At 67.9% G+C, this 41,534-nt stretch carries 36 protein-coding genes, 1 tRNA gene and 2 pseudogenes; 9 read left to right on the top strand and 30 right to left on the bottom strand.

Annotated features, from left to right (window positions below):
• Window positions 1–68: 68 nt before the first annotated feature.
• Both BPODLACK_RS22170 and BPODLACK_RS22160 read right to left on the bottom strand, forming a co-directional pair.
• Window positions 69–945, bottom strand: a pseudogene (locus BPODLACK_RS22170) (IS3 family transposase); the annotation flags it as partial.
• Window positions 946–1,027: 82 nt separating this feature from the next.
• Window positions 1,028–1,928, bottom strand: a pseudogene (locus tag BPODLACK_RS22160) (AraC family transcriptional regulator).
• Here BPODLACK_RS22160 and BPODLACK_RS22155 point away from each other — a divergent pair.
• Both BPODLACK_RS22155 and BPODLACK_RS22150 read left to right on the top strand, forming a co-directional pair.
• Complete coding sequence (locus BPODLACK_RS22155) at window positions 1,905–3,047, top strand: cytochrome P450 (RefSeq protein WP_236577752.1); 1,143 nt, start codon at window positions 1,905–1,907, stop codon at window positions 3,045–3,047. The pseudogene BPODLACK_RS22160 and the gene BPODLACK_RS22155 overlap by 24 nt on opposite strands.
• A 5-nt stretch (window positions 3,048–3,052) precedes the next feature.
• A complete protein-coding gene (locus tag BPODLACK_RS22150) occupies window positions 3,053–4,078 on the top strand; it encodes a 2Fe-2S iron-sulfur cluster-binding protein (RefSeq protein WP_159406261.1) in 1,026 nt (341 codons plus the stop codon).
• Window positions 4,079–4,259: 181 nt separating this feature from the next.
• Here BPODLACK_RS22150 and BPODLACK_RS22145 read toward each other — a convergent pair whose 3' ends face one another.
• The 3 genes from BPODLACK_RS22145 to BPODLACK_RS22135 form a co-directional block, all read right to left on the bottom strand.
• Entirely contained in the window at window positions 4,260–5,423 is a 1,164-nt protein-coding gene (locus BPODLACK_RS22145; protein ID WP_006437571.1) for an acyl-CoA dehydrogenase, read from the bottom strand.
• Between the two features lie 159 nt (window positions 5,424–5,582).
• On the bottom strand, window positions 5,583–6,281 hold the full coding sequence (locus BPODLACK_RS22140; RefSeq protein WP_159406260.1) for a TetR family transcriptional regulator: 699 nt from the start codon (window positions 6,279–6,281) through the stop codon (window positions 5,583–5,585).
• A 219-nt stretch (window positions 6,282–6,500) separates the two neighbouring features.
• Window positions 6,501–8,180, bottom strand: coding sequence for an AMP-binding protein (locus BPODLACK_RS22135; RefSeq protein WP_159406259.1), 1,680 nt, complete (start codon window positions 8,178–8,180; stop codon window positions 6,501–6,503).
• 217 nt (window positions 8,181–8,397) lie between these two features.
• Between BPODLACK_RS22135 and BPODLACK_RS22130 the strand changes: the two genes are divergently transcribed.
• From BPODLACK_RS22130 to BPODLACK_RS22120, 3 genes are all read left to right on the top strand, one after another.
• Complete coding sequence (locus BPODLACK_RS22130; protein WP_159406258.1) at window positions 8,398–10,449, top strand: acyl-CoA dehydrogenase family protein; 2,052 nt, start codon at window positions 8,398–8,400, stop codon at window positions 10,447–10,449.
• Window positions 10,450–10,817: 368 nt separating this feature from the next.
• A complete protein-coding gene (locus BPODLACK_RS22125) occupies window positions 10,818–11,732 on the top strand; it encodes a manganese catalase family protein (protein ID WP_159406257.1) in 915 nt (304 codons plus the stop codon).
• 92 nt (window positions 11,733–11,824) lie between these two features.
• Window positions 11,825–12,541, top strand: a complete 717-nt coding sequence (locus BPODLACK_RS22120) for a hypothetical protein (RefSeq protein ID WP_159406256.1) — start codon at window positions 11,825–11,827, stop codon at window positions 12,539–12,541.
• On the opposite strand, the gene BPODLACK_RS22115 is transcribed toward BPODLACK_RS22120, so the two are convergent.
• The 9 genes from BPODLACK_RS22115 to BPODLACK_RS22075 form a co-directional block, all read right to left on the bottom strand.
• Window positions 12,523–13,131, bottom strand: a complete 609-nt coding sequence (locus tag BPODLACK_RS22115) for a DUF3093 domain-containing protein (protein WP_159406255.1) — start codon at window positions 13,129–13,131, stop codon at window positions 12,523–12,525. The genes BPODLACK_RS22120 and BPODLACK_RS22115 overlap by 19 nt on opposite strands.
• Window positions 13,128–13,571 carry a hypothetical protein gene (locus BPODLACK_RS22110; RefSeq protein WP_159406254.1) on the bottom strand — a complete coding sequence of 148 codons (444 nt, stop codon included), beginning with the start codon at window positions 13,569–13,571 and terminating at the stop codon, window positions 13,128–13,130. The genes BPODLACK_RS22115 and BPODLACK_RS22110 overlap by 4 nt, the downstream gene beginning before the upstream one ends.
• A complete protein-coding gene (locus BPODLACK_RS22105) occupies window positions 13,568–14,377 on the bottom strand; it encodes a hypothetical protein (RefSeq protein ID WP_159406253.1) in 810 nt (269 codons plus the stop codon). Before BPODLACK_RS22105 ends, BPODLACK_RS22110 begins: the two co-directional genes overlap by 4 nt.
• A 67-nt stretch (window positions 14,378–14,444) precedes the next feature.
• Window positions 14,445–15,422: a porphobilinogen synthase gene (gene hemB / locus BPODLACK_RS22100; protein WP_159406252.1), complete on the bottom strand. Its 978-nt coding sequence runs from the start codon at window positions 15,420–15,422 to the stop codon at window positions 14,445–14,447.
• Between the two features lie 73 nt (window positions 15,423–15,495).
• Window positions 15,496–17,181, bottom strand: coding sequence for a uroporphyrinogen-III synthase (locus BPODLACK_RS22095; RefSeq protein ID WP_159406251.1), 1,686 nt, complete (start codon window positions 17,179–17,181; stop codon window positions 15,496–15,498).
• Between the two features lie 49 nt (window positions 17,182–17,230).
• The gene (gene hemC / locus BPODLACK_RS22090; protein ID WP_159406250.1) at window positions 17,231–18,175 is read right to left on the bottom strand and encodes a hydroxymethylbilane synthase; all 945 of its coding nucleotides are present in this window, start codon (window positions 18,173–18,175) and stop codon (window positions 17,231–17,233) included.
• Window positions 18,172–19,548 (bottom strand): glutamyl-tRNA reductase, encoded by a 1,377-nt coding sequence (locus BPODLACK_RS22085; protein ID WP_006437559.1) that lies wholly within the window; start codon window positions 19,546–19,548, stop codon window positions 18,172–18,174. The genes hemC and BPODLACK_RS22085 overlap by 4 nt, the downstream gene beginning before the upstream one ends.
• Window positions 19,545–20,372, bottom strand: a complete 828-nt coding sequence (locus BPODLACK_RS22080; protein WP_159406249.1) for a redox-sensing transcriptional repressor Rex — start codon at window positions 20,370–20,372, stop codon at window positions 19,545–19,547. The genes BPODLACK_RS22085 and BPODLACK_RS22080 overlap by 4 nt, the downstream gene beginning before the upstream one ends.
• Window positions 20,373–20,518: 146 nt before the next feature.
• On the bottom strand, window positions 20,519–20,773 hold the full coding sequence (locus BPODLACK_RS22075; RefSeq protein ID WP_159406248.1) for a glutaredoxin family protein: 255 nt from the start codon (window positions 20,771–20,773) through the stop codon (window positions 20,519–20,521).
• Window positions 20,774–20,899: 126 nt separating this feature from the next.
• Here BPODLACK_RS22075 and BPODLACK_RS22070 point away from each other — a divergent pair, with 126 nt between their 5' ends.
• Both BPODLACK_RS22070 and BPODLACK_RS22065 read left to right on the top strand, forming a co-directional pair.
• Entirely contained in the window at window positions 20,900–22,054 is a 1,155-nt protein-coding gene (locus BPODLACK_RS22070; protein ID WP_159406247.1) for an HAD family hydrolase, read from the top strand.
• A 63-nt stretch (window positions 22,055–22,117) separates the two neighbouring features.
• Window positions 22,118–24,487: a transketolase-like TK C-terminal-containing protein gene (locus BPODLACK_RS22065; RefSeq protein WP_159406246.1), complete on the top strand. Its 2,370-nt coding sequence runs from the start codon at window positions 22,118–22,120 to the stop codon at window positions 24,485–24,487.
• 7 nt (window positions 24,488–24,494) lie between these two features.
• On the opposite strand, the gene BPODLACK_RS22060 is transcribed toward BPODLACK_RS22065, so the two are convergent.
• The 10 genes from BPODLACK_RS22060 to BPODLACK_RS22015 form a co-directional block, all read right to left on the bottom strand.
• Window positions 24,495–25,658, bottom strand: coding sequence for a zinc-binding dehydrogenase (locus tag BPODLACK_RS22060; RefSeq protein WP_159406245.1), 1,164 nt, complete (start codon window positions 25,656–25,658; stop codon window positions 24,495–24,497).
• A gap of 32 nt (window positions 25,659–25,690) precedes the next feature.
• Complete coding sequence (locus tag BPODLACK_RS22055; RefSeq protein WP_024500051.1) at window positions 25,691–26,878, bottom strand: lysophospholipid acyltransferase family protein; 1,188 nt, start codon at window positions 26,876–26,878, stop codon at window positions 25,691–25,693.
• Window positions 26,879–27,211: 333 nt separating this feature from the next.
• Entirely contained in the window at window positions 27,212–28,264 is a 1,053-nt protein-coding gene (locus BPODLACK_RS22050; protein ID WP_159406244.1) for an NAD-dependent epimerase/dehydratase family protein, read from the bottom strand.
• 205 nt (window positions 28,265–28,469) lie between these two features.
• Entirely contained in the window at window positions 28,470–28,571 is a 102-nt protein-coding gene (locus tag BPODLACK_RS22045) for a 30S ribosomal protein bS22 (protein ID WP_003402602.1), read from the bottom strand.
• Between the two features lie 315 nt (window positions 28,572–28,886).
• The gene (locus BPODLACK_RS22040; RefSeq protein ID WP_006437551.1) at window positions 28,887–29,120 is read right to left on the bottom strand and encodes a helix-turn-helix domain-containing protein; all 234 of its coding nucleotides are present in this window, start codon (window positions 29,118–29,120) and stop codon (window positions 28,887–28,889) included.
• 188 nt (window positions 29,121–29,308) lie between these two features.
• The gene (gene proC / locus BPODLACK_RS22035; RefSeq protein ID WP_006437550.1) at window positions 29,309–30,169 is read right to left on the bottom strand and encodes a pyrroline-5-carboxylate reductase; all 861 of its coding nucleotides are present in this window, start codon (window positions 30,167–30,169) and stop codon (window positions 29,309–29,311) included.
• Between the two features lie 6 nt (window positions 30,170–30,175).
• Window positions 30,176–31,036, bottom strand: a complete 861-nt coding sequence (locus tag BPODLACK_RS22030; protein ID WP_006437549.1) for a thioesterase family protein — start codon at window positions 31,034–31,036, stop codon at window positions 30,176–30,178.
• A 64-nt stretch (window positions 31,037–31,100) separates the two neighbouring features.
• A complete protein-coding gene (locus tag BPODLACK_RS22025) occupies window positions 31,101–32,009 on the bottom strand; it encodes a sugar phosphate isomerase/epimerase family protein (protein WP_006437548.1) in 909 nt (302 codons plus the stop codon).
• Complete coding sequence (locus BPODLACK_RS22020) at window positions 32,006–33,877, bottom strand: hypothetical protein (RefSeq protein ID WP_159406243.1); 1,872 nt, start codon at window positions 33,875–33,877, stop codon at window positions 32,006–32,008. Before BPODLACK_RS22020 ends, BPODLACK_RS22025 begins: the two co-directional genes overlap by 4 nt.
• Before the next feature lie 132 nt (window positions 33,878–34,009).
• Window positions 34,010–34,987 carry a Ppx/GppA phosphatase family protein gene (locus BPODLACK_RS22015; RefSeq protein ID WP_006437546.1) on the bottom strand — a complete coding sequence of 326 codons (978 nt, stop codon included), beginning with the start codon at window positions 34,985–34,987 and terminating at the stop codon, window positions 34,010–34,012.
• Window positions 34,988–35,042: 55 nt separating this feature from the next.
• Between BPODLACK_RS22015 and BPODLACK_RS22010 the strand changes: the two genes are divergently transcribed.
• Window positions 35,043–35,903, top strand: a complete 861-nt coding sequence (locus BPODLACK_RS22010; RefSeq protein WP_159406242.1) for a hypothetical protein — start codon at window positions 35,043–35,045, stop codon at window positions 35,901–35,903.
• A gap of 33 nt (window positions 35,904–35,936) precedes the next feature.
• On the opposite strand, the gene BPODLACK_RS22005 is transcribed toward BPODLACK_RS22010, so the two are convergent.
• The 4 genes from BPODLACK_RS22005 to BPODLACK_RS21990 form a co-directional block, all read right to left on the bottom strand.
• A complete protein-coding gene (locus tag BPODLACK_RS22005; protein WP_006437544.1) occupies window positions 35,937–36,623 on the bottom strand; it encodes a response regulator transcription factor in 687 nt (228 codons plus the stop codon).
• 64 nt (window positions 36,624–36,687) lie between these two features.
• Window positions 36,688–38,043: a sensor histidine kinase gene (locus BPODLACK_RS22000; protein WP_159406241.1), complete on the bottom strand. Its 1,356-nt coding sequence runs from the start codon at window positions 38,041–38,043 to the stop codon at window positions 36,688–36,690.
• Window positions 38,044–38,183: 140 nt separating this feature from the next.
• A complete protein-coding gene (locus BPODLACK_RS21995) occupies window positions 38,184–38,504 on the bottom strand; it encodes a GNAT family N-acetyltransferase (protein ID WP_006437542.1) in 321 nt (106 codons plus the stop codon).
• A gap of 100 nt (window positions 38,505–38,604) precedes the next feature.
• Window positions 38,605–39,351 (bottom strand): phosphoglyceromutase, encoded by a 747-nt coding sequence (locus BPODLACK_RS21990; RefSeq protein WP_006437541.1) that lies wholly within the window; start codon window positions 39,349–39,351, stop codon window positions 38,605–38,607.
• A gap of 168 nt (window positions 39,352–39,519) precedes the next feature.
• Here BPODLACK_RS21990 and BPODLACK_RS21985 point away from each other — a divergent pair, with 168 nt between their 5' ends.
• Window positions 39,520–40,959 (top strand): APC family permease, encoded by a 1,440-nt coding sequence (locus BPODLACK_RS21985; protein WP_159406240.1) that lies wholly within the window; start codon window positions 39,520–39,522, stop codon window positions 40,957–40,959.
• 90 nt (window positions 40,960–41,049) lie between these two features.
• Here BPODLACK_RS21985 and BPODLACK_RS21980 read toward each other — a convergent pair.
• Window positions 41,050–41,123 (bottom strand) — tRNA-Met (locus tag BPODLACK_RS21980).
• A 69-nt stretch (window positions 41,124–41,192) separates the two neighbouring features.
• A partial coding sequence (locus tag BPODLACK_RS21975) for an AMP-binding enzyme (RefSeq protein ID WP_442903281.1) occupies window positions 41,193–41,534 on the bottom strand: 342 nt, incomplete at its 5' end.

Below are 41,534 nucleotides of genomic sequence, written 5' to 3'. Positions count from 1 at the left end.
TCCAACTCCAGTCCGCCGTAGCCACCGCGAACACCTCCATGATCATGGTGTTGCGACGACCAGTTGAATCCGCCCTGACTTCCGGCATCTGAATGATGTATCAGCTCAGCAGCTTTCACCGGATGTCCCTCTCGTTTGCGCTGCCACAGTGCCATCCGAAGCGGGACCGTCACCAGCTCCACCGTCTTCGATGTCGATGCGTACCACGCCACGATTCGACGGGAGAACACGTCGATGATGAACACCACGTACACCCACCCAGCCCATGTCCGGCAGTACGTGAAATCGGTCACCCAGACCCGGTTCGGTTCGGCGGCACTGAACTGTCGGTTCACCAGATCCTCCGCGCGTACACCATCGGCGGACCTGACCGTCGTCCGAACTCCCTTGGGCCTTCGAATTCCATTGTGGCCTAACACCTTCATCGCTCGATCGACCGCGCCATAGGACACCCCAGGCAGTGTTGTCGGGTGTCTATGGGCGTGCATCTTAACCCGCCCATAGAGGCCCTCCGGAGTCATCTTCCGCCGGCCGTCGTCATCGGTGCGCCAGACTACGTTGCGCACCGCATCGACGACGTGGGCATCGGAGACGGTACGAGTGGCGGGAGCGCGAGTGCGCCATGCCCGGTAGGTTCGTGCGGCAATCATGCAGCCCTGCTCGCGCAGAACCCGGCAGATCGACTCGACCGCAAAACCGTTGGCGCGCATCTGATCTATGAACGTCACGATCGTCGGTTGCGGGGGTCGAGTTCCCCCGCGAAGAAAGTTGTCGCCGCTTTCAGAATGGCAACGTCCTCTCGCAACAGCTTGTTCTCCGCCTTGAGTCGCTTGATCTCGGCGGACTCCTTCGAGGTGGTCCCGGAGCGGGCGCCGGCATCGACCTGCGCTGCACGGCCCACCGACGTACCGTCTCCCCACCGACACCGACCTTCTGTCTCACGACCAGGCTGGCAGTCAGCGGATCCAATAAGCGGGAGGGAAACGGCTCCGCGGGAACGGGATTCGTGCCGAACTGGGCGTCCGGCTCACCGACGACGATGCTCCGACGGCGCGATCCCATACCTCTTCCGGTAAGCGGCAGCGAACCTGCTCGCACTCGAGAATCCCCACCGCGCAGCGACTTCGGCGACAGTTCCGGAATCATCCGACGACGTCAGGTCGGCGCGTGCCCGACTCAGACGAATGTCGCGCAGCGTCTCCGTGGGGGTGGCGCCGACATGCTCGGCGAAACCCTCCTGCAGTCGCCGCAGGCTCGATCCGTCGACCTCGGCCATGTCTGCCAGCCGCCAGTCGCGAGCCGGATCGTCGTGCAACGCGTCGAGGACCCGCTTCACCATCCGCGGTCGCAGGCCGGTACCGGCCTCCTCCGGTGAGACCGCCAGGATAAACGCGCTGCTGACCGCACTGGCGAGTTGCGGACCGACGAGGGGGGTTCGCAAGCAGGGGGTTCGCAAGCAGGTCGGCCGGTTCCCGAAGCTGCGCTGTGAGCGCGCGGACGAGCGCGAACCACGACTTCTCGTCGGGCCCGCTGAGGTCGATCTGGTCCGGGAGGAGAAGTCTCGAGCGAAGTGGGGCGGCCCGGACCCGATCGGCCTCACGCTCGAGGTATTCGGCGTCGAACTTCACCCCGACGACCTGGCAGTCGGCAGACCATCGGGTGATGAGGGACGGCCGGTCGGCGGCGAACACGGTGGCCTGCCCGGCCTCCGACGTCGTGCGGACCGACCCGGCGCGTGACTCCAGGACGTCACTGACGGGGATGTTGATCTCGTAGGCGTCGGGGTAGTCGCAGGCGATCGACACCTCGGTTCCCCAGTTCAGCCGGCCGATTGTGACCGGGCCCAGGTCGACGGTCTGCAGATTCAGCTCGAGGTGGTCGGGCGACGACAGCGCGGTCAGCTCATGCGGGAAGTACACCTGCTCGATGGCCCGGTGTGCCGCCTCCCAATCACTGGTCTGCGTGCCACCACGGCCGACATCTGCCGCTCGATCGCCACCAGCCCCGACTTCGAGGCCGTCATCACCAAGGCCGGCGGACGCACATTCGGCCACCCTGCCGTCATCGGTGTCAACGGACCGATCCACGACGACCTCCGTTCCATGGTCGATCCCGCCCTGCAGCCACAGGAGGTCGACCGCTGGATCGACGATCTGGTCCGCCCGATCGCGCGCCGCTACCTGAGCGAGTTCGAGGACACCGGGCGTGCCGAACTCATCGCCCAGTACTGCGAGCCCGTCAGCGTCCGCGCTCTCGGCGACCTGCTCGGACTGCACTCGGTCAGCTCGGACAAGCTGCGCGAATGGTTCCACAAGCTGTCGAACTCGTTCACCAATGCGGGCGTCGACGAGAACGGCGCGTTCACCAACCCCGAGGGATTCGCCGAGGCCGATGCCGCCAAGGAGGAGATCCGCTCCATCGTCGACCCCCTGCTCGACAACTGGATCGTCAACCCCGACGACAGCGCGATCTCCCACTGGCTGCACGACGGCATGCCCGAAGGTCAGACCCGCGACCGCGAGTACATCTACCCGACCCTCTACGTCTATCTCCTCGGCGCCATGCAGGAGCCCGGGCACGCGATGGGCTCGACGCTCGTCGGGCTGTTCAATCCACCGGACCAGCTCGAGCGAGTCATCGACGAGCCCGCCCTGATCCCCCGCGCCATCTCGGAGGGCATGCGGTGGACCTCGCCGATCTGGTCGGCGACCGCCCGCATCAGCACGAAGGACGTGGAGGTGGCCGGGGTCGAACTCCCCGAGGGATCAGTGGTGCTGATGTCCTACGGCTCGGCCAACCACGACCACGCCGTCTACGACGCCCCCTCGGAATTCGACCTCACCCGACCCCCGCTGCGGCACCTGGCATTCGGCGCCGGCAACCACGCATGTGCGGGTATCTACTTCGCCAATCAGGTCTGCCGGATCGGGCTCGAAGAACTGCTCGAGGCAATCCCCAACCTCGAGCGCGACACCGGCTCCGACGTCGAGTTCTGGGGCTGGGGCTTCCGCGGCCCGACCTCGCTGCACACCACCTGGGAGGTGTGATCATCATGTGCAGCTCAGACACCTTCACGGTCGAGGCCGGGAAGTCGTCGGTGCAGTGGGGACCGGACCAGAAGATGCTCGATGCGTTCCTGCGCAACGGGGTGTGGGTCCCGAACTCGTGCAACCAGGGAACCTGCGGCACCTGCAAGGTGCGCGTCGTGCGCGGAACCGTCGACCACCCACCGGCCCCGGACACGGTGCTGTCGATCGCCGAGCAGGAACAGGGTTTCGTGCTCTCCTGCCAGACCACGCCCGCCTCCGACGTCGTCATCGACCCGCCGGCCGAAGAAACGGGCTCACCACGACATGTGTTGCGCGACATCGCCGGAACCGTCGGTGCCGTCACTTCGATTGCCGACGACACCGTGTCGGTGACGGTACTCTTCGACGAGCCGCTGGAGTTCACGGCCGGCCAGTACGTCGAGCTGACGGTGCCGGGAACCGTTGAGACACGGCCGTATTCGATGGCCAATCCGCCGAGCGAACCCGACAAGCTCGAGTTCCACATCCGGCGACAGCCCGGCGGGTTGGCGACGGAGGGCTGGATCTTCGAGTCTCTGGACGTCGGCGACCCGGTCACGATGTCCGGCCCGTGGGGCGATTTCTGCTACGAGCCGGAGGAGTCCGGCGTCGGGTTGGTCCTGCTGGTCGGCGGGACCGGCCTGGCTCCGCTGAAGGCCATCGCCCGGGCAGCGCTTCAGGACGACCCCGAACGTGAGATCCACGTCTACCACGGCGTCCGCACCCGGGCCGAGCTCTATGACGTCGACTTCTGGGAAGGACTTGCGACCACCTATCCCGCTGTCCGGTACATCCCGTGCCTGAGTCGCGAACAGTGGCCCGGGCGAACCGGATACGTCGGTGACGCGATGATGGAGGACCTTCCGTCCTGCCGGAATCACGCCGCCTATCTCTGCGGCCCACCCGCGATGGTCGAGGCGGGGGTCAAGGCACTCAAGCGCCGGCGCATTCCGCCGCGTCGTATTCGGCGGGAAAAGTACACCCCGGCCGTGAGTCTCGCCGCGGTGTGAGCCAAGCCGCGACCACTCTCCGCGTGCAGGTTTCCCTCCCGCCCAACCTGTTTCCCTCCCGCTTGTCGGATCTAATCAGCGGGAGGGAAACGGCTCCGCGGGAACGAAAACGCCCCGCCGGCACAAGCCGACGGGGCGAATCGCGTTGGTTTCGACGCGGCTCAACCAGCGGTGTGGGTGATCAGCGCAGCAGCGCGCGGCTCATGACGACGCGCTGGATCTGGTTGGTGCCCTCGTAGATCTGGGTGATCTTGGCGTCGCGCATCATGCGCTCGACCGGGAAGTCGCGGGTGTAGCCGGCGCCGCCGAAGAGCTGGACGGCGTCGGTGGTGACCTCCATGGCGACGTCGGAGGCGAAGCACTTCGACGCCGAGCTGATGAAGCCGAGGTTCTTCTCACCGCGCTCGGCGCGGGCGGCCGAGGTGTAGACCATGAGGCGCGCGGCCTCGACCTTCATCGCCATGTCGGCGATCATGAACTCGACGCCCTGGAACGAGCTGATCGGCTTGCCGAACTGCTTGCGGTCCTTGACGTATTCGATGGCCTTGTCGAGCGCACCCTGCGCGATGCCGACGGCCTGGGCGCCGATGGTCGGGCGGGTGTGGTCGAGGGTCTGCAGGGCGGTCTTGAAGCCGGTGCCCTCGTCGCCGATGATGCGGTCGAGCGGGATGGTGCAGTCCTCGAAGTACAGCTCCGCGGTGGGCGAACCCTTGATGCCGAGCTTCTTCTCCAGCGGGCCGACGGTGAAGCCGGGGTCGTCCTTGTGGACCATGAACGCGGAGATGCCGTTGGCCTTCTTCTCCGGGTCGGTCACCGCCATGACGGTGTACCAGGTCGACTTGCCGCCGTTGGTGATCCAGCACTTGGAGCCGTTGAGAACCCAGTTGTTGCCGTCCTTGCGGGCGCGGGTCTTCATGCCGGCGGCGTCGGAACCGGCCTCGCGCTCACTCAGCGCGTACGAGGCCATGGCCTCGCCGGAGGCGATGCCGGGCAGCACCTGCTGCTTCAGCTCGTCCGAGCCGTTGAGGATCAGGCCCATGGTGCCGAGCTTGTTGACGGCGGGGATCAGCGACGACGAGGCACACACGCGGGCGACCTCTTCGATGACGATGCAGGCTGCGATCGAGTCGCCGCCCTGGCCGCCGAACTGCTCGGGGACGTGGATGGCGTTGAAGCCCGATGCGTTCAGCGCGTCGAGGGCCTCCTGCGGGAAGCGCGAGTTCTCGTCGACGTCGGCGGCGTGCGGCTCGATCTCCTTCTCGGAGAGCGCGCGGATCGCCTCACGCAGAGCGACATGCTCCTCCGGAAGCTGGAAGACGTCGAAGTCGGGATTTCCGAAACCCATGACAACTCCTCACGGCACGGGGTGCCAAATTGGTGGTTACTTACCAGTGCATCACGGCACTCAGTGCCATGTCAACGCGCGGCGACACAGCAGGAATGCGACCCACCTCATCGATTCTCCTCGCCGGGTCCGGCGTTGTCCCGAACCCGCCCCAGATGCTCAGGGTTTTCGCAGCTCATCGGCCACACGACGGGCCACCTCGTCCGGCGACGTCCCGGCCGGATAGGTCACGACGGTGACCTGCTGCTGCTGCAGCTCGGGATCGCCCACGGCACCGCCCACCGAGCCTCGGGCACCGAGTGCCACCGCGATCCGGGCGAGCTCGCGGCGCAGGCGTTCGAGGGTCGCGTCGGCGTCACCGCGGATCATCTGCCGGAGCAGATAGTTGTGGGTGCCGGTGATCGCCGCGACGTAGGCCACGATGTGCACCGGCGGCTCGTCGGGCAGTCGCCGACGCAGGAACTCCTCGAAGGCGCCCTGGTAGCGGTAGGTGGTGACGAGCTCGCGATCACGCAGCGCCGGGACCTCCTGCACCACCTGGGCGCGCCGGACGGCCAGATCGCGGTCCCGTTCGAAGTGCCGGAACACCACCTCGGCCGCAGCACACACCGCCGACCAGGGATCCCCGACGTACGACGCCAGGGTGTCGTCGACCTGACCCAGCAGGGACTCGTGATCGGCGAAGATCACGTCCTCCTTGGACCCGAACTGCCGGAAGAAGGTGCGACGGGACATCCCGGCGGCCGACGCGATCTGCTCGACCGTCGTCGACTCGTAGCCGTGTTCGCTGAACAGCCGGATCGACTCGGCGACGACGCGCATGCGGAAACCCGCGCTGTCGACATCGGCAACTGACATGGGTCAAGTATCACCACATGAGCGCCCGCACGGGCGCACCACCCGAATCAGTAGCCGGCCGAACGATGTTCCCGGCGCCCGAATGCACCGGTCGGCCGCGGGCTCACGTCGAGGCCGGCGTCCGCCCGGAATCCACGACGCGGCCCGAGACGCGACCGTTTGCCCGCGAGGTCCCGAGCAGTGGCCGATTTTCGACTCGGATTGGGTTGCTGCGACGCCCTATTCGGCGCGGGCACGGTCACGCAGCTCGCCCTTCAGGACCTTGCCGGTGGGGGTACGGGGGAGTTCGTCGGCGAAGATGATGTCGCGCGGCACCTTGTAGCCGGCGAGCAGTCGACGACCGTGCTCGATGAGCTCCTCGCCGGTCAGCGTCGCACCCGGCTGCAACAGGACGTAGGCACGCGGTCGCTCTCCCCACTTCTCGTCCGGTACACCGATCACCGCGACGTCGACGACGGCGTCGTGACTCACCAGCGCCTGCTCGACCTCGATGGTGGAGATGTTCTCACCGCCCGAGATGATGATGTCCTTGGCGCGGTCGCGGAGCTGGATGTAACCGTCGGGATGCATGACGCCGAGGTCGCCGGTGTGGAACCAGCCGCCCGCGAAGGCCTTTCGGGTCTCGTCCGCGTCGCGGAAGTATCCGGCCATCACGTTGTTGCCGCGCAGCACGATCTCGCCCATGGTCTCGCCGTCGGCGGGTACATCGACCAGCGGCACCTGCTCGGGCACCACCACGCGGGCCGTCTCGGCCTGCACCATCCCCACGCCCTGGCGGGCGAGCTTCGCAGCGCGGTCGGCGGGTTCCAGTGCGCTCCAGGCTTCTTGATGCTCACAGATGGTGTACGGGCCGTACACCTCGGTGAGGCCGTACACGTGGACCACGGTCACGCCGATCGCCTCGAGGGCACCGATCACGGTCGGCGACGGCGGCGCACCCGCGGTGGTGATGTGCAGCGGACGGTTCAGAAGATGCGCCCGCGGCGAGCCGACGATGGTGGTGCAGACCGTCGGCGCACCACACATGTGGGTGACGCCGAGATCGTCGATGGCGTCCCAGATGGCGTCCGCGCGGACGGCCCGCAGACAGACGTGGGTGGCACCGGCGTGGGTCACCGCCCACGGCGTGCACCAGCCGTTGCAGTGGAACATCGGCAACGTCCACAGGTAGCGCGACGACCCGGTGAACTGGTTGTGGAAGGTCTCCCCGAAGGAGTTCAGGTAGGCACCCCGGTGGGTGTACATGACGCCCTTGGGTTTACCGGTGGTTCCCGACGTGTAGTTGATCGAGATGATCGCGTTTTCATCGTCGACCGTCCAGGCGATCGGCGCCGGATCGAGGTCGTCGGCGGCGGTCAGGTGGTCGTCGTAGGAGACGAGGCCGTCGATGCCGGCGTCGACGACGGGACCGGGGGTCACACCGAACTCGGGGTCGGCGATCTCGACGACCGTCTCGACCTCGGGCACCTGCCCGATGATCGCAGAGACGGTGTCGCGGAACTCCGCGTCGAAGTAGAGGGCCTTGGCCCCGGAGTGCTGGAGGATGTAGACCAACTCGGGTCCGGCGAGCCGCGAGTTGAGTGCGACGAGGACGCCCCCGGCGAGCGGCACCGCGTAGTGCGCGATCAGCATCTCCGGGATGTTGGGGGCCAGGTAGGCCACGCGGTCCCCCGAGTGGATCTTCGTGGCAAGGACGCGAGCGAGGCGCTGCACGTGGTCGGCGAACTCGGCGTAGGTGAGTCGACGCTGCCCGTAGAGGATCGCCGCGCGGTCGGGGAAGACCGCCGCCGAACGCTCCAGGAAGCGCAGCGGGCTCAGTTCGGAGCGGTTGGCCCCGCCCCATTCCGTGGTCGACGGGCCCGTGCCCGTCGCAAATGCATCGGGCGTGGAGACCGACATCGTTCCTCCGTTTTCTCGCGACCGTGCGACCGGGCCCGAGGTTGTGACGGCCCGTACGTGCGACGGCGATCTAGGGTACTGATCACATCGAAACGCCTGCACCCTCCGAAGAGGGGGTTCGAGCCCGACACCGTGACCGGATCGGTGCACGCACCGCGCGGATAGCGGGCACCACAAAATGTGGGACGGAGCCCGGTGCACTACGTACGGTGGATCCATGGCAACTCCCACTGAGAGTCCCACCCCGTCGCGACCCACTCCGATCGCCAAGGAACCAACCGTCGATGATCCGGTCGCCCCGGCCGAAGTCTCCGCCGACGACGAACTGTCGGCCGACGAACGGGCGTTGCTCGTCGACAACCTCCGGTTCGTCCTCGACGGACGCTGGCGTGCCACCCGGGAAACGGTCCGCGAGAACTCCAACCGAGCCGATCTGCTGCCCGACCCCTCCCGCACGCTGGAGGAGGCACGCGCCCACACCCTCGAGGTGATGCGCGAACTCGCGTCGCAGGGCTTTGCTGCGGCCGGCTTCGCGTCCGACCACGGCGGCACCGGCGACATCGGCGCCTCCATCACCGCCATCGAGATGCTCGGATATGCCGACCTGTCGCTGATGGTGAAGGCCGGCGTGCAGTGGGGGCTGTTCGGCGGTGCCGTGGAGAACCTGGGCACCAAGCGCCACCACGACAAGTACGTACCGGGCATCATCAACATGGACATCCTGGGCTGCTTCGCGATGACCGAGACCGGTCACGGCTCCAACGTGCAGGCCATCGAGACCACGGCCACCTACGACCGCGACGCCCGCGAATTCGTCATCCACTCCCCCACCCCGTCGTCGCGCAAGGACTACATCGGCGGGGCGGCCGAACACGCCCGCTTCGCCGCGGTCTTCGCCCAGCTGATCACCGGCGGTCCCGACGAGGAGCCCGAGGGACGTGGCGTGCACTGCTTCGTCGTGCCGATCCGCGACGAGGACGGCAACGATCTGCCCGGCATCACCACCAGCGACTGCGGCCACAAGGGCGGTCTCGACGGTGTCGACAACGGCCGCATCATGTTCGACAACGTGCGGGTCCCGGCGGAGAACCTGCTCAACCGCTACGCCGACGTGGCCGAGGACGGCAGCTACAGCTCGCCGATCGAGAACATCAACCGTCGCTTCTTCACGATGCTCGGCACCCTCATCCGTGGACGCGTGAGCGTGGCCGCAACCGCGGGTGCGGCGGGCCGCAAGGCATTGACCCTCGCCACCCGTTACGGCCTGATCCGCAAGCAGTTCGAGGCGCCCGACGCCACCGACGAGATCACCGTCATGGACTACCTGGGCCACCAGCGAAAGCTGTTGCCCCTGATCGCGAAGTCGTACGCCATCGCGTTCACCCAGAACGAGATCGTGGCCGAACTGCACGAGGTCCAGTCGGTGGCGCCGGACGATTCCGACGCCGGCCGGCAACGCCAGCTGGAAGGACAGGCCGCAGGCCTCAAGGCCTACGCGACCTGGCACGCCTCACATTCGATCAACGTCAGCCGCGAGGCCTGCGGCGGCGCGGGATACCTGGACGAGAACCAGCTTTCGATCATCCGCGGCGACATCGATGTGTTCACCACCTTCGAGGGTGACAACACGATCATGATGCAGCTCATCGCCAAGGAACTGCTGTCGTCGTATTCCGATGACGTGCAGGGCCTTTCGGCGGGCGGATGGGTCCGTTTCATCGCCGGGATGGCGCGCGACGTGGTCGCCGAGAAGACCGCCGTCCGCCAGGTGGTGCAGACGCTGCTCGATAGCTCCGACGAGGACACCGAGAAGTCGGCGCTCACCGACCGGAGCACGCAGATCCGGTTGTTTCGCAACCGCGAGGACCACCTGGTGCGCACGTGTGCGCAGCGGTTGCGACGTGCGCTCGACGACGAGAACGACGCCTTCGACGTCTTCAACAACGCGCAGGACCACCTGCTGAAGGTCGGGCACGCGCACATCGAGCGGGTGGTGCTCGAAGCGTTCGTCGAGGCGATCGAGAACTGTGATTCACGTTCTGCTGCAGAACTGTTGGGCAAGGTGTGCGACCTGTTCGTGTACTCCGCGCTCGAAGCCGACCTGTCCTGGTTCATGATGCACCGGCACATCTCGGTGGAGCGGGCCAAGGCGGTCCGGCGCGGTGTGAACGAGCTGTGTCAGGAACTGCGCCCGCACGCACGTTCGCTGGTCGACGCCTTCGGCGTCCCCGAGGAACTGCTGCGTGCGCCGATGCTCGAGAACGTCTGATCCGAGAGACCATCCACCCGAACGGACATCGACCCGACCACACTGCGCCCGGCCTGTACCCCCACAGGCCGGGCGCACGTGTTGTGGACGGTTGGGTTTGAAATGCCGGAACCCGGGCACACTGCCCCCGACGCCGTGGTGAAAACACCCGCCGCGACGTGACTCGGATGATCTCGCACGCCGCCGCTGGGCAGGTTCGGCCCCTCACGTGGCCGCGAATCGTCTTGGGAACAAAGAACGCTCGTTGACGACAGGGGTCCGCTGACTGCGCGGCCACTGCGATCGATGCTGCCCGCAGACCGGTCGTCGTCACTCTCGCGGCCGCTGGCCGACCCGCTCCATCGTCCACCACGACTGTCAGGGGAATCATGTTCCGCCACACCGACTACATGCAGTTCGACGTCAAACCCGAGAAGCCCGACCCCGTCTACGCACGCAAACTCCAGGAGCTGCTCGGCGGCGCCTACGGTGAGATGACCGTGACGATGCAGTACCTCATGCAGGGCTGGAACTGCCGCATGAAGGGCAAGTACAAGGACATGATCATGGACATCGCGACCGAGGAGATCGGTCACGTGGAGATGATCGCCACGATGGTGGCCCGTCTGCTCGAGGGCGCACCGGTCACCGATTCCACCGCCAACGCCCTCGGCGATCCCGTGGTCGCCGCGGTCCTCGGCGGCACCGACCCGACTCAGGCGATCTTCTCCGGCGGTGGCCCACGCCTGGCAGACAGCAACGGTGTGCCCTGGAACAGCGGATACATCACCCACAGCGGCAACCTGCTCGCCGACTTCCACGCGAACGTGACAGCCGAGGCGCAGGGGCGGGTGCAGACGGCGCGACTGTGGCACATGACCGACGATCCCGGGGTGAAGGCGATGCTGCGCTTCAACCTCGCTCGCGACACCTTCCATCAGAACCTGTGGCTCAAGGGCATCGAGGAACTGAAGGCCGACGGACTGGAGGGCACCATCGCCCCCGACGACCTGTTCGACGAGGAGTACAGCGAGCACGCGAGCACGCTGTGGCACCTCTCCGACGGCACCGAGTCCGACAAGGGCGGATGGGCCAGCGGCCCCACCCCGGACGGGAAGCACGAGTTCACGTTCCTCGCGGATCCGCAGCCGCTCGGCGACCGCCAATCCGGTCCGCCGCCGGATCCGAAGCTCTACGCGACCTACGATGGCGCCATGGGAGACCCGCAGAAGCCGCAGTTCGGGACGGAGAAGGGTGTCATCGGCAAGATCAAGGACGCCGTCGATCCCGATCCGACCGGCTAGAAAGCCGTCGCCGGTGCGGCAGGCCGCGGACTCCCCCAGGGTTCGCGGCCCCGCCGTGCCACCGGCGGTACCGCTTCATCTACGGAGGTGCCATGCCTGACCTGCCCGACCTCATCACCACACCGTTCCGCTGGCTCGGTGCGCTGCGGCACGCGCGGGTGTTCCATCCCGACGGTCTGCTGTGCGGAGGCCAGGCGTCGGTCTCCGGGGACCACCCGCTGCCCTTCCGCTCCGGGCCGGTCACGGTCCGTCTGTCGAAGGGTATCGGCACCCCGGGCGGCCTGCCCGACATCGTCGGCGTGGCCGTGCGGTTCCCCGCTGCGGCGCCGACGAACGCTCCTGCCGATTCCCCGACGCCGAACGCCACCGGCGATGCCGCGTCCGGCGCATGGGACCTACTCCTGGCCGGACCGGCACCGCTGTCCGGCCGCCTCCCCGTCCCGCTCCCGGCCACGCACTGGGCCCCGACCGCCGTCTCGAGCCTCACGCCCTACCGGTACGACGGCGAGCTGTACTGGATTCGTGCCCGCATCATCGAGCCGACCGGGCCGTCCGGTCTGGATGTCGAGGATCTCGCCGCGTGCCTGCGCACCAAGCGGCCGGTCGTGATCATCCTGGAAGCCGGGTTCAGGCGATTCGTGCCCCTGGCCCGGATCGAACTCGACCACGTGCTGACCGGGCTCGACATCGACTTCGATCCGATCCTCCACCGTCCCGACGGGGTCGAGTTCGCGCCGTCATGGCTGGGTGACCTGCGTCGACGCGCCTACCGCGACAGTCGGAAGGGACGTCACTCGGTGGTGTCCTGATCCTTCTCCTCGGACCTTCCGGACTCGGGCTCGCCGGCGTCCGCTTTCCTGCCAGAGGGCGGTAGTCCCATCCGCACGGCGGCGTGGGCCTGCGCGAGTTCACTGCGGAACACCTCGACGTCCCGGGCCCAGGCCTGCGCGAGTTTCCCGGACGTCAGCCGCACCCCCACACCTTTCCGACGTCGCGGCACACCGTGGAGTTCACCGAGCGCCGGAGCGCTCTCCCAGTCCTCGGGCGTCGGCGAGTTGTTGGGCGGGTAGATCTTCGCGATGTCGGCGAGCGGGGTCGTCACCGCGCCCTGACGCAGCGTCGTCTCGGTGAGTTCGACGCTGACGTGTCGTCGCGCCGCGGTCACCTGGACGAGCGAGAAACCGAACAGGATCACCAGGAAGATGATCAGGACCGGCCAGTGCACCTGTCCGGGACCAAGGATCTCCATGACGAGGACCGCGAGGACGAGCACGGGACCGATGAGGACCACCCACCTGCTGCCGCCGGGTTCGTAGAACAGAACCTCACCCGGATCCGTTCCCATATCGGATTCGCCGGGCTCGGTTCCGTCGACCGGGTCTGGCGCCTCGTCGGTCACGGCTTCTTCTTGCGCTGTGTGCGCTGCTTCTTGGGTTCGGGCGCCTTGCCGGTGTACCAGGTCTCCGAGTCCGGCCGGTAGGCCAGCAGCGACCCGAAGAGACCGACGATGGCGGCCAGCAGCGCCAGGGCGAACACCGGCGAGCCGAGGCCGACGCTGAGGAACAGCAGCATGGCCACGACGACGAGCGTCAGCGCCGACAGGGACGACCGCCACCGGGCATCACCGGTGAACGCCTTGCTGCCGAGCAGGATGTAGGCGACACCGACGAGCAGGACGAGTATGCCGAGCATCGCCGAGGCCATCGACCCGGAGTCGTCGACCGCGGACAGCACCACGACGAGGACACCGAGAAGGGCCAGGAACGCTCCCGACACCACCCAGCACCGGTAGGCCCAGACGACGAGTTTCGGACGCTTCGCCGGGTCGGGACTTGTCACTGCTTCTTCGGTCCTTCGCTGTCGGAGTCGGTGTTCTCGGTGTGTGGGCTCTCGGGCTTGCGGAGGTCGGGTGTCCCGCCTCCGGCGGCGGCCTCGGATGCACTGTCACCATACGGTGTGTCACCGGGCTGCGTCCCCGGCTGTGACGGGTTGTGGCCGTAGGGGTTCTGGCCGTACGGGTTCTGGCCGTACGGGTTCTGGCCGTACGGGTTCTGGCCGTACGGGTTCTGGCCGTACGGGTACTGGCCGTACGGATACGGCGGGGCGGGCGGCGGCACCGGCCGGGGCTTACGTTCTTCCGCCATGCGCCGGCAGTACTTCTCGGAGTCGGCACGCATCAGCAGCACGGTCGCGCCGAGTGCGGCGACGCCGCTGATGACCAGGGGCACCATCGCCCACGTCGGGTCGGTGTCCCCGAACAGGGAAAAGACCAGGTTGACGACGATGTAGACACCCATCGCACCCAGCACGATGCGGGCCCAGTTGTAACCCTTGCGCGTGAACCACACGACCAGCGCGGTGATCGCGGTCAGGAACACCGACATCGCGACGAGCACCCCGATGACGAAACCCGACGACGTCATGAACTGCAGCTGGTCCGCGGAGACGCCGTTCGGCGGGTTGTCGCGGACCTGATCACGGACGAGGTCGACGAAGGTGCCCGTCTGCGCAAACAGCGCGACGATCTGTCCGACGACGACCACCGCCCACAGTTCGACGGCGATCGAGATCGAATCCGGGATCCTCGGGTGCAGCTCGGCGTCGGACTCTGACGAGGCGCGCATCGGGTCGAACGGTGCGGACATGGCACCAGCCTAGTGGGACGCGTCACCGGCCCCGCGCACACGTCCGGCGAGGTCCCGTGCGGAAGGGTCAGGACAGCCGGTTCGCGACCTCGGTGGCCCAGTAGGTCAGGATGACCGACGCTCCGGCACGGCGGATCGAGGTCAGCGACTCCAGGATCGCGGCGTCGCGGTCGATCCAGCCCCGCTCCGCGGCGGCCGTGATCATCGCGTACTCACCGCTGATCTGATAGGCGGCGACGGGGACGTCACTCATCTCGGCGACATCGCGCACGATGTCGAGATAGCTCATCGCGGGCTTGACCATCACCATGTCGGCGCCCTCCTCGAGATCGAGGCGCACCTCCCGCAGCGACTCGATCCGATTGGCCGCGTCCTGCTGATAGGTGCGTCGGTCGCCCTGCAACGACGAGCCGACCGCCTCCCGGAACGGCCCGTAGAAGGCCGACGCGTACTTGGCGGAATAGGCCAGGATCCCGGTGTCGGTGAAGCCCTCGGCGTCGAGTGCGTCGCGGATGGTGGCGACCTGGCCGTCCATCATCCCGCTCGGCCCGAGGAGCTGAGCTCCGGCGCGGGCCTGCGCCAGCGACATCGACACGTAGCGGTCGAGGGTCACGTCGTTGTCGACGCGTCCACGGCCGTCGAGCACACCGCAGTGCCCGTGATCGGTGAACTCGTCGAGGCAGGTGTCGGCCATGAGGACCGTCGAGTCACCGAGGTCGTCGGTCAGCGCGCGCAGTGCCCGGTTGAGGACTCCGTCGTCGGCGTCGGCACACGAGCCGGTCGCGTCCTTGTCTCCCGGACGCGGCACGCCGAACAGCATCAGACCGCCGACGCCGGCCTCGACCGCCTCCGCCGCGGCGGTGCGCAGCGAGTCCATCGTGTGCTGCACGACGCCGGGCATCGACGAGATCGGCTTCGGCTCGTCGATGCCGTCGGCGACGAACATCGGCAATACGAGTTGCCTTGGCGCGAGAGTGGTCTCGGCGACCAGCCGACGCATCGCCGGCGTGGTGCGCAACCGGCGGGGGCGGATCAGCGGTGCCATATCGTCTCCTTCGTCTCACGAGCCCTTCGAGGCTCGTCGCTATCGCTCCTCACACCTCAGGGAGCAGAGCAGCTCACGAACGCGATCGACGAGACTTCTTGCGCGGCGGGGGCAGTGCGCCCTCGGCACGAAGCCGGGCGGCGTGCTCGGCGAGCGCGTCGACCAGTTCGAGGACCGAGGCGTTCTCCGGCTGGACATCCACGCGCAGACCGAATTCCGTTGCGGTCTCGGCGGTCTTGGGGCCGATGCACGCAACGATGGTGCGCGCGTGCGGCTTTCCGGCGATGCCGACGAGGTTGCGGACCGTCGAGCTCGAGGTGAAGCAGACCGCGTCGAAGCCGCCGGTCTTGATCATCTCGCGGGTCTCGGCGGGCGGCGGTGCCGCACGGACGGTGCGGTACGCGGTGACGTCGTCGATCTCCCAGCCCCGGTCGCGCAGACCCTCGGACAGGGTCTCGGTGGCGATGTCGGCGCGCGGCAACAGGACTCGATTCACCGGGTCGAAGACGTCGTCGTAGGGCGGGAAGTCCTCGAGGAGGCCCAGCGAGCTCTGCTCACCCGACGGCACGAGTTCGGGGTTGATACCGAAGGAACGCACCTTGTCCGCGGTGGCCTCGCCGACGCAGGCGATCTTCACACCGGAGAACGCACGGGCGTCGAGTCCGAACTCGGCGAACTTCTCCCACACGGCGCGGACCGAGTTGGTGGAGGTGAACACCACCCACTGGTAGCGACCGTCGACGAGCCCCTTGACCGCGCGCTCCATCTGCGCGGGACTGCGCGGCGGCTCGACGGCGATCGTGGGCACTTCCTTGGGCATGGCGCCGTGGCTGACGAGGCGGTCGCTCATGTCACCGGCCTGGTCCTTGGTGCGCGGCACCAGCACGGTCCAGCCGTAGAGGGAACGCGACTCCCACCACGAGAGCTTGCCACGCGAACCGACGACCTTGCCGACGGTCACGACCAGCGGTCCGGTCAGTGCGTTGCCCTGCTCGTTGAGGGTGGCGAGGGTGGCCTCGATGGTGCGCTGGGCGCAGGTGGTGCCGTTGATGGTGATGGCCGCGGGGGTCTGCGGCGCCATCCCGTGCTCGGTCAGCGCGCTCGCCGTCTCGGCCAGGTGGCCGGAGGTGGCGTGCAGGACCAGCGGGCCCGGGGCGGCGGCCAGGGCGGCCCAGTCGACCTCGCCGCGCACGTCGGCCTCGGTGTGGGTCGAACCCAGCGGCATACCGGCGTAGCTCGGGACGACCGAGGCGGCGGGCAGGCCGGGCAGCACCTCGAAAGTGACCGAGTGGCGGGCCACGGCGTTGACCTCGGCGAGCACCGAATCGGTGGTCAGCGGATCGCCGGCCACGACGCGGACCACGTCGTCACCGTTGCGGGCGGCGGCCACGAGGGTCTTGGCGACCTCGGTCGGGTCGCCCAGCGCCGGACGCACCACCGACTCCTCGTCGGACTGGCCGGCGTCGGGTGCGGCCGCGGCGGTGGTGCCGTCGGACGGCGCGGTGCCGGCGGCGTCGGTATCGGCTTTCTCGTCCGCCTTGTCGGCCTTCTTGGCCGACCGGCGGGTGTTCGGTGCGGGTTCTTCGCGGTGTGCGCTGCCGATCAGCGACACCACGGCAGCCGGCACATCGGGATCGATGTAGGCCGTGGTCGCATTGATGATCACGGTGCGCGCCCGCACGGTGAGCAGGTCGGGATCACCTGGACCCGACCCCACGAACAGGATCCGTCCGGGATTTGCCTTCTTCGTACGGCTCATGGGTTCGCACTCTCCTGCCCTCGCGTGGAGGGCTGCAGTTCGTTCTCTGCTAGGGAGAGTTGACGAGTTCGCCCGCTCCCAGCTCCAGCAGTTCGGCGGCGAGATCATTACCCAGTTGGACGGCCCGATCGACCGGGCCCACCACCGAAGCGCGGATCACATCGGATCCGTCCTCGGCCGCCACCGCCGCACGCAGCGACAGTTCGGCGAAGATGCGCCCGTCCTCATCGATCGACTCGACCACCTCGGCGATCGCTCCGACCGGTGCGGTACATCCGGCTTCGAGAGCCGCGAGCACCGACCGTTCGGCCTCGATGGCCGCCCGGGTGGACGGGTCGTCCAACTCGGCGAGTATTCTCACCAGTTCGGCATCGTCTGAGCGGCACTCCACAGCGAGAGCACCCTGCGCCGGAGCCGGCAGCATGACGACCGGATCGAGCGCTTCGGAGACCACTTCGGTCCGTCCGATCCGCACGAGGCCGGCGCGGGCGACCACGACTGCGTCGAGTTCGCCGCTGGCGACTTTGCCCAACCGAGAATCTAGGTTGCCTCTTAGGGGGCGGATTTCCAAACCGAGACCCAATGCTTTAAGCTGTGCCGCCCGGCGGGGCGCCGAGGTGCCGACCACCGACCCCGGCGGTAGTTCCCCCAGGACCAGCCCGTCCCGGCTGACCAGCGCATCTCGCGGGTCCACGCGGGTCGGGACGGCCGCGATCGTGAGGTCGTCCTCGGGAGCGGTCGGGAGGTCCTTGTAGGAGTGCACCGCGACGTCGACCTCGTCGTTGCGGAGTGCGACGCGGATGGCGGTGGTGAAGACCCCGACGCCGATCTCGGCGACCGGAGCGGCCGACGCGTCACCGGCGGTCTTGATGATCACCAGCTCGGCCGGGTGCCCGGCGTCGGTCAGCGCGTCGGCGATGGTCTGGGCCTGGGTGGTGGCCAGCAGGGAACCCCGCGTACCGACCCGGATCGGCGCGGTTCGGGTTTCGCTCATCGGTCACCCTGCTCGCCGGCCGAGTCCGTGGTCCCCAGCCGATCGGGGGCCGAGACCGACTCTGCAGCACCTGGTTTGAGCTCGAACAATTCGCGCAGCGCCTCCGCGTAGTGGTCACCATTGGGAGTCGACGCCAACTGCTTCACGCGCACCGTCGGTGCGTGCAGGAGCTTGTCGACGACGCGTCGGACGGTCTTGGCGACCTCGTCGCGCTGATTGTTCTCGAGGTTCGGGAGCCGGGTCTCGAGACGCAGGATCTCGGCCTCGACGACGTCGGCGGCCCGCTGACGGAGTGCTGCGACGGTCGGCGTGACCTCGGCCTGACGCTGATGGGTCAGGTAGTCGGCGAGCTCGGCGGCGACGATCGACCGGGCCGCAAGCGTGTCGTTCTCGGCGGCCTGGGTCTCCGAGTCGCCGCGCAGACCCTCGATGTCGACGACGTGCACACCGGGCAGGCGGGCCGCGGCCGGATCGACGTTGCGTGGCAGCCCGAGGTCGCAGATCACCATCGGCGTGGTATCGCCGCGGAGGTTTCGCTCGGCGAGAGCCGAATGCACGGCACCCACACTGACCACGGAGCCGACCGAACCGGTACAGCTCACCACGACGTCGGCGGCGGCCATGGCGGCCGGCAACTGGTCGAGGCCCACGCCGTGCACGGTGATGCCGTGGTTGGCGGCGATGTTGTCGGCGAGGTGGCGCGCGTTCTCGACCGTGCGGTTCACCACGGACATCTCGGTGACGCCCTCACGGGCCAACTGGGCGGTCGCGAGACCACCCATGGCGCCCGCACCGACGACCACCGCGGTGCGCAGGCGGTGCGCTCCGGTCGCGGGATCCGTCAGCAGCGACTTGGCGCGATGCAGGGCCACCGACACCACCGACGCGCCGGCACGGTCGATGCCGGTCTCGGTGTGCACCCGCTTGCCCACCCGCAGCGCCTGCTGGGCCAGTTCGTGCAGGACACGTCCGGCCGAGTCGTTGGCGTCCGCGCTCAGGTAGGCGTTGCGGATCTGGCCGAGGATCTGCTGCTCGCCGACGACGAGCGAGTCCAGGCCCGCGGCCACGGTGAAGAGGTGCTCGACAGCGGCCTCGGAGTAACGCACGTAGGCGTGTCGGGTCATGTCGTTGACGGTCATGCCCGAGTGGTCGCCGAGGACCTCGCCGACCGCCTCGAGGGCCGGGTGGAAGGCGTCGACGACCGCGTAGATCTCGACGCGGTTGCACGTCGACACGACCATGGCCTCGGAGATCGCCCGTGACGAGAGCAACTCGTCGACCAGCTTCGGACGGTCGTGGTCGGAGACCGCCAACCGCTCGAGCACCTCGACCGGCGCACTGCGGTGCGACACCCCGAACAACAGAACACTCACGCTGTCACCGTTTCTTCACCCATTGCGTTTCCGCGGCGCCCATCGGCCGCCTTCACCTCGCGAGGCGCACCGACGTCGCTGCGTGAGGAGATCTTGAGGTCGTTCCGTGGGGCCTGTGTCGTGCCACGGGATGCCTGGAACGCCAACACCTGTAGTTCCAAGGCTAGATCAACTTGTCTGACGACGACATCCGCCTCCGTCGTCAGGGCCACCGGGGTGACGTTGAGCACCTGCCGGATCCCGGCCCCGACGAAGGCATCGAAGGCGCTTCGGGCGTCCTCGTCGGCGGTGGCCACGACCCCGATCTCCACCGCGGGTTCGACCTCGGCGCAGACCGACGCGATCTCGGCGAGTGGGGCGATCCGCGGCCCGCCGACCTCGAACGATGTACCCGCGAGGGCCGGATCGGCGTCGAACATCGCGGCCACGCGGAACCCACGACCGAAGCCGGTGTGGGCGAGCAGGGCACGTCCGAGCTGTCCGGCACCGGCGAGGGCGACCGTGTGGATGCTGTCCGTGTGCAAGGTCATCGAGATCCGTGCGGTGAGACGACCGACGTCATATCCGACGCCGCGCACACCGTTCGCGGCGACGTAGGAGAGGTCCTTGCGGAGGATGGCCGGGTTCACGCCGGCCGCGGTGGCCAGTTCCCCGCTGGAGGCCACCAGGATGCCGCGCTGGCTGAACGAGCGCAGGACGTGCAGATAGGTGGCCAGCCGGGCCACTGTGGGCGCCGGAATGTCTGTTGCGACCTCCGGGGCCGGCGGTGGGAGTGCGGACGCGGGAGGCTCGGCGTCGCCCGGCTTCTGACGATCGGCGCCCACGCTCACCTCCATTCCCCTTCACACACCACGACCCATCGAGGATATAACCCCCTGTGAAACTCTTCACATGGACCCTCATGATTCGCGGGGCTGTGTTAAACACCACCGTTTCTCCGCGATGGCGGATCGTCGCCGGACCGGCCGGTTCAGCCCTGACGGGTGAGGTCGGCGCGTAGTCGGGGCTCGTCGACCTCCCAGTAGCTGTGCTCGTCGCCGTCGAGCAGCACCACCGGCAGCCGGTCCCCGAATTCCGCACGGATCTCGGGACGGCCGTCGGCCGCGGCGCTGTCGACGTCGACCTCGGTGAACTCCACTCCGAGCTCGCCACAGATCCGCGTCAGATCGCGACGAGCAGTCGCGCACATGTGGCATCCCTCACGGGTCAGCAGTTCGACGGTCATGCCGACCATTCTCCCAGCGCTGCCTATCGCCGACGATGCGGCCCCGGTCACCCACCGGCGACGAGGGGCGGTCCGGCTAGGCTGGTCCGCGCAGGCAGTGCTGGCGCCAAGCGTGGGAGGTGGGCAGTGGGCAAGACCCCGAGCCCGGAAGACGAGCAACCCGACAACACACCAGATGGTCCTGCGCACGACACCACCGGACCGGACGCCCCGGGTGACGAGAGCTTCGCCGCCACCCCGCTCGACACCGGTGACGACTGGGAGTCGCAGGCCGCGCGCATCGATTTCGACGACGACTTCGACGAGGACGCCGAACTCCATGACCTCACCGACGACGAGTCCAACCGGGTCACCACGTGGATCTCGCAGCGTGCCAGCGCGGCCACCGGCCGATTCCGCCAGACCGCGCACGAGCTCCGCCAGACCCTCGCCGGCGAGGCGAGCGCGAAGGCCGCCGTCGATTCGCTCCGGCTGCGCGAACCGTCCGACGTCGAGCCCACCGAGACCCCGCGGGACCTGACCGCGGCCGCCTTCTTCGACGTCGACAACACCCTCGTCCAAGGCGCGTCGATCGTGCACTTCGCCCGCGGTCTCGCCGCACGGAAGTACTTCACGTACAGCGACATCATGGAATTCGCGTGGACCCAGGCGAAGTTCCGGATCACCGGCAAGGAGAACGCCCGCGACGTCGCCGAGGGCCGGGAGAAGGCGCTGTCGTTCATCGCCGGCCGACAGACCTCCGAGCTCGTCGAACTCGGCGAGGAGATCTTCGACGACTACATCGCCGACAAGATCTGGCCCGGCACACGCGCTCTCGCACAGCGCCATCTCGACGCCGGCCAGCAGGTGTGGCTGGTCACCGCGACACCCGTCGAGCTCGCGCAGACCATCGCCGGCCGACTCGGACTCACGGGTGCGCTGGGCACGGTCGCCGAGAGCGTCGACGGTGTGTTCACCGGACGCCTCGTCGGCGACATCCTGCACGGGCCCGGCAAGGCCCACGCGGTGCGCGCACTGGCCATCCGCGAGGGCCTGAACCTCAAACGCTGTACCGCTTACTCGGATTCACACAACGACGTCCCGATGCTGTCGCTGGTGGGCAAGGCCGTCGCCATCAACCCCGACACCGACCTGCGCGACGTCGCCAAGGTCCGCGGATGGGAGATGTACGACTTCCGGACAGCACGCAAGGCGGCGAAGTACGGTGCCGGTACCGCCATCGTGCTGGGAGCCGCCGGTGGCGGTGCCGCGGCCGCCGCACGATTGCTACGGCACCGCTGACCGAGCCTCGTCGCGACGCCGGTGACCGCACCCGGAGAGACCCCCACCCCGGAGAGGACCCCCATGACCGACGAGACCCTCACCGATCTCCGAAGCAGCGCAGTCGAGACCGGGACACCCGACACGCTCCGCACGCTCGAGCAGCGCGTGTTGTGGCTCGCGACGTCGATGATCCACCACGCCAACCGGGTTCGGCCGAATCCGTCTGGACTCAAGGTCGGTGGACACCAGGCGTCGTGTGCCTCGATGGTGTCGATCATGACCTCGCTGTGGTTCTCCCAGTTGCGGCCGGGCGACCGGGTCTCGGTGAAACCGCATGCGTCACCGGTCCTGCACGGCATCAACTATCTGCTCGGTGGGCTCGACGAGTCGTACCTGACGACGCTGCGGGAGTTCGGTGGACTGCAGTCGTATCCGAGCCGCACCAAAGATCCCGATGCAGTGGACTATTCGACCGGATCGGTGGGAATCGGTGCGACCGCACCGATCTGGGGCGCAGTGGCCCGCCGCTATCTCGACACGACGATCGGTGGCCCCGATGCGGTTGCCGCCGACCGCCGTTCACCCACCGTGCTCGCCCGGCAGTACTCGCTCGTCGGTGATGCCGAACTCGACGAGGGCGCGGTCTGGGAGGCGATCCTCGACCCCTCGGTGGCCGAGCTCGGTGAGATCGTCTGGATCGTCGACCTCAACCGCCAGTCGCTGGACCGGGTGGTCCCCAACATCGCCGCCGGGCGCCTCGAGGCCATGTTCGCCGCCGCCGGATGGCAGGTGATCATGGTGAAATTCGGCCGGCTGCTGGAGGAACTGTTCGACCGCCCGGGTGGGACGGCGCTGCGCGCACGCATCCTCGACATGCCGAATCCGGAGTGTCAGCGGCTGTTGCGATGCGACGCCGACGAGGTCCGTGTACGTCTGCCCGGATCGGGTCCCGACGCGAATGCCGTCGCGACGCTGATCGCCGACGTCGACGACGAGACGCTCCTGAAGGCGATCCGCAATCTCGGCGGACACGACCTCGATGCCCTGATGGGCGCCTACGCGCAGATCGACGACACCCGTCCGACGGTCATCCTCGCCTACACCATCAAGGGCAACGGCCTGCCGATCGAAGGCCACCCGCAGAACCATTCCTCACTGCTCACCGTCGATCAGTACGACGAGCTGGCGGCATCACTGGGGCTCGACCCGGCACACCCGTGGGGCCGGTTCGACGAGGGCACCGACGAGGCCCTGCTGTGCGCACAGGTGGCCGAGCGACTCCGGCGCCGGCCCGTTCCGCTCACCACACCGCCCGCCGTTCCGGTCGACACCGGAAAGACACCGTCGGGAACGTCGACGACGCAAGCGGCACTGGGCCGTACGCTGTTGGCCCTGTCCCGCGAGGCTCCCGAGGCGTCGGCCCGGGTCGTCACGGTGAGCCCCGACGTCAGTTCGACGACCAACCTGGCCGGCTGGTTGAACAAGGTCGGGGTGTGGTCGCCGGACGAGCGGCGCGACTGGTTCGCCGACGACGCGGAGACGATCATGCACTGGCGGGAACGCCCGACCGGCCAGCACATGGAACTCGGTATCGCCGAGACGAATCTGGCGGGCCTGATCGGCGAGCTCGGCGCCACCTGGAGTCGTTGGGGCGAACCGCTGTTCCCGATCGGCGTGCTCTACGACCCGTTCGTGGAACGCACCCTCGAGCCCTGGTCGTACGGAATCTACGCCGGCGGGCAGTCGATCCTGGTGGGCACGCCGTCCGGCGTCACCCTGGCCGCGGAAGGCGGAGCGCACCAATCGATCACGACGCCATCGATCGGCCTGGAGCAACCCGGCTGCGTCAGCTACGAACCCGCCTTCGCGGTCGACGTCGAATGGACGCTGTTGTCGTGCATCGGAAAGCTCGGACGTCCGGACGGGACCTCGTCTTATCTGCGCCTGTCCACCCGCCCGGTCGATCAGCGACTCGCCGCGGTCCCCACCGACGCGGCGGCCCGCGAACGTCGTCGACGCCAGGTGGTCGCCGGCGGATACCTGTTGCGCCGCAGCGAATCCCCACAGGTCACACTGGTCGGGATGGGGGCGGTGATCACCGAGACCCTCGCCGCCGCCGACCGACTGGGTGCACAGGGTGTGGCCGCCGACGTCGTGTGCGTGACGAGTCCCGGACTGATCTTCGAGGCACTGCAGGCCCGCCGCGGACTCGCCGACGGACCGTCGTGGATTCTCGACCAGGTGTTCCCGGCCGGCCGCGCGGCACCGATGGTCACCGTCCTCGACGGGCACCCGCACACGCTCGCCTTCCTGACGGGTGTCAACAACGTGCCCGGCGCGGCGCTCGGCGTCAGGCGATTCGGTCAGGTCGGCTCGCTCGAGGACGTGTACCGCCTCCACGGCATCGACACCGACTCGATCGTCCGCGCCGCGCTCGACCTCACCCTCTGAAACCTCGTCAGAGCGAGTCGCTCTCACTCATCGGGTCGATCAGCACCTTCGCATGGTGAGCGGCCGCGCCGAGCGCGTCGAACGCCGGCGCCACCCCCTCGAGCCCGACGGTCGCGGTGATCATCGGCCCGACGTCGACCTTGCCCTCGGCGATCATCTGCAGGGTCTCGTGGAATTCGGCCGGATCGTAGACGAACACGAACCGCAGCTCGATCTCCTTGTTGAGCGCCATCGCCGGGCGGAACGTGTCCGGTTCCATGCACACACCGACCACGACGACACGTGAGCGGAACGGGGCATTCGACACGACGTGCTCGATCATGCCCGGAGTACCCACGCATTCGAAGATCACCGGCCCCTTCGGCGTCGCGCCGAGCCGATCGGCGATTCGGAACAGGGAGTCCCACGGCGCCAACGGGATTCGACGCAGAGTGTGCATCGCATCGAAGGCGGTGCCCAGCAGGTCCTGCGCCGCGGTGACGTACTTGCCCTCGCGCGCACACCGGTCGAACGGTGACTCCACGGCCGGATCGACGACGATGTCGGCGCCGACGCGCCCGGCCAGGGCTCGGCGCCCCGCGGACAGATCGCTCGCGATCACGGTGCGCACGCCCGACGCCTTGAGCATCGCGACGACCGCGAGCCCGATGGGTCCGCAGCCGATCACCACGGCCACGTCGCGCCGGCCGACCTCGCCCCGGCGGACCGCGTGATGGGCGACGGCCAGGGGTTCGGTGAGGGCCGCGTGTTCAACCGACAGGCCGTGGGGAATCTCAAAAGTCATGTCCTCGGACACCAGCACGAACTGCGCGTAGGCGCCCGAAGCCGACGCCGTCAGCCCGGTCAGATGCGCCTCGTCGCCGTGCCGGATCATCGGCACCGACACCACCGGCGTCCCCGGCGCCCACCGCTTACGGCATCCCGGGCCGTAAGACACCACCTCGCCGGCGAATTCGTGGCCCAACACCACCGACTGGTCCGAACGCATGAACGCGCCATAGCCGACCTCGTCGGACACATCCGCGGTCGCGTCGCAGTGCACGCGGGCATGGAGGTCAGACCCGCAGATCCCCGCCCGCAGGACCCGCAGGAGCACCTGTCCGGTCTCCGGAACGGGCATGGGGACGTCTTGGACGGTCAGCTCACCGGCTCGACACACGACTGCACGCATGCCTCATGAGTATCAGGCACACCGGCATCCCGTCAGCCGAAGTAGACACTCCCCCGCCGGCTCAGCATCCGGAACAGGGTCTGCTGGATCTCCTCGCGGACATGGTCGGTGAGGTCGAAGACCACCATCGGGTCGTCGGCCGACGATTCGTCGTAGGAACCGGTCTCGATCGGGCGGCCGAAGTGGATGTGCCACTTCGACGGCAACGGCACCATGCCCAGCGGGCCCAGCAACGGGAACAGCGGCGTGATCGGAAAGTACGGAAGGCCGAGCACCTTGGCGAGCGGCTTGAGGTCGGCGAGCATCGGATAGATCTCCTCCGAGCCCACGATCGACACCGGGATGATCGGCGCCGCGTTGCGCAGTGCGGTGGTCACGAAGCCGCCCCGGCCGAACCGCTGCAGCTTGTAGCGGTCCTTGTAGAGCTTGCCGATGCCCTTGAACCCCTCCGGCCAGACGGCGGTGAGCTCCCCAGCACGCAGCAACCGGTCGGCGTCGCTGTTGCAGGCGAGCGTCGCACCGATCCGGCGCGCGACCTCACTGATGCCCGGCGAGTCGAAGGCCATGTCGGCGGCGAGGACACGCAGGTACCGATGGTCGGGATGGTTGTCGCGGACGGCGAGCGAGGTGATGATCGCGTCGACCGGGATGGTGCCGGCGTGGTTGGCGACGAGGAGCGCACCGCCCTCGAGGGGCAGATTCTCGATTCCGGTCACTTCGACCCGGAACCACTTCTCATAGACCTGCCGAACTGCCGGAAACCACACCGATTCGGTGAAATGGGGATCGAATCCGAACTCGTCGACCTCGTACTCGCCTGTCATCCGCTCGCGGATGAAGCCGGCGGTGGAGGTCAAGGTGTCGGCGACGGCGTTCCGAATGCCACCGAGACTGAACAGCGGGCTCGACTTCGACGGCCCCCGGTGTTCGACACCGAGCGCCTCGTCCGACAGGGCGATCTCGCTGCTGATCGGGGTCACCCGCGCGGGCGGACGTCCGAATCCATCGGTATTGGGGTGACCGAGGCCCGTCGAATCTCCCTGCGTGACACCGTGTTTCACACGCCGCTCGGGCGTCTGCTGGCTCGGATGTCGGCGACGGCCGGAATCACGTGCACCGCGGCGATCCGCGGTGGCGTCCGGTCCCGACGATGACGCATAGAGCTGTATGACCTTCGCGGTACGTGCATCTGTCGCTCCGCTACCTGCCAAGGCGCTCACCCCTTGTTCCTGTCCCCAGGATCGTCCGTGTGTCGGCGAACCCCCGCTCGACGGTTTGAACCGGGGCTGCCTGAACTACTGGCAATCGTTCCGTCACAGGCCATTCCTTCGGATCTACAGACGCAGCGCCGCGTTGTCGATGACATGAAACGGGACCTGGGAACGGCCACGATCTTCCCCGCGTGATCGCCGGCATGTTCCCGAAGTCCTCACCCTCGCCCGCGGTGGAGTGGCTGCCCCTGCGCGCAGTGTGGGTCTGATGACCCAGTCTAGAGGTAGCAGTGACGTTGCGCACCTTGACCGGAACTCGTCGTACAAATCTCGTCTCGCATTTCACTGGAGTTGATGTGCGGCAGACACGACTCGCTGCTCGAACGCACGCCACGCGTCGGACCCGATCACCGGTGTCACGCCGCTGCGTTCGACGAAGTCATCGAGGGTTTCCATGGTCGTGTACCGCGGCACGAAACCCAGTTCGGTGCGCATCCTGGTGGTGTCCAGCACCCGGCCATAGGTCAGGAATTCGGTCTGCGACGAACGCAGCTTCGCCGAACGCAGATCCTGGAAGACGCCGGAGATCGGCGCGAGGAGACCGCTCGGGACCGGTAGTTCGATGTGCCCGAGCCGACGGATCGCCTGCGTCAGCGTCACCACGCCCTCGCCCGCGAGATTGAACGTGCCCGGCTTGCCCGCCAGGGTGACATGCTCCATCGCCGCGAGCGCATCCTCCTCGTGCAGGAACTGCAGACGCGGCTGGTAGCCGAGGACCGTCGGCACCACCGGCGCCGACAGATACGAACCCATCCGCGTGGTGATCCGCGGACCCAACATCGCCTGCGGACGCACGATCGTGATGTCGATGTCCTGGCGCCGGCGCCCGAGACCGCGCACGTAGCCCTCCACGTCCAGGAGGTCGCGGCCATAGCCGCGCTTGGGCTCGCGGCGCGCGCGGGTCTCCTCCGAGAAGTGCGACGGGTCGTGTGCACTGGCTCCGTAGACCATCGCCGTGGACCGCAGCACGAGACGCTTCACCGACGGCGTCCGCTGACAGGCGGCGCAGACCTGCATCGCGCCGAGAACGTTGAACTCCTTGATCGCCGCCGAGTGCGGCGCGGTGTCGGCGATCGACGTGGCGGCGTGCACCACCGTGTCGACCCCATACGACGCCAGGGCCTTCGCGATCGTGGGACGCCGGATGTCCAGGCGCAGGAACTCCGCCCGCCCCATCCGGCGCAGCAGGTCCTTGCGCGGCACCCGGGAGTCGACGGCCAGCACACGTTCGATCTGTGGGTTGGCTGCGAGCCGCGCGACCAGATACCCGCCCAGGAAAGTCGACGCTCCCGTGACCAGGACGACCCGAGGTAGCACTGCGGAGGATTCGGCCATGGCGTCGAGGCTAACGGCATCAACCCGTTTCAGCCCGCCGAGGGGCGGAGATCGGCGTCATCGGTGACGAACGACCCCGAAACCACATTATTCGTGTGACAAAAGACCCCAGCGGCAACAGCCCCGGACACCACAAGGACCCGCCGAGGCGGGTCTGCAACAGCAAAAGGACCCGCCGAGGCGGGTCCTGGTGCCATGCGAGTGCTTATTTGCCGAGTTTGCGGCGCTGCACCCGGGTTCGACGCAGCAGCTTGCGGTGCTTCTTCTTCGACATGCGCTTGCGGCGCTTCTTGATCACTGAACCCATCGGGGCGCTTCCTCACGATTGACACTGATGAACTTGACCGACCCTGGCCTGCACTCGATCGGCTTCGTCAGTGATCGTCGACTGGCGTCGACGACCCGGGTCGAGGAGCTCACCGGTACATCCAGGTACGCGACCACTGAGCCTACCGGGCCGTGTGTCGGATCAGGAAATCGCGGTGTCCGAAATGACGGCGCGAAACCGGCTGCCGGCACAGGCGAACAGCCGCTCCAGACACAACACTCCCGGGGCGGCGACGGGGCCACCCTCGGGAGTGCTGTGTGAAACTGCTGATCGGCGCGTCAGCCGAGACCGAACCTATCCGGCGTCGAAGTACGACGTCTCCAGGTAGTCGTGCACCGCTTTCGCGTGCACACGGAACGAGCGTCCGACCCGAACCGCAGGCAGTTCGCCGTTGTGGACGAGACGGTAGACGGTCATCTTCGAAACGCGCATCAGCGACGCAACCTCGGCGACGGTGAGGAACTGCGACCCAGAGGTCGCGTTGCTCACCGAGGCCGTCCTGTCACCAGGAGTGTCTGCAGGTGCCATTGATCACTCATACCTCCGGTGCACGCGTCGCGGCCGCAGGCTTCCCCTCCTGCGGACATCAGACACGCACGTGCTTAAAGCAGCTTAGCGTGGCAGATGTGAAAAAAGCGACGTGAGGGACCGTGATTCCTGAGATTTCTGTGACTCGACCCCAACATGCTGGGGTTTAGCTGCCTGTCGACCACTACTCATGGGGTGTCGGAAACCGCGTGTCCCGACGCCAAACCCTCGACTTCCACTCGACGTCCGCCTCGTGCGCTGGCGGCCGCGCACGCGCGAGTCGCCTGGTAGACGGCGTGCCGTAGACCGTTCGCCTCGAACTCGCGGATCGCCTCGGCGGTGGTCCCGCCCGGAGAGGTCACCGCGGCCCGCAGGTCGACGGGTGACATACCCGAATCGCTGAGCAGGACCCCCGCACCGCGGATGGTCTGGATGGCCATCTCGGACGCCTGGGCGCGGGTGAGTCCGAGCCCGACACCGGCGTCGATCATCGCCTCGGCGAGCAGGAAGACGTAGGCGGGTCCGGACCCGGACACGGCGGTGACCGCGTCCATCTGCTTCTCCGGTACCACGGCCACCCGCCCCACGGTCTTGAGGAGTCTGACGACCGCCTGGAGTTGTTCCTCGCCGACGTAGCGGCCGGCAGCGACCGCGGACATGGCCTCGTTGACCAGCATCGGGGTGTTGGGCATGACACGGATGACCGGCGAACCGGCCTGCAGGGCGCTTTCGTAGCGCTCCAGCGGGATGCCGGCCACCAGGGTCACGGTGACGCGTTCGCTCTCGGCGTTGTCCTCCGCCGAGGCGAGGATGTGGAGCACCGAGTCGACGTCGTCCGGCTTGATGGCCAGGAAGACGTAGTGCGCGGATTCGGCGGCCGTCTTCACGTCGGTGACCAGGACCCCGTACTCGTCGGCGATCTCGGACGCCCGGGATTCGAGTTTCTCCGCGACGACGAGATCCTTCGTCGGGGTTCCGGCGCCGATCAGGCCGGCCAGGAGCGCCTCCCCGATCTTGCCTCCACCGATGATGGCGATGCGTTCGGTCACGAATGTCTACCTTCCTGCGGGAATGAGTGCCAATTGGCGGGACTGGGCGACAACCGTCCCGGTCGAGTCCACCACGAGATGATCCTCCTCGAACATTCCGGGCCCGACCTCGGTACTCGTCGCGGCGAAGCGCAGCCACCCGGGCGCCGGATGCCGTCGGACATAGGTGGTCAGCTGCACGGTCGGCGCCCAACCGAACAACGCGAGATTCATGACCACCGGCGGCGAGATGTCGCAGACGAGGACCGAGAAGTATTCGTCGGGATCGACGTCCTTCGGACGGATCCACCCGCGCACGAGCGGCTCACCGGTCTCACCGCGGACGATCGGGAACGTCTCCGGGTCGAGGACCAGGTCGATCGCCGCGCCGAGGTGGTTGACCTCGGCGATCGGCGAACCGTCGAGGGGGATGCCGGTCGACGGCGGTTCGACTGGCGTGCCGTCGAGCACGTTCGGACCGGAGTGGTGCGGGGTCCCGGAGTCGGGACGCGCCATCGTCACCGACGAGGAGACGACCGTACGACCCTGCTGGACCGCGTCGACGTGCAGGACCGTCACGGTCCGGCCGCGTTTGCGCACGGTGATCGCGAAATCGATGTCCGCGGCGTCCGGGGCGGTCAGGTAGTCACTGGCGATGGCGACCGGGATCATCGCGGCGGACGCATCCGCGACTTTCGGGTCGTCGGACGGGGTGAGGGCGGTGAGTGCGGTGCGCGCCGCCTTCGCCACGACCATCTGCAGGGTGCCGCCGTGCACCTTGGGTCCGATGGTGAAGGTCTCGTCGATGTGCGCACGCAGCGTGATGGCGTCGGGACCACCGCGGTCCACCTCGGTCAGGATCTGCACCTCGGTGATCTTGCTGGTCATGGTCCCCGCTTTCGTCGTGCCGACCCCGACGCCGGCGAAGACCGCAACGCGACGATCTCCGGCGTCAGTTGTTGCGCCGGCCGGCGCTCTCGGGGTGCAGCTCCCGTTTGAGATGCTGCCGCGCAAAATCTAGCGAACGGGCCAGGAGTGCACCGCGCTCGGGCTTGGTCCGGGCGCTGCCGGTGCTGACCTCCAGCACCACGGCACCGGCGAAGTCGCTCGCCGCGATCCGGCGGCACACCTCGGCACACGGTTGTCCACCGTCGCCGGGGATGAGGTGTTCGTCGGTCGCCGCACCGTGCCCGTCGGCGAGATGGAGGTGGTTGAGGTTGCGTCCCATGCGATCGAGGAGATCGAGGGCGTCCACCCCGGCCGTCGCGGTGTGCGAGAGGTCGAGGGTGTAGTTCGCGTATCCGTCGTCGGTGGGATCGATCGACTTGCCGAATGCGGACGCGGCGAGACCGGGCCCACCGCCCCGCTTCTGGAGTCGTCGCACGGATGGTTCACGTGATCCGAAGAAACGGTCGGCACGCATCGGGAACATGTTCTCCACGGCTATCGCGACCCCGCTGTCGTCCTCGAGTTCGCCGACGAGGTCGTCGAAGGCCGACACATAGCCGCGCTGCCAGCGGAACGGTGGGTGCACCACCACGGTCGGGGCACCCAGATCCTCGGCCGCCTGCACCGATCGGGCCAGTTTCACCACCGGGTCCCGGCCCCAGACGCGCTGTGAGATCAGCAGGCACGGGGCATGGATCGACAACACCGGGACCTGGTAGTGGTCCGACAGATATCCGACGCGGCGAATGTCCTGGCTGACCGGGTCGCCCCAGACCATCAGCTCGACCCCGTCGTAACCGAGATCCGCCGCGTAGGCGAAGGCCGCCTCGGTGTTCTGCGGGTAGACCGAGGCGGTGGACAGACCGATGGGTATCTCTGGTCTGGGGAGAAGGGGTGGCTCGGACGACGTCACGTTGCCAGCAACACAAGTGGACCGATGGTCACCAACAGCCCGACGCCCAATGCGAGCAGCGTCGTCGCCAGGTCCTTGGTGCGCCGCACGACGTGCGAGAGCGTGACGATCCCGAAGATCACCAGCACCGCGAGGACCAGCGCGAAGTACGGGTTCCAGCGCCACAGCTCGGTGAATCCCCAGAACAGACCGATGCCGACCAGCAGACCCACGACTGCCTGACCGAGGATCAGGAGCCAGGCGAGGGCCGGTGACCGCTCCTCCCCGGCCTCCGGTTCGCCGACCTCGCTGCCGGCGACCGCGGGCTTCTCGACCTTGCCCTGCTCGGAGTCCGCGGCGCCCGCCGAGATGGCGGCGGTCTCCTCCGACGACCCGTCGGCGACGACGTCGGGGGTCTCGTCGAGATCAGTGGTCTCCTCCACGCGTGCGGTCTCGTGCTTGGACAGGACCACCGCCTCGGAGCCCTCGGCCGGTTCGGGGGTCGTCTCGTCCTGCTGGTTGTCCTCTTCGTCCACGACCGGCGCCGACCACGCCTCGGTGTCGTACCACTGGGCCGACGCCTGCCAGGCCTCTGTTTCCTCGGGTCGGGTCTCCTCCGGCCGGGTCTCGTCCCGCGCGGTGTCCTCGCGCGTGGAGTCGTCTTCCGGGGGCGCGATGGGCTCGATGATCTCGGTCGGGTTGTCGTCGTCACGGCGTGCCCGTGCCGCGGCGGCTCGCGCACGGCCACCCGGAACGGACCGCGTGCCGGTGTCCTCGGCCGCCGACGTGCCGGCCTGGGTCCCGGAACCGACGGCAGCGGCGGCCCCCTTCCGGCCGAAGAGCTTGCGTGCGAGCCCGCCGAGCGCCTTGGCGCCTTTGAGCCTGCTCGTACCGGTCGGCTGTGCACCGGGGCCGGCGTCGCCTTCCACGTCGGCGAAGTTGCGGTAGGCGTCGAAGTCCATGACGTCGGAGAACCCGCTGTCACCACGCTCACGCGGTCCGGAACCGGAGTCGACCTCGGTCAGGTCGTGGGTCACCACATCATCGGATTCGACGACGACGAGACCTTCGTCGGTGCCGCCATCGGCCCCGTCCACCATCGGGATGATCCCGGTGACCGCGTTCGCCGACTCCTCGTCGACGGGCTCCGAATCGCGCGGCGGACTCATGCGGCGGGCCACGGCGTCCGAGCTGAAGTCACGGGTGGCCGGCGGCGTCGCGCCGAAGCCGGGCATCCCGCTGGCGGTGCGACCTCCCGGCGCGAACGGCCGGTCCGGGCGCGGCCGATCGGCGACCGGGCGGTCGTCGGCGGCGCGACGCGCAACGGGATTCCCCGACCGTGGGAACGGACCGCCCGGGGTCTCGGTCCCCGACCGGCCCGTGGGGCTCCATCCGCGGGTCGCGGGCCCGGATGCGGTCTTGTCGGCGGAGGTCCCGGTGTCCTTCGGCTCCGAGGCCTTCGCCTCGGTCGGCTTCGCCTCGGTGGGCTCCGCCTCGGACGCGTCGGGCGCGGCGGATTCGGGCGCAGCCGGGGTCGCGGTCTCGGTGGCCTCGGCCTCGGTGGTCTCGGTGGCCTCGGCCTCGGTGGTGGTCGCCTCGGTGGGCTCGGCCTCCGGGGCCTCGACCGTCGGAGCCTCGGCCTCCCGGGCCTCCGCGGACGCACCCTTGTCTGCGGGCGCGATCTTCTCGTCGGCCTGCGGTGCGGACGCGTCGTTGATCTTCGGGATCTCTCCGGTCAGTTCGGAAACCGAGACCGAGCCGTCGCGACCCGCACGCCGCCGTCCCCGACCGTCACGCCGGGTCGGCGTCGTACCGCCGGCCGCCTGCGACCGGGCGAGTAGTTCCGATACCGAAATGGGTCGAGATTCGGGTTCCGAATCCTTCGACATGAAGTGGCTCTCCGTCCTCGAACGTCACCGGATGCCGGTCGAGCGCATCCGCTTGGGTAACTCTCGGCGCTCGTGGACCACACCGTCGACCTTCTCCCCCATCCCGCGCACCCGTGGGCATCGCAGACCGGATCAGCCGACGCCGCCACGGGCGCCAGTCGTCTGTGAGGGCTCGAACGAGTCGGCCGGTTCCGCGTCAAGTCGACGCAGGATGACGCCCTCCCGCAGAGCCCACGGACAGATTTCCAGTGTATCGACTTGGAAGGCCCGCATAGCCGCCTCCGCCACGAGCGCCCCCGCAACCAGCTGACCGGCACGATCGGCGCTGACGCCTTCGAGCTCGGCGCGGTCGGAGCGGGTCATCCGGGAGATGAAGGAGATCAGCTGACGAAGGCCACCTGTGGTCAGTTCGCGACGAACGCGGGGTCCCGCGCTCGACGGCGCGGCCCCGGTGAGTCGGGCGAGGCTGCGGAAGGTCTTCGAGGTGCCCACACAGAGGTCTGGTGAACCGGGCCCGAGGAGTTCCTTGGCCGGTCCACGCAACTCCGCGTCGAGCCAGTCCCTCAGGACACCGATCCGACGCCGGTCCGGTGGATCGTCCGGCAGCCACTCACGCGTCAGCCGGCCGGCGCCCAGGGGCAGCGACAGCGCGACATCGGGCTCCTCGTCGACGCCGTTGGACATCTCCAGGGACCCGCCGCCGATGTCGAGGGCGAGGATGCGTCCCGCGCTCCACCCGCGCCAGCGGCGGACGGCAAGTGAGGTGAGCCGCGCCTCGTCACGGCCGGACAGGACCGCGATGCGCACACCGGTGCACCTCTCGACCTCGTCGAGCAGATCGTCGGAGTTGGTGGCGTCCCGGACGGCCGACGTCGCGAAGGCCATCATCTGCTCGCATCCGGAGGTGGCCGCGATGTGGGTGAACTCCTCAACCGAGTCGATCAGCTTCGCCACGGCCTTGTCACTCATCCGGCCGTCGTCGTCGATCTGTTCGGCCAGCCGTAGAACCGCCTTGGTCGAACTCATGGGGGTCGGGTGACCGCCCCGATGGGCGTCGACCACCAGGAGGTGGACAGTGTTGCTACCCACATCCAGAACTCCTAAGCGCACGCGTCAACGGTAGTGCAGGCGTCGTGGCGGCACGATCCCGGCTACCGTTGTGGTCGTGACCGCCATCTCGCCGTCCGCGCCACGAATCACCCCCGCCCCGGAGGTCGAACTCGATTTTCCGCGCGAATGGTACGAATTCGTCGATCCGGCCGATCCCGAACACCACATCAGAGCCGACCTGACCTGGCTGCTGTCGCACTGGACGTGCGTCTTCGGTACCCCGGCCTGCCAGGGCATCCTGCCCGGACGCGAGACCGACGGCTGCTGTAGCCACGGCGCCTACCTGTCCGACTCCGACGACCGCAAACGTCTCGCCCACGGCGTCTCGATGCTCACCCCCGAGGACTGGCAGTTCCACAACAAGGGTTCCGGCAAGAACCCACTCGGCCCCAAGGGCTACCTCGAGGAGGGTGACCTCGATGACGAGCCCGCGCTGAAGACGCGACTTCACAAGGGCGCGTGCATCTTCCTGAACCGTCCGGGCTTCGCCGGCGGCGTGGGTTGTGCACTGCACTCGATGGCCTTGCGCAAGGGCCTCGAGCCGCTCACCGTCAAGCCCGACGTGTGCTGGCAGCTGCCGGTGCGCCGTGAGCAGGACTGGGTGGAACGTCCCGACGGCACCCAGGTGTTGCAGACCACGATCACCGAGTTCGACCGCCGTGGCTGGGGCGAGGGCGGGCACGATCTCAAGTGGTACTGCTCGGGATCGCCCGACGCACACGTCGGCGCGAAGCAGGTCTGGGAGTCCTATGCGCCCGAGCTGACCGAGCTCATCGGCGCCGCCGCCTACGAGGCCCTCGCGGCCGCATGCCAGCGCCGGAACGGGTTGGGGCTCATCGCCGTTCACCCGGCAACAACAGCCGCGACCGCGCGTCGCGAGACCGACGTCAAATACGAGCTGCAGCCGCCGGAGTGACACGGGTGCGCGGGGACACCCCGCGCACCCGGCTCAGGCCTCCAGTTTGTATCCGAGTCCGCGAACGGTGATGAGGTGTTTCGGGTTGGCCGGGTCCGGCTCGATCTTGGAGCGCAGGCGCTTCACGTGCACGTCCAGGGTCTTGGTGTCGCCGACGTAGTCGGCACCCCAGACGCGATCGATCAGCTGCCCGCGCGTCAGCACACGGCCGGCATTGCGCAGAAGGTATTCGAGGAGATCGAATTCCTTGAGCGGCATGGTGATCGATTCACCGTTGACCGCGACGGTATGACGCTCGACGTCCATCCGGACCGGGCCCGCCTCGAGGACACCGAGATCGAGGTCCTCCTCGGCGGTGTCGCCCCCGCGTCGCAGGACCGCCCGGATGCGGGCGATGAGTTCCCGTGCCGAGTACGGCTTGGTCACGTAGTCGTCGGCACCGAGTTCCAGGCCGACGACCTTGTCGATCTCGGTGTCGCGGGCCGTCACCATGATCACCGGCACATTCGACCGGGCCCGTAGGGCCTTGCAGATCTCTGTCCCCGACATCCCGGGCAGCATCAGGTCGAGGAGCACGATGTCGGGGCTCACGCGGTCGAAGGTCGGCAGCGCCTGCGCACCGTCGTTGACGATGCTGGCCTCGAACCCTTCCTTGCGCAGTAGGAACGCCAGCGGATCAGCCAGCGATTCCTCGTCCTCGACGATCAGCACGTGGGTCAACTCTCAGATTCCTTCGTTGTCGTCACCGCAGGGGTGGCCGATCGGATCGGCAGATGGTGGGGACTCACCTGGACCCCCCATCCTCGGTGGACCAGTCCATGTCGGAGAGGTCCTCGGGGATGCACAGCGTGAAGGTGGAGCCCGTACCGGGTTCGCTCCACAGGTTGATCGTGCCGCCGTGATTGGCGGCCACGTGTTTGACGATGGCCAGGCCCAGTCCGGTACCACCGGTCATCCGCGACCTCGCCTGGTCGACGCGGAAGAACCGTTCGAAGACACGCTGCTGGTCGGCGCGCGCGATGCCGATGCCCCGGTCGGTCACGGCGATCGCCACCATGGGCCGGCCGTCGATCTTGATGATGCGGCGGCTGATCGAGACGACGGTGTCCGGAGGCGAATAGGCGATGGCGTTGGTGATCAGGTTGTTGAGAGCGGTCAGCAGCAGGAGCCGGTCGCCGCGGATCGTCGCGCCGATCGGGTCGTCGGACCGCAGTTCGATCGCCGCCGCCTCCGCCGTCAGCGTCGCCGCCGAGAGGGCGTCGTCGATCAGTTCGTCGACACCGACCGGGGTGAACTCGGGGGTGTCGCCCTCCTGCAGGCGGGACAGGGCCAGCAGCTCGCTCACCAGCCTGCCCATGCGTTTGGTCTCCCCGACCACCCGTTGCCCGAAGTGCCGGACCGACTCGACGTCGTCGGCTGATTCCAGGAGGGCCTCGGCCAGCAATCCGATGGCTCCGACCGGCGTCTTGAGTTCGTGCGACACGTTCGCCACGAAGTCGCGCCGGGTGGCCTCCAGACGCTTGTGTTCGGTGTCGTCGAGGCCGTAGACCACGGCGTAGCGCTCGTCGTCCTGTGCCACCACCTTGGCGAGGCACCGCACGTGTTCGACGATGGGTCGCGGGGTGCGGCCGGTGGAGACGAAGCCGAGGGTCGAGGTGGGCGGGTTGAACTCGAAGTGGTGACCGACGTGGGAGTCGAGGACGTCCTTGACCGCATCCCAGACGGGGTCGGCGAGCAGCATCTCGCGGACGATGCCCAGTTCGACGGCCCGCTGGTTGAACATCACGACATCCCGGAACTCGTCGACCACCGCGACGGCGGTCGACGAGTGGCGGACCACCATGCTCAACAGGCCGGCCTTGGTCATGCGGCCGTCGGCGGTCGTCGACGCGACGTCGGAATCGCGGATCTCGGCGGATGCCGACACGGCCCGCGGCACCAGCGCGCGGTCGGTGGCCGGAACCGGCAGGGCAGCGTCTGGAGAGCACTGGAATTCCGCGGGTGCACGTCCCCGGCTGGACGATGAGCGGAGCGCGAGGCGTCGGGACCGCCGGGGTGCGTCGAGTCGACGGCCCAGCATGACTCCGAGGATGAGCGCGAGTACGAACGCGATCGTCGCGGCTGAGATTGCGGCGGCCACCCGCTCAGCTTACGGCCGAACCAACTCCGGTCGCACATAGGTCGCAGCTGTTCGGCAGCTGTTCACGCGCCGTTGGCCGAAGAGGTGGCGGTCGGCGCGGATGACCGTCGACGGGTGATGACCCCGCCGCCGGCGCGAGGTCACTGCGGGACCGGGACCGCCATGTCCGCGAACTCCGGGTGGCGCTCGATGAAACGCTGAACGTACGAACACACCGGGACCACCTGCTTGCCGCTGGCCCGGATGTCCTCGAGGACGAACCGAACGAGTTGTCCCGCATAGCCATGCCCGCTGTACTGCTCACGGATCACGGTGTGGGTCAGCACGACCTGGTAGTACTCGGAGACATAGTCGAGATAGCCGACGACCTCGTCCTCGCCGAAGGAATCAGAGACGAGAACCGCCTCATACCTTTCCTGAGCGGGGGAATGATCGATCCGCAGGGTGCCCACATCCGCCATAGCGTCTAATGTAGCGCGGGTCACACCAAAGAAGCTATGGCGATTATGTTACACGCTCCTCGCACGGCCTCCCGGACGGCGGGCGCGCCGCCGTGAAGGCCTACTTCTGACCCTGGGCCGCGACGGCAGCCGCGCCGGCGGCAGCCGCCTCGGGGTCCAGGTAGGTGCCACCCGGATTCAGCGGCTTGAGGTTCTCGTCGAGGTCGTAGCGCAGCGGGTTGCCGGTCGGGATGTTCAGGCCCGCGATGTCCTCGTCGGAGATGTCGTCGAGGTACTTCACGAGCGCCCGCAGCGAGTTGCCGTGTGCGGCGATGAGCACGGTCTTGCCCGCCCGGAGATCGGCGGCGATCGTCTCGGTGAAGTACGGGATCATGCGCGCCACGACGTCCTTGAGGCACTCGGTCAGCGGCACCTGGTCGAGGTCGGCGTACCGCGGATCGCCGACCTGGCTGTACTTCGCGTCGGGCTCGATGGCCGGCGGCGGGGTGTCGTAGCTGCGACGCCACAGCATGAACTGCTCCTGGCCGTACTTCTCCAGGGTGTCGGCCTTGTTCAGGCCCTGGAGCGCACCGTAGTGACGCTCGTTGAGGCGCCAGTCGCGGACCACCGGAATCCAGTGGCGGTCGGCGCGGTCGAGGGCGATCTGCGCCGTCGAGATCGCGCGTCGCAGAACCGAGGTGTACAGGACGTCGGGCAGGAGGTCATGCTCGACGAGCAGTTCGCCGGCCCGCTCGGCCTCGGCCTTCCCCTTGTCCGTGAGCGCCACGTCCACCCATCCGGTGAACTGGTTGGACGCATTCCATTCGCTCTCGCCGTGACGCATCAGGATCAGGGTGCCGTTGCTCATGGGCGATAGTTTCGCACAGACGCGCTGGGCCCTCTTCCCACCGCCCCCGACCCCGCCCTCTCCCGTCACCCCGCCCCCTCCCACCCCCGGACCGGCCCGTCCGGCGAATCGGCGATGACCGGCGCAATTCCCTCGGCGGCCCTGGTATCCGAGGGCTAGCGTGATCCCATGACTGCCAGCACAGATGCCGGGGAGACCGGCAAGAATGCCGAACAGCAGCCCGAACTCAAACGCGTACTGGGTCCGAAGCTGCTGCTCCTGTTCATCATCGGCGACATCCTGGGCACCGGCATCTACGCACTGACCGGCCAGGTGGCCGGCGAGGCCGGCGGCGCGGCATGGCTGCCTTTCCTCATCGCCTTCGCCGTCGCGACGCTCACCGCGTTCTCGTATCTCGAGCTCGTGACGAAATATCCGGAGGCCGCGGGCGCAGCGCTGTACGTGCACAAGGCCTTCGGTATCCACTTCGTCACCTTCATCGTCCTGTTCACGGTGATGTGCTCGGGCATCACATCGGCGACGACGGCGTCTCGCGCCTTCGCCGTCAACATGCTGACGGCGTTCAGCGGCGACACCCCCGACGCCACGAATCCGGCTCTGTACGCGGTGGCCGTCGGCTTCCTGTTGCTCGTCATGTTCATCAACTTTCGCGGAGTCGCCGAGGGCGTCGGCACGAACGTGGTGCTGACGCTGGTGGAGCTCTCCGGCCTGTTGCTCGTGCTGTTCATCGGGTATTGGTTCATCGCCGGCGGCAACGCCGAACACTGGGATGCGGTGGTGGCCTTCGAGAGTCCCGACGACAAGAACGTCTTCGTCGCCGTCACCGCGGCGACCTCGCTGGCCTTCTTCGCACTCGTCGGTTTCGAGGACTCGGTCAACATGGCCGAGGAGTGCAAGGAGCCGACCCGCATCTTCCCGAGGGTGATGCTGAGCGGCCTCAGCATCACCGCCCTCGTCTATGTCCTCATCGCGATCTGCGCGGTGGCCATCGTGCCGGTGGGCGTGCTGGCCGACAGCGAGACCCCACTCGTCGACGTCGTCCAGACGGCGGCACCGGACTTCCCGATGTCGGACCTGCTGCCGTGGATCTCGATGTTCGCCGTCGCCAACACCGCACTGATCAACATGATGATGGCCAGCCGGTTGCTCTACGGCATGGCCAAACGAGGCGTGCTGCCCAGGTTCCTGTCGTACGTGCACCCGGGTCGCCGGACGCCGTTCGCGGCCGTCCTCTTCACCACGGTCATCGCCCTGCTACTGCTCACCTATGTGAGCTCCGATCCGAAGAGTTCGGTCGTGGGACTGCTCGGTGGCACCACCGCGCTGCTGCTGCTGGCGGTGTTCACCGTGGTCAACGTATCGGTACTCGTGCTGCGGCGGGACAAGGTGGAGCACAAGCACTTCCGGACCTACACTCCGGTCGCCGTGCTCGGCGCCATCACGTGCGGGTACCTCACCCTGCCGGTCACCGGCCGCGACCCCGAGCAGTATGTGGTCGCCGGCTGGCTCCTGCTGCTCGGCATACTCCTCTGGGCGCTGACGTACTGGTGGCGCAAGCGGTCCGGCGACCATGCCGTCAGCTACGACGAGGTTCCGCCGCACCAGTGAAGTGAGCGTCCTCGCGGCCAACGCGGACCGGGCCGAATACACCGAACCCCACCCGGTGACGTGATCACCCGGGTGGGGTCGGTGTTCTCGTAGCGGGGACAGGATTTGAACCTGCGACCTCTGGGTTATGAGCCCAGCGAGCTACCGAGCTGCTCCACCCCGCGTTGCAGTGAGCAACACTATCGGCGGGACGGCAGCAGACCTAATCGGTCGCCCGAGCGAGGCCTGGGCCCCTACTTGCGCAGGTCTTTGCGCAGGATCTTGCCCGACGCCGACTTCGGGATCGCCTCGATGAACTCCACCGCACGAACCTTCTTGTGCGGGGCCACCTTCGACGCCACGAACCCCATCACCTCATCAGCGGTGATCTGCGCATCCGGCTGCCGCACCACAAACGCCTTGGGGATCTCCTCCCCCGACTCCGCATCGATCACCCCGATCACCGCAACATCGGCGACCCCCTCATGGGTCAACAGCAACGCCTCCAACTCCGCCGGCGGCACCTGGTAGCCCTTGTACTTGATGAGCTCCTTGAGGCGGTCGACGATGTACACGCAACCGGTCGGGTCGACCTG

Origin of the sequence: Gordonia sp. YY1, assembly GCF_009872315.1 — a bacterium.
GTDB lineage: Bacteria > Actinomycetota > Actinomycetes > Mycobacteriales > Mycobacteriaceae > Gordonia > Gordonia amicalis.
This window is presented reverse-complemented; position numbering and strand designations above follow the sequence as displayed.

Excerpts from the sequence above, each read along its gene's own strand:
- BPODLACK_RS22155 (WP_236577752.1), top strand. The coding sequence starts at position 1,905 with ATGCGGGAAGTACACCTGCTCGATGGCCCGGTGTGCCGCCTCCCAATC.
- BPODLACK_RS22150 (WP_159406261.1), top strand. The coding sequence starts at position 3,053 with ATGTGCAGCTCAGACACCTTCACGGTCGAGGCCGGGAAGTCGTCGGTG.
- BPODLACK_RS22145 (WP_006437571.1), bottom strand. The coding sequence starts at position 5,423 with ATGGGTTTCGGAAATCCCGACTTCGACGTCTTCCAGCTTCCGGAGGAG.
- BPODLACK_RS22140 (WP_159406260.1), bottom strand. The coding sequence starts at position 6,281 with ATGTCAGTTGCCGATGTCGACAGCGCGGGTTTCCGCATGCGCGTCGTC.
- BPODLACK_RS22135 (WP_159406259.1), bottom strand. The coding sequence starts at position 8,180 with ATGTCGGTCTCCACGCCCGATGCATTTGCGACGGGCACGGGCCCGTCG.
- BPODLACK_RS22130 (WP_159406258.1), top strand. The coding sequence starts at position 8,398 with ATGGCAACTCCCACTGAGAGTCCCACCCCGTCGCGACCCACTCCGATC.
- BPODLACK_RS22125 (WP_159406257.1), top strand. The coding sequence starts at position 10,818 with ATGTTCCGCCACACCGACTACATGCAGTTCGACGTCAAACCCGAGAAG.
- BPODLACK_RS22120 (WP_159406256.1), top strand. The coding sequence starts at position 11,825 with ATGCCTGACCTGCCCGACCTCATCACCACACCGTTCCGCTGGCTCGGT.
- BPODLACK_RS22105 (WP_159406253.1), bottom strand. The coding sequence starts at position 14,377 with ATGTCCGCACCGTTCGACCCGATGCGCGCCTCGTCAGAGTCCGACGCC.
- hemB (WP_159406252.1), bottom strand. The coding sequence starts at position 15,422 with ATGGCACCGCTGATCCGCCCCCGCCGGTTGCGCACCACGCCGGCGATG.
- BPODLACK_RS22095 (WP_159406251.1), bottom strand. The coding sequence starts at position 17,181 with ATGAGCCGTACGAAGAAGGCAAATCCCGGACGGATCCTGTTCGTGGGG.
- hemC (WP_159406250.1), bottom strand. The coding sequence starts at position 18,175 with ATGAGCGAAACCCGAACCGCGCCGATCCGGGTCGGTACGCGGGGTTCC.
- BPODLACK_RS22075 (WP_159406248.1), bottom strand. The coding sequence starts at position 20,773 with ATGACCGTCGAACTGCTGACCCGTGAGGGATGCCACATGTGCGCGACT.
- BPODLACK_RS22065 (WP_159406246.1), top strand. The coding sequence starts at position 22,118 with ATGACCGACGAGACCCTCACCGATCTCCGAAGCAGCGCAGTCGAGACC.
- BPODLACK_RS22060 (WP_159406245.1), bottom strand. The coding sequence starts at position 25,658 with ATGCGTGCAGTCGTGTGTCGAGCCGGTGAGCTGACCGTCCAAGACGTC.
- BPODLACK_RS22050 (WP_159406244.1), bottom strand. The coding sequence starts at position 28,264 with ATGGCCGAATCCTCCGCAGTGCTACCTCGGGTCGTCCTGGTCACGGGA.
- BPODLACK_RS22045 (WP_003402602.1), bottom strand. The coding sequence starts at position 28,571 with ATGGGTTCAGTGATCAAGAAGCGCCGCAAGCGCATGTCGAAGAAGAAG.
- BPODLACK_RS22040 (WP_006437551.1), bottom strand. The coding sequence starts at position 29,120 with ATGGCACCTGCAGACACTCCTGGTGACAGGACGGCCTCGGTGAGCAAC.
- BPODLACK_RS22030 (WP_006437549.1), bottom strand. The coding sequence starts at position 31,036 with ATGACCAGCAAGATCACCGAGGTGCAGATCCTGACCGAGGTGGACCGC.
- BPODLACK_RS22020 (WP_159406243.1), bottom strand. The coding sequence starts at position 33,877 with ATGTCGAAGGATTCGGAACCCGAATCTCGACCCATTTCGGTATCGGAA.
- BPODLACK_RS21995 (WP_006437542.1), bottom strand. The coding sequence starts at position 38,504 with ATGGCGGATGTGGGCACCCTGCGGATCGATCATTCCCCCGCTCAGGAA.
- BPODLACK_RS21990 (WP_006437541.1), bottom strand. The coding sequence starts at position 39,351 with ATGAGCAACGGCACCCTGATCCTGATGCGTCACGGCGAGAGCGAATGG.
- BPODLACK_RS21985 (WP_159406240.1), top strand. The coding sequence starts at position 39,520 with ATGACTGCCAGCACAGATGCCGGGGAGACCGGCAAGAATGCCGAACAG.